We start from the raw sequence: 56,491 nt of genomic DNA, 5'->3' as shown, positions 1-56,491 counted from the left end.
AGAAAGAGCAAAGTCCATGTCGAGAAAAAAGGATGATTCTAACCAGCAACCAGAATGGTTTAGCTGGATTTGGATACTTGTATTTGTATTTGGTTCTGGAGCTGTAGCCAGCTATCTAATTCCCATAGCTATTCTGGGAGCTATTGGCTACGGAATCTATCGCCACCAAAGCCAGAAAAAAGTTCGGATTGAAGCAAAGCAAGCCAGCATTGGCCGTATTGAAGATCTGAAATCAGAAATTGGTCATGCTGACCGCCGCATTAAAGAATTGGAAGGCTACCAAGAAGATGGGGACCAAGAAAGCTATCAGAATTTAGCCTTAGAAATTCTTCCCCAGCTAACCTATATCAAAAATGCTGCTAACGATCTACGTGGAGAAATTCCCACTTCTGTCTATCAGCGAATCCAGACTAAAATTCGTACTGTCGCCGATGAAATCGATGAACAACTGAAAAAGATTGAACGAGAGAAAAAACGAAAAGAAGCGCAGCCTAAGAAAACTAGTCTAGAAGAGCTAGCCCCAGAATTGGTCGCTACGGTTCGCAATATTCAGATTGACCATGAGGCCATTCTTCAAAAAATCTCCCAATCCGAAAGCAACAATAAGGAAGAGCTGACTGCCATTCATCAGTCCCAGATGGAGCACTACGAAGATATTTTAGAAGGCTACCTCAAAATCAAAGCTTCTCCCAAAGATTTTTACAATGCAGAGGAGCGGCTAGCCAAGGCCAAAGCAGCCATCAAGCAGTTTGACTTGGACCTAGACGAAGCGCTGCGCCAGTTAAATGAAGCTGATTTGAGGGACTTTGACATTAGCCTGCGTATCTTAGATAAAGAAAAGCACACAGACACCGGCTTTTAAGCTAGATAAACCAAAGGAGAAACTATGAGCCAAGAATTTAATTTTGACATTGATAAAATTGCTAACAATGCCATCAGCAAAAGCGACAAAACAACAGAAATCATCGAAGCCAATACGACTCAAGAAAATGGCCAGCTAACTTTTCTGGAAAAACTGACTCCTGAGCAACAGAGTGCTATTACGGCTAAAGCTCCACAGCTGGTGGATAATTTCGTATCAGACCAAAATGCCTTGCTGGACTTTGGTCAATCTGCTGTAGAAGAGGTCAACGGTACTGTCAATCGTATCTTAGCCGAGCAGAAAAAATTACAAATTCCTCAGGTGGATGAGCTTTTAAAAAATACCAACAAGGAACTCAATGGCTTTGTCGCAAAATATAAGGATGCTCAAGTAGCAGAACTGGACAAAAAGCCTAATTTCTTGGAAAAACTCTTCAAACAAAGCAAAAATACCCTTCAAGAATTCTATTTTGACTCACAAAATATTGAGCAGAAAATGGACGGCATGGCTGCAACAGTCGTCAAACAAGAAGATGTTCTGGCTCGCAATATTGTTTCTGCTGAAATGCTGATCGAGGATAATACCAAATCGATTGAAAACCTAGTTGGAGTTATTTCCTTTATCGAAGCTGCTCAGCAAGAATCTGGCAATCGAGCGCTCAAACTGCAGGCTGAAGTTGCTCAGCTAGATATGACAACTGTTGACTACCAAGTAAAATCGCAAGAATTAGCCCGAATGACAGAGGTGGTCAATACCTTAGAGCAGCAACATACTGAATATGTCAGCCGTCTCTATGTGGCTTGGGCAACTACCCCTCAAATGCGTAATCTGGTCAAGGTTTCCTCTGATATGCGCCAAAAACTTGGAATGCTCCGTCGAAATACCATTCCAACTATGAAACTGTCTATCGCCCAGTTAGGCATTCTCCAGCAATCGATGAAGTCTGGTCAGGTAGCTGACGCTATCTCTAATGCGAATAACGCTGCCCTGCAAATGCTCGCCGAAACGAGCAAGGAAGTCATTCCTCAACTGGAGCGGATTTCCCAAAGCCCTACTATCGCTGTTGAATCTGTCACTAAGCTGGCAGAAAGCCTCGTCGCACAAAATCAAGGCATTATCGAAGCCATTGATAAAGGACGAGAAAAACGCGCTCTGCTAGAAGCCACTGTTATCCAATCTGCAGAGACCATCAACAACTCTGTCAAACTGCGTGATCAAAAGATTATCCAAGCCCTGTTGGACCAAGGCAAGGAAGCCCAGAAAGAATTAACTACAGAATAAGCAAAAGAGCCTAGATGGCTCTTTTACAGTTTTACTTTTTAAATGATCAATACAGTCCTGTCTTCCGATTATCCCTTTAAAACAAGCAGCTTTCCAACAATTCTTTATGCCGCAGCTGGGCTAACCAGTTATCAGGAATCCCTTCCAAACCATAGATGATACCAGCCAAGCCGCCAGCAACTGCTGCTACTGTATCAGTGTCATCGCCCAAATTAACAGCTTTCAGGACAGTTTCCGGATAAGAAGTGCTAGTCAGCAGACACCACAGTGCTGCTTCCAAGGTATCCACCACATAGCCAGTAGAGCGAATGTCATCTTCGGTCAGATCTTCTAAAGTTTGCAAACGAGCATAGGTCGTACTAGTCTCTAAGCCTGATAGTATTTCCGGTAGTTGCTGGCCTTTTAAGAGCCTACGAGCAATATCCACATAAAGCAGGCAGGCCTCCACGGAAGTCGCATGGGCATGAGTAATACTGGAAACAGCTTCAATATCAGACGGACCAGCTGCCGTAAAAGCTAGGGGCAGAATCCGCATCAAAGAACCATTCCCGTTGGAATATTCATCAGATAGACCGTGTCCTCTTGTCAAAGCTTCGCGAGTCGCATTTCCTACATCGAAGGTCAAACCATCTGGTGTGTAAGCTCCCTCAAAGAGCCAATTTTTAAACCGCTGCTGCATATCGACAGGGTCAATCTTACCTTTTCCCCTAATAGAATCACAGGTCTCCAAAACAAGGCTAGTATCATCTGACCAAGTTCCAGCAGGTTGCTGATGGCTGCCATAACCCACCATCTCAACTGCTTTAAAACTGCCACGGGTCAAGAATTCATACGGAACTCCTAATGCATCAGCTACTGCTAGACCATAGACTGCCGCTTTCAAAGATTGGTTCATACTAGCCTCCTTTGCTTTATTATACTATTTTTGCTCTTAAAACGCTTCCTAACCCCAAAAAACAAGCGCAGCCTCGCGCTTGTTTTTCTATTTTATGTTAAAATAAATGGTATGGACAAAATTATCAAAACTATCTCAGAAAATGGTTCTTTCCGTGCTTATGTGCTGGATAGCACAGAGACGGTTCGGACCGCTCAAGAAAAACATCAAACTCAAGCAAGCTCTACCGTTGCACTTGGCCGCACACTGATTGCCAGTCAAATTTTAGCTGCAAATGAAAAAGGCCAGACCAAGATTACCGTCAAGGTCCTCGGGACCAGCTCACTAGGCGCAATTATCACAGTGGCAGATACCGAGGGCAATGTCAAAGGCTATGTACAAAATCCCGGTGTAGATATCAAAAAGACTGCCACCGGTGAGGTTCTAGTTGGTCCTTTTGTTGGCCAAGGCGAATTCCTCGTCATCACGGACTACGGTACTGGCAATCCTTACAACTCCATGACTCCTCTCATCTCTGGAGAAATCGGCGAAGACCTAGCTTTCTACCTAACCGAAAGCCAGCAAACACCTTCCGCAGTTGGTCTCAATGTTCTCTTGGATGAGAATGATAAAGTCAAGGTCGCTGGCGGCTTCTTGGTACAAGTTCTGCCTGGTGCCAAAGAAGCTGAAATTGCCCGCTTTGAGAAGCGAATCCAAGAAATGCCTGCTATCTCAAGACTGCTGGAATCCGATGACCATATCGAAGCTCTGCTGGCTGCCATCTATGGTGATGACCCATACAAACGCCTGTCTGAAGAGAAAATCCGCTTCCAGTGCGACTGTAGCAAAGAGCGCTTCATGAATGCCTTGGCTACCCTGCCAAAGGCTGACTTAGAAGAGATGCGTGACCAAGACCAAGGAGCTGAAATCGTCTGCCAATTCTGCCAGACAGCCTATCACTTTGACCAAAACGACCTGGAGGAACTGATTCGTGACAAATCTTAATACCCCTTTTATGATTGGGAATGTTGAAATTCCCAACCGCACAGTTCTGGCGCCTATGGCCGGCGTAACCAACTCTGCTTTTCGGACCATTGCCAAAGAGCTGGGAGCAGGCCTGGTCGTGATGGAAATGGTCTCTGACAAAGGCATCCAGTATAACAACGAAAAAACCCTTCACATGCTCCATATTGATGAGGGAGAAAATCCCGTTTCTATCCAGCTTTTCGGTAGCGACGAGGACAGTTTGGCTCGCGCAGCAGAATTTATCCAAGAAAATACCAAGGCAGATATTGTCGATATCAATATGGGCTGCCCGGTCAATAAAATCGTTAAAAACGAAGCCGGAGCTAAATGGCTCAAGGACCCTGAGAAAATCTATAAAATCATCAACAAGGTCCAGTCAGTGCTAGATATTCCCCTGACAGTTAAGATGCGGACTGGCTGGTCTGACAGCTCACTGGCTGTAGAAAATGCTCTGGCAGCTGAAGCTGCTGGAGTCTCAGCCCTAGCTATGCACGGGCGGACCCGTGAGCAAATGTATACTGGTCATGCTGACCTTGAGACCTTGCACGACGTAGCCCATGCTCTGACTAAGATTCCTTTCATCGCTAACGGTGATATCCGCAGCGTCCAAGACGCTAAACAGCGTATCGAGGAAGTCGGTGCCGATGCCGTCATGGTAGGTCGAGCAGCTATGGGAAATCCCTACCTCTTTAACCAAATTAACCACTACTTTGAAACCGGCGAAGTTCTTCCAGACCTCAGCTTTGAGGACAAGATGAAAATCGCCCACGACCACCTCTCCCGCTTGGTAAATCTCAAAGGAGAATATGTGGCCATCCGCGAATTCCGTGGTCTAGCTCCGCATTATTTGCGTGGTACTGCCGGAGCAGCCAAGCTCCGCGGTGCTATTTCACAAGCTGAAAGTCTGGCTGAAATTGAAGAACTCTTACAAATTCAAAAATAAAACCAAAAGGAAGCCAATTGGACTTCCTTTTTTGTTCTGTTTAGGGTTGGGTCACCACAACGCTTGTTACTGAACCATCCGCTCCTGTTGTAATCTGCAGATTGGCATTGCCTTGCCCGCTTAACTGCGCATTGTATTTGCCATCATCCAGTGTATAAGAGTAGGAAGCAATGGAATAATTATCTGTCTTTCCATCTGCAGACTGGACTGTGAATTGACCATTACCTGATACGGTCACAGTATTTCCATTGGCATCTTTCCAAGTACCAGCAGCGGCTGAGAAATCCCCATCCACCATTGTCAAGACACCTTTATAGCGAGCATTGCTAGCTGCCTGTTTATTCTGAAGCTGGCGATTGCTTTCAGGCGCTTGGGATGGTTGAGTTGCTTGATTCTGAGTGTTTTGTCGACCTGAAGCTTGCTGCGGCTGCGGTTGTTGGGCTTGAGGCGCTTCTACAGTAGACTGTTGCTGACTGGCAGGAGCTTGGGCTTGTCCAGGCTGGCTAACTGCTCCTTCTGAAGAAGCGCTATTGCTAGCCTTAGGAGAAGCGCTGGCCTTGCTGGATGACGCAACTTTTGAGCTAGAAGAAGCTTGAACAGTCTTGCTAGAACTAGCACTTGTTGCACTTTCTTCTTTCTTACCACATGCCCCTAAAAGCAAACTAGAAGCCAGAACTGCAGCTGCCATCATTTTTGTATAAGTACGTGTTTTCATCTTTTGTCTCCTTGTAATATTTAGAAATCTTTTTGTAACATTATTGTAACACTGTAATTTTACTATGTCAATCATTTATGCAAAATTCTTAAAAAATTTTTTACTCAAGCGAAGTTCTATTTCTTAATCTGTTTCTTTTGTCATGAGAAACTTGCTTCTACTTATCTATTCGTAATTAAAAACGAAAAAACAGGACAAATTTGTCCTGCAGAGAAATATATGATCGGCTTTCTTTTAATCTGGTTTTTCTGCCTTCAGCCGATACACTTTTCTCGGCTTCTTCTTTGGCACGCGCTTAACACCAGCCTCCTCTAGGTATTCTCCAAATTTCACTAGAAAATTATTGCTGACAATAGGTCGTCTAGGCGTGATGAGATTGACCAACTCAGTCCCTTCATAAACAGTAAACGGTGATTCTAGCAAATGGAGAAAAGTTGGATTCCAGTCCAGTCGCCCCTGAATCCGCTTGATAGATTCCAGCAGGATTTGGTAGTGGTCAAAGGCAAAGTCCTCTGCTGCCAGGAGCCGCTCACCGTCTCTAAAACTCCTTGTCTTAAAGTCTACATCAAGAAAGGTGACTTCCTTGGCATCATCGCCAGCTTGTACTTGATCTACTGCTATGGCCGGCAGATAGACCAGATGGGCAATAGTGATGACCCAACCTCGCGGATCACGCCCAGGAGTAGATACCGTCATCAGCTGCTCCACCTTTTCCAGCGGTATCTCCAGCCCCACCTCTTCCTTGACTTCCCGAATGCAGGCCTGATAAGCATCTTCATGCTTGTCTACAAAGCCTCCGACTAAAGCATATTTATTCTGATAAGGGTGGGCCTTGCGCTTGATGACCAAGAGTTTTATCTGGCCTTCCACAAAACAGTAAGCCACCATATCTGCTGTTACGCTAGGCGTCTCATACTTGGGTAAATCCTGTGTCTTGTACCATGCCAAAAAGGCGGACTCATCCGCCATGGTTTCGTAATACTCTTTTTCCGACATTCCCGATGGGATATCCTGTTTGGTCATGAATTTTTCGTCCTTTCCTAAGCTATCTTTTTCTATCAAAAATCTCAAGCCTTGGTCTAAGCTTTCTTCACCGCCTTGGTCCACTGATACCATCCGACGATACTATTGAGGGTATAGACCCAGTACATGGCCTGGATATGGAGATTGCTACCCCACCAGAGATAGATACTGAAGAGATTGGTCGCAATCCAGAAAATCCACTGCTCGCGGTAGAGACCAGTCATGAGAAGCTGACCAATACCATTGGTCGCGTCTGTCACACTATCACGGAAAGGCCGGTGACTGTGAATGCTCTTATAGGCTAAGCCCATACCAATCCAAATCAAAGCCGTCAAGGCCAAATATTTAAGCCAGCCACGCCAGTCTAACTTCTTAGCTTCGAAATGAGATGGCCCTTCCTTATCTTGTTCATTGACCCGATTGGACAGCCAAGTATAAAGGCCGATTGGCTGCATGATAAAGAAGTAGACCGTAGTCAGCACTTCTCCATAGAAGCTAGCCTGAAAAGATAATAGGAGGTAAATTGCCGAATTAACCGCTCCAAAGAGGTAATTGCTGGCCCGCCCCTCGGCCACTAGAATAACGCAGACGATGCCTGTCCAAGAAGCAAAGAGTCCCAGCCAGTCATGCTGCTCCTGACCACTGGTGAACTCCAGAATGAAAGGCAGACTGGAAAGAGCAAGCAAGTAGAGCCATTGAGGCAAGCTGCGCCCGCCAAATAAATCCTGCCAGAACAATTTCGCGACCCCTTTTATACCCTGCTTTTTAGCTGCCGCACAGACATTGCGGAAATTCTGAACAAAGGTCTGAGATTTTTGTTTCAGTCCTGCATAGAGAGCTGCAGGAGAGAGTTTTTGATTTTTTACTACCATTCTATTTTACCACTTTCTTTTTTAATCCGCTTGATAAATCATGTCGATCGCTTCTTTGGCCGCCTGATAATTGTCCAAATAACTGCCAGCCAGATAGACCGTCGGAATATGAGCCAAGCACTGCTCTTTCAGCCTTTTTAGATGGCTTGAAAAATCACTGCGGATAGCCTCGTCTGCCATACTCATATCACGAAAGCCATCGTTAACATAGGCCCCGACCGGCTCAGCAAAGAGAATCAAATCCCATTTTTCCTTGGACAAGATGCTGGCAAAGAGATTGTCAAAGGTATCTGTCTCTTCATCCTGAACCGGACTTTCTTTCAGATAGTAATCATAGTAAGCCTTAGTTACCAGTGAATTTGTATCAGCCACGACCAGACCACGGTTGGCGCTGCTGTCAATCAAGCGAGAAGTCTGAGCATATTGTCCTAAGAGCAGATAATAGTAGTCTTTAGGGGTCAGCTCATCGTCTCGCACATTATTTTGAATCTGGTATTCTCGAGCATATTCCAGACTAACTGGAGCATCATAAAAGCGAGCCAAATCCTTGGCCAAGGTCGTTTTACCATTGCTGGCGCTACCCATAATCAGCACTTTCTTAGTAAAGTGACGGCGGAAAGGTTGGGCGATATATTTCCAATAACGACTAGGATTTTCCCGAATCATCGTAGCTGAAATCCCAAACTGTCGCTCCTGCAAGGAAGTTTTGAAGTCGCGCTTTTCTAACTCTTCCTGATAGTCAGCCTCACCAACAAAGAAAATCAGTTCCTCCCGTTCTGCATCATAGCTCACCAACTCTAATAGAGCTGACAGCCACTTGTCCCAACCCAGAGGATATCGGGGAAAGGAAGTTTCATCTAGCTTATAAACCTGTGTTAACTCATCATCTGCGAAAGTCTCCCGCGTATAGCGGAATCGCTTCTGCAGAGACAGACCCACTTCCTGCCCACGGTCTCCCTGATAGCCTGAAACCACCACGCGCACCTTATCGTAAGAACGCTTAGCCTTCTGTATCAAGTCGATATGCCCCTGATGCAAGGGAGCAAATGTTCCAAAGACGATTGCAATTTTTTCTTTCATACGTTTAACCTTTTTATTGTTTTTTATATTTTATTATTTCTATGATTTTATTATAAACTATATTTTTCTTTTGTCAATAGTTTTTTATAAAATTTTATAAAAATATTTTTCAGACACTTTAAAACTGTATTAAGCGCAAAAAAAGAACCTAATGTCTTAAGCATCAGATTCTTTTTATAAAAGATTTATTGCTGATAGACTTCTTGGTAGAATTCCAGCTTGTCTCCATCCTTGACAGTGATTTGATTGGTTGCCTTAGGAGCCATTTCTCCGTTGACTTTAAACATCCAGTAGAGGCCCTTTGTTTCATCTTGAGCATGACCGTCAATCGAAGTGATAAAACCATCTTTTTCTTCGACCTTATAGGCCTTCTTCAAAGCATCCATAGCTGTCTTTCCTTCTTCAACAGCCACCGTTTTCTCGCTCTTCTCCTGACCTTCTGGTGCAATACTGATGCTGATTCTCAGTTCCTTTTTGACAGAAGAATCAGCAGAGCTAGAGCTCTTGTCAGTATTTGTCTGGCTGCTGCCGCAACCAACAAGGAGAAGGGCAAAAGCAAGTGTGAGCAAACTAAAGATTTTTTTCATTATAGAGCCTCCTTAAAATAGGGTACAAGAGTGGGTAAAAAAACAAGGTCGACAGTCCGTGCGCTATATTGAAAGTCAAAGCGTTGATAATCGCATAAGACCACCAGTGATAGTTGTACAGCAAGGCTGTCAGTGTATCGATGGCAATGCCATAGCCAAAGGATAGGAGAGCTGCTGTTATTCCCTGTCCCACTAGATTTAACCTAGGATAGAGCAGCCGCCAAAGGCAAAGAATCAGTCCAAAGGACAGCAACTGAAAGAGGACGATTGGGCTCATCCCCAAAAGAAAAGCTGATGTAAACATCGTCACAGCCATGACCAGGAGTGAAGTCGGCAAATCCTCAAAGATAACAATCAGGAAAAAGATAGCTGAGATAGGCTGCACATTGGGCAGAAAGGAAAATGCATAGCGAAAGGCCACACATAAAGCCGATAGGATGGCAATTTTAGCCATTTTACGAGCGGACAAAGGTACCTCCTTTTCTAATTGAGTGAATCAAGAGAAGTTGGACTAGGTATGCAGCTCAACAGCATCCCAGTCTTGGGCCGTATTCAGCCCCAGTAGCCAGTCAAGGCCAGACCGTCTCTCCAGAACAACACTTTCATCAAGGCTTGCCGGTGCTGGCTGGTCATGAATCCGAGCATCAACACAGGCCCAATGATAACGATAAATCAAATCATCTTCATCCAGTAATTCTTCTAAGCTGCGCGGTTGGCATTTACCCAGAAATTCCTGAAAGTCAACCGCACTAGCGACTGCATCAATAGCAGCATCACAATCACAAATCTTATCTGGAAACGGCAAAGCATCTACTAGACCCAAGTACCAAATCAGGGACCAATAGGCCTCATATTTCCAAACCATATTAATAATAGCTGCCGAGTCGGCACAATCTTCCAAGACTGCCCTTTCTTTGGGCGTCAACTCTTCCTGCACCCCGTATTGCTGCAGTTTATCCTGCAGCCAATGGCGGCTCTCCTCATTATAATTATTATTTTCGATATCCAAGGCCGCCTGAATAATCAAGAGGCTGGTAATAGCTCGACGCGCAATTTCTTCTAGCGAGCGCGGTCGCACCTGCTCAGCACCTTCGATAACTGGCAAATGCTCGATGTAAGGAATACCTTCCTTTTTCAAACGCTGGATACTAGCCGCCTTGCGCTCTTCTGGTGTTTTCAATTTGGCTTTCTTGCCAGCAAACAAATCTTTAAAAAACGACATCTCAGCCTCCAATCCTTCAATTTCCCAGTTTCATTGAATGATGAAATAACTGTTCGGTATCTATAGGTATGATTGCTATCAGGGATTAACCGCGAGCACTCAACTTTCCATTAAAAGACTGCACTTTCTAGGCCACTTCGAACTTGAGTTGGCCAGCCTTGACCCCGACCTTAAGAGTTTGACCCGTCATCAAATCTCCTGTCAAGAGGAGTTCAGATAGTTTGTCCTCTACCTGGGTCTGCAGAGTGCGGCGCAATGGCCGTGCCCCCATTTCCACATCGTAGCCTTCCTGAGCCAGCAGCTTAAGGGCACTAGCCTGGAACTTCAGCTCAATTCCCTTCTCAGTAAGACTGGCAATGAGCGGTTTGACCATAACCTTGACCACTTCCTGCATATCTTCTGCAGATAAGCTGTGGAAAACTACCTTTTCGTCGATACGGTTGATAAACTCTGGTCGATAAGCTTTCTTAAGCTCTTCCAGCATCCGTTTTTCCATATTGGCATGGTCCAAGCGAATATCCCGCGCTCCAAAGCCCACCGTCTTATCATCCCGCAAACTAGTTGCCCCCAGATTGCTGGTCATGATAATAATCGTGTTGGAGAAGTCCACCTTGCGACCCTTGCTGTCCGTCAGCTGACCATCATCCAAGACCTGGAGGAGGACATTGAAAATATCCGGATGCGCCTTTTCCACCTCGTCAAAGAGCAGGACAGAATAAGGTCGGTTGCGTACCTTCTCCGTCAGCTCCCCTCCTTCTTCATAGCCTACATAGCCTGGAGGCGCTCCATTGAGGCGGCTAGCCGCGAATTTCTCCATGTACTCACTCATATCAAAGCGGATGAGAGCAGATTCGTCATCAAAGAGACTTTCAGCCAAGGCCTTGGCTAGCTCTGTTTTTCCGACTCCTGTCGGACCTAGGAACATAAAGGAGCCAATCGGCCGCTTGCTGCTGCGGATACCAGACTGGTTCCGTCGGATGGCTCGGCTGATAGCTGAAATCGCCTCGTCCTGCCCAATCACGCGTTTATGCAGTTCTGTTTCCAAATTGAGGTATTTCTTCGCATCTGTCTGAGTCAGCTTCTGCACTGGAATACCAGACAAGCCACTCAGAGTAGCCAAAACATCGTCTTCTTCCACTTTCAGTTTATAGAGCTTGGGTTGCTGCTCTTGCTCAAGCAGTTGTGAAACCTTTTTAAAGTCCGCTGCCATCAAGGCTTGATCCACTGGCGTCAAATCCGACTGCTCGTAATTTTGCGGTCCTCTATTCTGCACTGTTGCACTGGCTTCGTCCAAAAGATCAATGGCAGAGTCTGGCAGATGCTTGCTAGTCAGATAGCGATGGGCATATTTCACCGCCGTCTCAATCGCCTGATCACTAATCTGCACCTTGTGATGGTCCTCATAGCTCTTTCTCAGACCTTGTAAAATAACAATGCTGTCAGCCATATTTGGCTCTTCTATGCTGACCTTGGCAAAACGCCGAGAAAGAGCCGCATCTTTTTCAATATGTTTCTGATACTCTTCCTGCGTCGTAGCACCAACTGTCCGCAGAGTGCCGCGAGCCAGAGCCGGTTTCAGAATATTGGCCGCATCCAAGGTCGAGTCAATACCGCTGCCAGATCCCATGATAGTATGCAGCTCATCGATGAAGAGAATGACATGACCATCTTCTTCAATGTCATTGATGATGTTGTTCATCCGCTCCTCGAAGTCTCCGCGAAAGCGAGTGCCAGCAACTACATTCATCAAGTCCAGCTCCAAAACCCGCATCTTAGCAAGTTCAGCCGGAACCTGACCAGCCGCTACACGCTGAGCCAGTCCTAAAGCCAGAGCTGTCTTACCAACCCCAGCATCGCCAACCAGCACTGGATTGTTTTTAGTCTTGCGACTGAGAATCTGAACTATTCGTGAAATTTCTTGATCGCGGCCAATGACGGGCTCCAATCGGCCATCTCTAGCCAGCTCCGTCAAATCTCGAGTGTAGTCTTCTAGCCCCCCGCTGGTAGAAGCTGGCATACCCATCATATTGGCCATGGTCTGCTTAGCGGCCATTACTCCCTTATTCAGACTGCGAATAGCCTTGATATCTTCCTTGCCCCAGCCAGCTCGCTGCTCCAAGACCTTTCGCAAATCACTGATTTTCGGCCCCTGCTCTTTGTCCTCGTAGCTAAAGCCGGTAAATTCCAGAATACGAGAGGCCAAGGTACCCCGGTCAAATAGCATGGCCAGCAGCACATGCTCAGTACCTACATGCTTAGCCCGAACAGCTTCTGCAATCTGCCCCGCCTCCTCAAACAACTCCTCTAAGCGATAAGAAAAAGGCAGCAGCTCGAAGTGACCGTCTTTCTGATAAGCCTGACCAGTAATCTGAAAAGCCGCTTCTTCAAATCCATCAACTTCCACAGGAAACTCATTGAGAACTGAGCCAGCAACGCTGTAGGGATTATTAGCCAGAGCAATCAGCAGATGCCATGATTCCAGATAATCTGTCGTAAAATGGCCGGCCAAGAGCTGGGCTGCTTCCAAGCTTTCTATTAAGACTTTTGAGTATTTCATTTATGATTCCATTCCTTTTCTGTCTAGTTGTTGCAAAATCCTTTTTAATATCCGGGCACGAATAACCGCAGCTCCATCACCCAAAATCGAGTCCGAAGCCGTTGATAAGATTAAATTGCCCTCACGTTCAGTCATAATCTTCTCATCAAAAAGAAGCTGAATAACATCTGTGAAAACCTGCTGGCTGACACGCTCTCCCACACTGTCGTACAGGCCGCAAAGCATCTGATGCTGGTCGGAAAATTCAATCTTTCCAATTCGAATATAGCCGCCACCGCCACGCTTGCTCTCGACGGTATAGCCCCGACTTTCCGTAAAACGAGTCTTTATCACATAGTTAATCTGGCTGGGAACCACCTGAAAAACATCAGCCAGTTCACTGCGTTTCAGTTCAACCATGCCAGCCTGAGCCAGAATAGACTTGATATATGCTTCAATACTGTCCGATGTGTTTTTTGCACCCATGACTTCCCTTTCCAGTTGAGAATTTCAGAATAAATCTCTTCTTTCCTTGCTTCTCTAACATTGACTATCTTTGACTAATATTATACCGGAAAAGTCTTTATTTTGAAAGAAAAAGGGATGACTGAAAGGTCTGACAATTCAAACTAGTGAAAAAGCTTTGATAGACTTGTGTAACCGCTTGCTTTTTGCTTTTAAAGCGTTATAATATAGGTGGAAATCTACAAGGAAAAGACAGACAGAAACTCCTGCCTGCCAACTATCATCTAAACAAGGAGGATAATCCAATGAAAATGGATTGGCTCAACTATTCTCGTCATGTACTCAAATGGCTCTTTGCAGCTCTGAGTATTTTTACTATCTTTTCTGCTGACTATGTTGATATTCCTATCGGAGCTCTCATCGCCTGTCTTTATGCTCCCTTGCTCTTCGAACAGGAGCTGGTCAGCAACCGAGTCAAATGGTATAGCTTTCTGATTATGATGGTGGTTACTCTGCCCCTTTTGTTTATTACCAAAGTCTACCAGTTTAGCTTGACTTACCCCCAAACGACAGTGCTTCTCTTACTCTTGGCAGTATTGATTTTTACCAACGGCTTGATTGCTCATAAGGAAGAAAGAGAAAAAGCAGCTAAGTGATGCTGCTTAGCATTCTAAACTTGATGTTTCAAAATGCTACAAATGAAAAGGCCTGAGGCAAATTCTCAGACCTTTTTATCATTCTATTTCTAAGCTAAAAACGATTAGTTTTGACCAAGAGCAGCAGCCATTGTTGCCGCTACTTCGTTTTCAAAGTCGTTAGCAGCTTTCTCAATACCTTCACCAACTTCAAAGCGAGCGAACTCAACTACTGAAGCATTTACTGATTCAAGGTAAGCTTCAACTGTCTTGCTATCATCCATGATGTACACTTGTGCAAGAAGTGTGTATGCTTGGTCAACTTTAGTGTTGTCAAGCATGAAGCGATCCATTTTACCTGGGATGATCTTGTCCCAGATCTTTTCTGGTTTGCCTTCAGCAGCCAACTCAGCCTTGATGTCTTCTTCAGCTTGTGCAACAACTGCATCAGTCAATTGAGCTTTAGAACCGTATTTCAAGTGTGGAAGAGCTGGTTTACCAACCATTGCACGGCTTTCGTTGTCTTGATCGATGACATGGTTCAATTGAGCCAATTCATCTTTAACAAATTGCTCATCCAATTCTTTGTATGAAAGAACTGTTGGTTTCATCGCAGCGATGTGCATAGAGATTTGCTTAGCAAGAGCATCGTCTCCACCGTCAATAACTGAGATAACTCCGATACGGCCACCGTTGTGTTGGTAAGCACCAAAGTGTTGAGCATCTGTCTTTTCAATCAAAGCAAAGCGACGGAAAGAGATTTTTTCTCCGATAGTTGCAGTTGCAGATACGTATGCAGCTTCAAGAGTTTCACCTGAAGGCATTGTCAAAGCAAGTGCTTCTTCGTTGTTAGTTGGTTTGCCTTCAGCGATGACTTTCGCAGTAGCATTTACCAAGTCAACAAATTGAGCATTTTTCGCAACGAAGTCAGTTTCAGCATTTACTTCAACAACAGCGGCAACATTACCGTTTACGTAAACGCCTGTCAGACCTTCAGCGGCAACACGGTCAGCTTTCTTAGCTGCTTTTGCCATACCTTTTTCGCGAAGCAATTCAATCGCTTTTTCGATGTCACCATCAGTTTCAACAAGTGCTTTCTTAGCGTCCATGACACCAGCACCAGATTTTTCACGCAATTCTTTGACAAGCTTAGCTGTAATTTCTGCCATTTTTCTTCTCCTATTTTTTAATTTAAATAAAGGAGCTGGGCTGAGCCCCGCCCCTTTAGGTTAGTTTACTGATTATTCGTTTGAACCTTCAACAACTTCAACGATTTCTTCGATAGAATCTGCTTGAGTTTCAGTTGCAGCCAATTCTGCTTCTACTGATTCAACGCTATCTTCACCTTGACGGCCTTCGATAACAGCATCAGCCATTTTCGCAGTGATCAATTTAACCGCACGGATTGCATCATCGTTAGCTGGGATGATAACATCAATATCATCAGGATCAGTGTTAGTATCAACCATGGCAACCACTGGGATACCTAATTTCTTAGCTTCCTTAACAGCGATTTGCTCTTTATGAGGGTCAACTACGTACATCACATCTGGGATACGAGGCATATCTTCGATACCGCCCAAGAATTTTTCAAGACGAGCACGTTGTTTGTTGAGAAGAGCGACTTCTTTCTTAGGAAGAACTTCGAAAGTTCCGTCTTCTTCCATGCGTTTGATTTCTTTCAAACGAGCTACACGTTTTTGGATAGTAGACCAGTTTGTAAGAGTTCCACCCAACCAACGGTGGTTGATGAAGTATTGACCTGAACGTTCTGCTTCTTCTTTGACAGCGTCAGCAGCTTGCTTTTTAGTACCAACGAAGAGGATAACTGCATCGTTAGCAGCAGCATCACGCATAAAGTCGTAAGCTTGGTCAGCATACTTTACAGTTTGCTGCAAGTCGATTACGTGGATACCGTTACGCTCAGTGAAGATGTATTTAGCCATCTTAGGGTTCCAGCGACGAGTTTGGTGACCAAAGTGAACACCAGCCTCAAGAAGTTGTTTCATTGAAATTACTGCCATGAGTAAATTCTCCTTTTTGTTTTTTTCCTCTTTTAGATTTCAGCTCGCAGGACCACCCGAGGGCAACAGTCCCACAATTCATCTAAAATGAGTATTTTGCCATTTACACGGCACCCTCTATTATAACAAAAGGGCAGCTCTTTGACAAGGCATTTACCAGATTTTCTGCCACTAAGTACGAATTCCACTTCTCAGCTGAACATTTGTTCCTGAAGCGTTCAGAATGGTAGTGTCTAACATTTTCTGATTTGACTTTGAAAGACTCTTGACGAAAGCAAGTATTTACGATAGAATAATAAGAGTTGCGGCGGTATAGCCAAGTGGTAAGGCACGGCTCTGCAAAAGCTTGATCGTCGGTTCAAATCCGTCTACCGCCTTCGTAAATATATTTCTAGAAGCCCCTCAAAGGGCTTTTTTATTGCATTTCCTATTGTTTCTAGCAAATTTTGCTGATATAATATTATAAAAATATCATTCATCATCAGCGAAAGGAAAAAAGATTGATTATGAAAAAAATCAGCTTCTATGCCCTCAGCCTTCTCTCTCTGCTAGCTCTCTCAGCCTGCATGCCTGCCAAGCAGACACAGCAAAGAAAAAAGACGCCTAGCTCCCTCAAAGCTTCGAAAAGTTCATCCTCTAAGGAAACATCCAGCAAATCATCTAGCAGTAGCTCTAGCACCTATGAAAGTAGTGATGAGGTATTTCAGAAACGTGCTACCTTTGATCCAGATGATGCTTCTGCACTACAATACATACCAGATGCAGCTTCTATTCCTGAATTAGAGAAAATAAGAAATTTTCATATTTCCACTGGCTTTGTCATTCAGGTAAACGGAGAGGATATCAATGGTGACAAACCTAAAACGTCTTACGATGAGGTAACAGCGGCTCTAGGCCAACCTACATTCAGCACTGATGAGAATGACCCTGGCAACTCTGTTAACATCTGGCACACAGACAACGGAGACATTATGTGCTACTTTACCAATAATGTCCTGACGAATTTGAGTTTTAGTCTAAAAGACGCTCAGCCAGCCAAAAGCAGTTACTCTAGCATCACCACATCCGACACTCCCAAGACAGCTTTCGACAAGCTTGGTCGTCCGGAAATGATTATGCGTTCAGAACGCGATACAACCTTTGTCTATAAAAATTCTAATGATGAACAGTTTAGTTTCTCTACCCAGAACAATCAAATCGTTGGAGTAATGTCTACCTATCAAATGAAACAAACCAAAGATATTATTGACTCCGTCATTAAGGATAAGTAATTTCACACTCCGTTCCAAAAACACAAAAATCCAAGACGTTTTTAGTCTTGGATTTTATTTTTGACGAGGATAACGGCTTCGTCGATTAAAGCTCTGCAATCTGGCTTAGATTAACTTCGGCTACGGTGTCATTACCAAACATGGAAATAATCATCTTGACCTTGTTATTATCAATCTCCGTAATCTTACCTGTATAGTCAGTGAAGGCACCATCGATGATACGAACAGTATCCCCAACCTTAACGTCCAAGTCAAACTCCTGCACTGTTTGACCCATAGAGATGAGAATGTTGCGAATTTCTTCTTCCAAGAGTGGCGTTGGTTTAGAGCGGTTTCCGTGCGATCCGACAAATCCTGTTACATTCGGAGTATTCCGCACGACAAACCAAGCTTCATCTGTCATGACCATTTCCACCAAGACATAACCAGGGAAGCGATTTTCTTCGATTTCCTTGGTCTTGCCATTTTTCTCTACTTGCACGGTCTGAGTAGGGATTTCCACGCGCAAGATATTTTCCAGCATATTATAAGTCTGAGCGCGCTGCAAAAGATTTTCTTTTACCTTATTTTCATAGCCTGAGTAGGTCTGTAGTACAAACCAGCCTTTGTCAAAACTGTCCATGAGTTCATCCTTTCCTAAATAAAAAAGCCTGCGGGCTTCTGCTTCTTTCTAGCCCTATTATACCATAATTTCCTCAAATGCAAAGGAATTTAATAACTATTTTCCTGACAAATCAAAGTCTTGCAATTCTGCCCAAAAATTCTTGAATCAGCGTTGTCTAGTATGAGAAATTTTTATTTCAAACGATGAATTATAGATAGATTTGATTTTTTGAAGCTGACTGAAATTGTCAGCGCATAAATAAGTGCATACGTCAAAAGTCCCACCTATTGTGAGTAGGTGGGACTTTGAATAATATGCCTGTTGTAGACTTTTTTATTTCTACTTAAATCATTAAGAGAAAATATTCAGAATCTGGAAAAGACCGCTTGCCACTACTTTGTCAAAGATATAGATGATTACTACAAAGAATGCAGTGTATTCCATGACAGAAATAAAATCTGTCCATCTTTCTTTTCGGGTAGGCCAAGTTGTATCTTTCAATAGTTTAAAAACATCTTTAAAGAATTTCACAACAATCTCCTATCTAGTTTCTTTATGCAGGGTGTATTTACTGCAATGCTTACAAAATTTATTAACTTCTAAACGCGTTGGTTTTGGAGTGCTACTGAGCTTAACCGAGTAGTTCCTAGAACCACAGACTGTACACGCTAGACTCGCTTTTTTTAATGCCATAACGCCTCCATCTTTCTTATTATAGCAGGATTCTATACTTTTGACAAGCCGTTCAGCTCTTTTAAATCCTATTGAAACCAGCTGGTAACAGTATCCCAGAGGTTTTTCGCTTTCTCAGGAATACCAGTGTCATCAATGGCTTTCTTGGCTTCATCCACCAGATTTTGAGCTCGGTCCTGAACGTCCTGCAGGAAGTCTTTATTTTCGGTTGTAGTACCCGTTTCCTCGGTACCATAGGTGTCCACAGGGGCAATACCGTTGGCAGCATAGGCATTCTTCTGCCCTTCAAAGGAAGTTCCTTCTGTATATGGCAGGATGCTATTGGCAACATTCCGGAAAACTGCCGAAGCTTCATTCGCACTGGTCCCAGTCAGATAGTGGGTTTCATCAGTTTTTGGAAAGCCTAGCCACTGGCTAATAACCACATCTGGCGTATAACCAATAACCCATTGGTCACCAGATAAATCTGGGTTAAAGTCCGTTTCAGTCGTACCGGTCTTACCAGCCATTGTATAACCATACGGAGCCGCATAGATACCTGTACCGTTCGAGAAAGTCCCCAGCATCATGCTGTTCATCTTGTCAGTAGTCGAGCTATTAAGAACCCGGGTAGAGGTTTGGCGATGGGTCTTGACAACCTGACCGCTGGCATTTTCAATTTTTGTAATGAGATGGGCATCATTCATCACACCGCCATTGGCAAAGACTGAATATGCCTGCGCCATCTGCATTGGATTGGTTGTAACTCCGCTTCCTAGCGCTACTCCCAAAGTCTTATCAACCTTGTCCATATTCAGACCAAACTTTTTCCCGTACTCAAAGGCCTTGTTAATGCCTAACTCATCTACAGTTGAAACAGCTGGAATGTTCAGAGATTCTGCCAAGGCTTGATACATTGGCACTTTAGGGGAGCTTTGGATATTGCCGTAGTTGTTGATAGTATAGTCGCCAAAGGTGGTTCTGGTATTATCCAGCTCCTTGTCTGTCGGCCAACCAGCAGCGACGGCTGGGCTGTAAGCAACCAAAGGCTTGATAGTAGAACCCGGGCTGCGGGAGGACTGGGTTGCATAGTTAAAGCTTCTGAAAGTAGAGCCTTCTGCACTATTGACTCGTCCAACTAATGCCCGTACACCGCCAGTTTTTGGATCCAAGGCAACACTGCCTGACTCAGCCATAGTGCCATCTTCTGCTACAGGAAAGAGAGAGACATTGCTGTAAATAACCTGCATGCTGGCTTGGTAGTTCTGATCCAATTCAGTATAGATTCGATAGCCATTATTAACAATCTCTTCTTCAGTTAAGCCGTAGTCATTGACAGCTTCATTGATGACCGCATCGAAATAGGACGGATAGCGGTAGTCCTCGGACTTGCCGGCATAAGCATCAACCAGCTGACCACCGATTCCTACAGCGGCAGCCTGATCGGCTGTTCCCTGATCAATAAAGCCTGCAGCAACCATATTTTGCAGCACCGTATCGCGGCGATTGGTCGCATTTTCAACTGAATACAGCGGATTATAAATCTCTGGTCCCTTGAGCATACCAGCCAGAACAGCCGACTGGTCCAAACTAAGCTGACTAGCCGAAACTCCGAAATATTTCTTAGAAGCATCCTCCACACCCCAGACACCATTTCCAAAATAGGAGTTATTGAGGTACATGGTCAGGATTTCCTGCTTGCTGTATTTCTTATTGATTTCCAGAGCCAGGAAAAATTCCTTGGCCTTCCGCTCAATGGTCTGGTCCTGAGACAGATAGGCATTCTTGGCCAGCTGCTGGGTAATGGTAGAACCCCCACCCGAGCGACCGGCTGTCAGGATAGCTAGGATAAAACGACTGTAGTTAATCCCGCCATTCTCATAGAAAGTCCGGTCCTCTGTCGCGATGACAGCATTCTGCAGATCTTGACTAATCTCAGTCAGCTCAACATAGGTTCCTTTCTGACCAGACAGACTTCCTGCTTCATTACCATCCTTGTCAAAGATGAGCGTGGTAGCTTTGAGGGCATTCTGCAAATCCTTGACATTGGTCGTCTTAGCCACATAAAAGAGATAGCCGCCGACCACCAGACCAAAGGTCAAGCCGAGAATCAGGAATATCTTGGTCAGATGAAACCTGCGCCAAAAACGGCGGATAGGGTGCTGAGAGAGAGGTTTCTTCTTGGTCTTGCCCGAACGGCTGAGACCAGACTTAGCCTGCTCTTCTGTCAGCTCTACCTCCTCTGCTGCTTCTTTTTGAGGTTTCTGTATAGTAAAATAATCTACTAACTTTTCAAACAAATCTTTTAAATTCTTCATAAACCTTATTTTATCACCTTATTTAGGTGCAGACAAGAAAGTACCCTATTTCCTGTCTGATTTTTAGTTATTTTTAAGAAAAAGGGTATATTAAATAGCCTTTTAAAGCCCTCTGCAGCAAGTTTTATCCGACACTGCCTATTTCCAAAGTTATGGCTTTCTGCTACAATAAATGTATGAAATTTACACTGACCATCCCAGATGGACTGCCCGCTATGACAGTCAAAGAGCTGCTGGAAGAACAATTTCTCATTCCGCGAAAAATCCGTCATTTTCTGCGGACCAAGAAGCATGTGTCCGTCAACGGTCTAAGTATCAATTGGCAGACTGTAGTCAAACCTGGAGATGATATCCGCCTGATATTTGATGAAGAGGATTATCCTCAAAAGACAATCTTGTTTGGAAATGGCGAACTCGTAGAAGAGCTCTATCAGGACCAGCACCTCATTATCGTCAATAAACCCGAGGGGATGAAAACCCATGCTAATGAACCAACAGAGCTCGCCCTGCTTAATCATGTTTCTGCCTATGTCGGTGAGACCTGCTATGTCGTTCACCGGCTGGATAAGGAAACCAGCGGCGCTGTCCTCTTTGCCAAGAACCCCTTTGTCCTGCCCATCCTCAATCGACTGCTGGAAAAGCGAGAAATCAACCGCGCATATTGGGCTCTGGTTCAAGGCAAGTTCCCAGCTAAAAATCTTATCTATAAAGACAAGATTGGCCGCGACCGCCATGATCGCAGAAAACGGCTGGTTGACCCCCGAAAAGGACTCTATGCAGAGACCCATGTGACTAGGCTCAAGCAACTTGGGCAGGCTGCCTTGGTCAAATGCCAACTCAAGACTGGCCGCACCCATCAGATCCGTGTTCATCTAGCTCACCACGGACACCCACTTATCGGCGACCCCCTTTATCATCCGCAGCCTAAAGGGCGGCTTATGCTTCATGCCCATCGCCTGACCTTCACCCACCCTTTTACGCTAGAAAAAATAACCGTCGAAGCTCGCTCTGACAGTTTTGAAAAAGTATTGAGCAGTCTGAACCCAAGATAGACCAAGAAAAGCAACAGTATTCTCTGTTGCTTTTAGTTCGGAGTCAAAGCGAAGATAAGCTATGACAGCTTACATCACTGAGCCGGAAGTGCACTGATAAGTCTGGGCCTGATGGTTTTCTGAAAAGCTATGCTCAGCAAATAAGACAGTAAGAAAATGATAAAAAAGCCAAAACTATAAATAGTATTCCGAGGCATTATCGACCTGAAAATGAAGATAATAAAAGGATGGATGATATAAATCATGGTGGCGTACTTTTTGGCAATATTATTCAAAATCGGAATATCAATATTGGTCCCGTTTCTGACCGCATAGAGGAAAATTGCACTGGAAGACAAAAGGGTACTAGGATAGAGGTCATACCCCGTACCCATGAAACAATACTCAAGCAGAATCAAGCCTGCTATTCCCAAACCAATCGCCCATTTCCTGACAGACGACAAGTCGTAGGCTAAAATCCGATCCCGATGCTTGGCAAACTGCATCCCTAGAATGAAAAAGGGAAGACCCATAAACAGGAAGTTGCGATAGTAAAATTCGCTATCTGTATTGAACTCAATACAAAAGGCCAGGACCAACAAGAATAAGGACACACCAAAGCTAGTTAAGCGGTGAAAATGCTTATAAAAAATCAGATAAAGCGTGTAGATATAGGAAATAGCCAGCAAATACCAAGTCGGTGTAGCAGCCGAGCCAATCAAGTCCCTGGGACTGTTAAAGAGGAAAAAGTCCGCAAAATCAGACAGGTTTATAGCTGCCATCTTTTCTGTTAATTCTCTGGTCAGCACTAGGTTGACAAAATGCACAATCGTGTAAAACAGGAGACTGGCAGCTGTCAAAAGGAGCATCTGCTTGAGACGATACTTGACCTTATTCCTGGAAATATTAAAGGAAAAATAGCCCGACAGCATCATGAAAAATGGAACTGCAAAGCGGGCCACAATTTGATAAAAAACGCCAAATTGCCCCGGCAGCAGAAAGTGTAAGGAAACAATACTAAAGCAAGCTAGGGCCTTAAAAGCGTGCAAAGTTGTGTTTTCAGTCTTCATGCAGACATTATAGCATGTTTATTATTACAGCTCATCAAGACCAGATTACACGCCCATTAAAAAACATATCAATTGATGACAGGAGAGTGCATATAAAAAGCCCGGACAGGGCTTAGCGTTTAGATTGTTAAACTATTTATAATTTCTCGAGCATCAACGAGCCCGCAATTGCTGGAGCAGACCTTTCAAACTTTTGTATTTGTAAATGCTGTAGGTCAGATAGACAAATCCGTAAGCTGCAGCAGCTAGATAAACTGATAAAAACCAATTCGAAGCAATAAATACAAGCGTCATTAGCAACTCAACCCAGATATCTTTGACGACTTCGATCTGCATCCTCTTGGCTAAGATTAGCTCTGCCAGTATACTCCTAGTCGCCAGCAACAGCACGATAGACAGTACTGTGGCATTCAGATTGCGCAGAAAAACTGCAAAAATCAAGGTAGTAGCAAAGCTTAAAAGCATGGCAATAACATTTACTTTAAAAATCTGCCTCTCCATTCGTAAGGCTTTTAAGTAGGTATTGATAAGCAGAGCCATCTTGCCCTCGTAGACAGACATAGGAAAGACCAGAGCCATAAATATCAAGGACTCTCTGTAAGCCGGCAGCCAGCTGTCCAAAGCTATTTTCAGGGGATAATACAGCAAAAGCACTCCAAACATAAGAACCATAAGGATATTCCGCAACTGATTGTAAATCTTAGGCAACTTGCTTTCGTCCGTCCGTTTCAAAATCGGAAAGATGACCAAACCGATAGCGTTGATAAAGGTCATCAGCAGATTGGAAATGCTCAAGGTCAAGGATACTTTCCCAAATGTAGCAATGTTCCATACCTTTTGAATCCCCATTCTAACCGTTCCGATAATGAGCATACTGGCTACATTTGATAGCATCAGGTTAATCCCGACAGCAATATTGCGAACCGTTTCCTGTATATCAAGCTTAAACTGATAGAGAGGTCGCAGAGCCATATCTCGGCATAGATACATGGCATAAAAAAGAGAAACAACTCTACCAATCAAATCTGCATAGACCATAATCTTGAAGTCTCGAAAACCCACGAAAATAAAGACCAGTAAGAGCAGTAAATAGAGGAGCCGGTCTCCACTGACAACATAGGAACTTTCCTTTAGTCGATTAGTCATCTGCAGAACGTAAACAAAGAGAAATCGCAGATTGGTGACCAACATGGTATAAACCAAAAGTATAAAAACAAACCGACTGCTCTCATCTCTAATAAAGGCAGAAGTCCCTAAGAAAAATAAAATTCCAATCCCTGTCAGATAGATCAAAAGCATGAGAAACTGAGAGAAAAACTTTTCTTTATCCAGATCATCATACTCCAAACCACCGTAGCGAAGGTAGATTCCGTCCACCCAGCCCAGATGAACAAAACCGGCATAGGATAAATAGAAAATATAGAGTTGCCAGTAGCCATACTCCTCTACACCCATAATCTTAGGCAAAATCAAGACAACCAGAGAAGAAACTATTACTGTCAGCAAATTGGACAAGACGACATAGGAAAAATTAGCTATTATTTTTTTAAATCCACCAGACAAATTAGCCCTCCTATTTCTTCCTATCTGATGCCATGCTCTCAATCAACCGTAAAAACATGGTTTCTAAATCAGTATGAGCATGCCAGCCCAAACTCTCAAGCTTGTCCGCATTGAGACGAATCTTAACTGTCGGATTATAGCCTAGCTTTTCCACATCCTCTGCCAAATCAAAGACTAACTTTGTTTCATTGCTACCGCTTAGTTCAATAACCATTTCCGCCATCTCATGAATGGAAATAGCCGTCTCTTTATTGGCGACATTATATGCTTGACCTGCTTGGCCTTTCAGCAGAATGTAAAAAATGGCTTCAATAGCATCTTTGGTATAGCAGTAGTTCCGAACAGTTTCCCCTTTAGTTCGGAGAACAATATCTCTCTTTTCAAGGACAGCACGCGCAAACTGCGCAAAAACTCTATTGTCTTCATAGCTCACGCCTGGGCCAAAAGTTTGTGACAAACGAGCCATTTTCACTGGCACCTGATACTGATGACAATAGCCTACACACAAGGACTCTGCCACGCGCTTGCTTTCCGAATAACTGCTACGAACACTGGTTGGATCCAAATAACCGTAATCTTTCTCGCTAATGCTGGAAGCTTCCGGATTTGTCGTCCCGTAGACTTCCAGAGAAGAGAGATAGACCATACTGCGAACCTGCTTATTTTTAGCCAGCTCCAGCAGTTTTTTCGTTCCATTTACGGCTAGATCAATTGTCTCCACAGGATGCTCAACGAAAAAAGAGGAGTCCGTCGCACTGGCTCCATGGATAATATAATCCAAATCCTCCTCTATCTGCCAATCTGACAGCAAGTCAGCATACACTAGCTGCAAATTCTCACTATGTAAAAAATCCTGAAATAGATCTTCCGCTTTTTTCTGATTTCGCGCCAAGGCCACTACTCTGACATTAGCTTCGTACAAATCGTTTAAAGCCATCAAAGCGGAAATACAGTGTCTGCCTATAAGTCCGGTTGCTCCGGTTACTAAGACTGTAACATTGCTCAGTTCTCTGAGAATAGGACTGACAGCAGCTAGGTCTTCCATATCCTTTTGTAAAATCGTATTATTTCCCATATCAACCAAAAATTTGTGCATTTTCACGCGCTTCGTAAATCGCTCTAAAAATATAAAAATCAGATGGAGTCGTAATTTTAATATTTTCGCTGCCCCCCATGACTGTATGCAGAGGGAGTCCAAAATAACGAGCCAGTGTCGCAGAATCCGTCATATCAAACTGATTCTCTGCCTGAGCTTTTAAATGCAGGGAGTGAATCTTCGAAAGCGCGAAGGTTTGAGGGGCGACAGCTGTCTGACAAGTGGAACGCTCGATAACCTGATTAATAACATCCGCCTCATCAACCTGAATAACTGTTTCGATAACCGGCTTAACCGTAATAGCTGCCCCATACTTTTTGGCTGCCTCAATATTTTTAGAAATGATTCCCCCGTCAATCAAGGGGCGAACACCATCATGAATCAAAACATAGTCGTCATCGTTCTTGTACTTTTCCCGTAAGACAGATAGACCATTAAAAATAGACATTTGTCCAGTCTCTCCACCAGGAACCACTTGACTGACTTTTTTAATATTGAATCGAGCTAATAAATCTCTGCAATAATCCAGCCAGCCGTCTACACAGACAACCACAATGTCCGATACTGCCGGATGGTCTTCAAAATGCTCAATCGTATGAATAATAATAGGCTTACCGTGCAACTCTAAAAACTGCTTGGGCAAGGTCTTGGTATTCATGCGGCTGCCTGTGCCGCCTGCGAATATCAGAGCTGATGTCGTCATACCGATACTTTCCTTCCTCTCGTTGTAAATCGTACTCTACTCAGTAAATCAGCTGCCATATAAATCACAAAAGCATAGATAATCCGATTAATATGGGTTGTCAGCAATGACAGCAACGTTTCCTGAAAGAATGAAATGACCAAAGGATACGCAAATAAAGCGAAAACAATAACCTTTAGCGGGGTGAAATAGCGTTTTTTGATAGAATAGTAGAAACTTCCGTAAAAGAAGCCATATAAAAGCTGAAAGATAAGGACTGAGAAATAGCCAAAATCCTTGATAAAGTAGTAATAAATGGTGTAAACATTGGTTTTATCGTCGTTAAAATGAACAACAGGCAAGAAAGGGGTCAGCTCATGGCTAGACAGACCGAGGGATTTCAATGTTCCATAGATAGCAATAAGTGTATTTTCTCCAAAGACTTGATTATCGCTATAAAGAGTAGGATTTTTCAGATAATAGTCTAAAGCCTGAATGGGAGAACCCATATATTTAACCAAATTATCCAAAATTCCGAACTCAGCCCGACTGTCCACTCGATTGAGAACAAAGGTTCCAACCGCCATAAATAAGACAAGGAATACAAAGCCAATTATCAGCAAAGAGCGAAAAAGCTTCACACCATACCTGCTGTCTTTCCACGAATAATACTTCGAGAAAAACAACATATATACAATAGCATAGCCTGCAACCAAGCCCAGCAACTCCGTACGTCCGGTAGACAAGAGAGAAATACCTAAAGAAATCAGACTAACCAGCAGTAACTTGCCCTTGTAGAAAATGCCATCTTTTCCTGAAAAAAGAGATTCACAGAAAAAGTAGAAGAAAACAATTCCTAAGGAAAAGTTAACTCGCAGCAAATTGAGGCTAAGGCGACTAAGAGAGAAATCATAATTTGTAGTCATATGCCGAGCCAATTCAATGGTTTTAAACAATCCCCCAGGTACCTGCTTGCTCTGCGCCGCCAAGTAAAGCAAATCGGAATAAATAAACCTGACCGCATAAGCCAAAAACAAGAGAACTAAAATAATGAAAAGATTACTCACCTTTATTTGACTAGGTTTGGCGTCCAACTTTCTCTCAGCAAATAAATTCGATGACAAGAGGACTCCCATTAAAAAAATGGCATTCCCAACAAAGATAACAGTGACCGTTATCAGAGAAAGTCCCTCTCCCCATTTGGATGAATAAAATGCGGTAAAAATACTTGCTATCATCCATATTGCCAAGTATATAAAAGCCGGGTTAGCATAGTCTCTTCCTACTGTTTTGATTGTCAAAAACAAGAGGAAAAGGCCACCCAAAATTAGTAAAAAAACCATTATCTTCCTTCTATTAATTCAACCCAATTATCTCTCAGTCTGACATGACGTTCTGTCTGTTCTTTTTTTTCAGGCAGTGTCATGTAATCACCGTAGCGATTGGTCAGATACTTATCCGCATCATTAGGTCCATCGAACTCATAGCCTTCAAAGGAATACTTCTTAGCTGGATAGAAACTTTCATAGTCGATTGTTTCTCCCAAATAGCCTTTTACACCATAAGCAATTGTTATTTTTGAAGTCTTCTTATTAGACTGAATGAGCTTTTCCATCAACTTATACATATTAGCCGGCCCCATGATAAAAGAAGGGAAGCCTATCAGTCTTCTGATCCAAAGATTTTGTCTGAGTTCTTTGGATTCTTTAGCCATATAGGTCAGATGCGGTGTAAACTTCGTATAGCAACGCGAGCTGTTATGTGACAAATCCAAGGCTCTGAACAGAAGACCCTTGAGCTTGCGAAGTATGTTATTCTCTGGGACAAAGTCAATTGGCAGCATATCAAGATAAAGATGTTTCTTTTTACTGAAACCTTCTCCCAAAACATCATAGTAGGTCAGTGACTTGCTCTGCAGCTTTAGAACCTTAAAGACACTGTCTGTCGCATCCGCAGGAGAGATCAGCTCGAAGTCCTCGCTGTCCGCAAAGATTTCCTGCAGACGATTGTAGTCCTCTCGGAACATCACCAAGTCGATATCATCGTCCCAAGGGATATAGCCCCCATGTCGCAAAGAACCAATCAAGGTCCCTGCAACCATGTAGGAATGAATATGATACCGACGACACTCTGCATCAAATTTTTTATACATTTGTAAATAGGCTTTTTGTAAAACCTTTAATTTATCATCCGTAATTTTTTGATACATGGGGCTGAAGCGTTCTCCCAAAGCCAACTCCCATTCAATCTTACTGGTTCCTCTCATTTTTCTTACCTCCCAAATTTTTTCAATAATCTCCTAGCAATTCCATTCAGTGAATAGGTGTATACCAAATCACTTATGAAATCTTTTATTGTTCTATACTCCCTTATTTGAAACATTAGGCCCAAAGCCCAAAATGGATTTCTAGACTGTAATAATTTCAGCCTAAGATTGGTCAAGGCCAAAGCCCTAGCAAGCTGGCGATGGTCCCCTTCAGAAATCTGGCGCTCTTCTACGATTTTTTTCACGGACTCATAGCGACTGATGACCTTCTGTAAATAGTTAATCCTAGATAACCTTGTTTTATTAAAACTGAGCGACGACGCAGACTGGGTTACATTCGCCTGATGAATGCGATGCTGATCTAGAAGCTGGTCCAAGCAAACAACTTTTCCATACAATGGAGCCAGCATACCAAATAAAACGTCATGATAATCAAATCCAGGATAATCCGTATACTGCTGCTGCAAAATATTAGTCAGTACCGACTTTCTAAAAGCTGTCTGATAACCTGACGGCCATTTTTTCAGAAGCCAAGCTAGATCTCTTTCTCGCCTTTCTCCTGAAACTTTAGGTTCCTTAATGACCTGACCATTTTGATCAATCAAGTAAGACTGACCGTACACCATAGCAGCGTCTGTTTCTAACAGTACTTTCTGCAAGGCAGCTGTTTTATCAGGCAGCCATTTATCATCCTGATCAGCGAAAAAAACAATATCGTGCTCAGCCAAACTCGCTAATTTTATAAAAGTTCGATAATGGCCCAAATTTTCCTGATTTTCAAGCAGCTGCCAATCAGTCAGTTGGTGCTTGGTGATGTAGTCCCTGATTAGCGCCACTGTCTGATCTGTCGAACAGTCATCACAGATAATGACCTGATCAGGCTTCAGCTTTTGAGTGCGGATAGAGTCTAGTTGCTCCAAAATAAACTCCGCCCCATTATAGGTCGCCATCACGACAGAAATCATTTCTCCCTCCTTCCTAAACTTTTCATCCTATATCGCTTTCTCCCTATCTAAGCTAGACTGCTCTGTCTGTAAAGCCATTACTTTCTTCTAAGCAGATACTTATAAATGAACGCTTTTATCCAAATAGGCGTTCCCACAAAAGCACGAATCATCAACATATTTTGATAATATTGCCCTCGGTTCAACATACCATGTGACAGCAAAAAAGTATTGACTACTTTCCAGCTGGCAATCTGCTCTGTCTGGCTTCTTCTCGTATGCATGCCATTTCCGACACGAGCATAAACCAAGACCCGATTAATATTAGCGAAACGACATCCCTGAGCAGCCATTCTCGCCCAAAGATAATAGTCTTCCACTAAAGGCAGGGGCTTGTAATTGCCTGCTTTTAAAACAGATGATTTCTTGAAAAATACCGTCATGTGACAGAAAGGATTTCTCCGCTGCAACCTTTTGATAATTTCTTCATGGGAAAGCGGCATTTGTTTCTCTGCTACTATTTGATCTGGTTCCGCGTCAAATTCTATAATATTGCCACCCAGAACATCTAACTGTGGATGCTGCTCAATATAGTCAACTTGTTGTTGAAAACGATCCGGTGTCGCAATGTCATCTGTATCCATTCTAGCAATCCAGTCATAAGAACAAGCCTCAACTCCTCGATGCAAAGCTTCTCCCAATCCGACATTTTCCTTTAAGGGTAGAACTTTCATCTCTGGAAATGTTTCCTTGAAATCTTGAATCATCTGATAAAGCTCTTCTGTCAGCGGCCCATCCTCTACAAGGACAAGCTCATCTGGCTTGCGGCTTTGCTCTATAAGAACGCTATTTAGACTCTTTCTTAAGAAATCCGGATTCTCCTTCTGATAGACAGACATCAATACCGAAAACTTCACTAACAATCCCCCCAATCATCCTAAACTAGTTTCCCTTCTCCGTCTTCTCAATAGACCTCCTAAAATCTGCCACCTGATAAGACTGAGGATAGCTAGACATCTCTTTTTCATAAGTTAAATCTGAAAACAGCTTATTCAGAGTCGAAACATGGCAAGATAGTCTTTTTAAAATCCAGTTAAATGCAGGCAGCAAGACTACTCTCTGGCCATGAGTCCTTTTTATTTCTTTGACTAGCTGAGAGGTATTGACATAGTCCTGATTTTGAGGATAGAAAACACCACTGTCTTGATTCTGAACAATCAGTCTGATAAACTCACAAAGGTTATCAATATAAATCATACTACGCTCGTTCTGGACCAAAGGGAAAACTGGTAGTTTCTGAGCCAACTTTGACAGTCGCTTATAATTTCCTTTAGCTTGATGACCATAAACCATGGGCGGCCGTAAAACTGCCAATTTGAAATCTTCGCTCTCCAACTCCGCCAGAAGTTGCTCAGCAGCTAGTTTGCTTTTGCCATAAAAAGAATCAGGACGCTCTTGTGTATCCTTTGTGATAACACGGTCTCCCAAAACTTCGCCATAGACGCTCATACTGCTCATAAAGATAAACTGTTTGACACCTTCGCGTTTAGCCTTTTGAGCCAATTCATACGGTAGCTGAGTATTGACTTGATTATATACCGACTCCATCTCTTTTGATGGGTTGGAGATATGGACAATCGCCGCCAAATGCAAAATTACATCAAAAGACGAAAAATCTTTCTCCTTCCAGGCTTCTCCGCGGACGTCCAACTCATCAACCTGAACATCCTCCCGTGAAGAAACATACCTCTTAAAGCTCCGGCCAATATAGCTACCCTCTCCCGTAATTAATATTCTTTTCATCAGCCTTTAATCTTTCTTTTCCATATTTCCCGTGCCGCCTTCGACAACGCCTTCGCTCTTGGCCACACTCTTAATGGTGCCAAAGAAACAGCGGACATCCAATCCAAAAGACAAATGCTGGACGTAGTAGCCGTCCAATTCAGCTTTCTTGGCGATCGGCAACTCATCTCGCCCGTGAATCTGAGCCCATCCTGTCAGACCTGGCAAAACATCATTTGCTCCATAGAGGTCTCGCTCTTCAATCAAATCATACTGATTCCAAAGAGCCGGTCTTGGACCTATGATACTCATGTCACCGACAAAAATATTCCAAATCTGAGGCAACTCATCCAGAGACGTCTTCCTAAGAAATTTCCCCACCTTTGTAATCCATTGCTCAGGATTTTCCAGCAAATGAGTTGGGGTATCTTTAGGGGTGTCAATTCGCATCGTTCTGAATTTCAAAATATAGAAGTGTTTCTTATGCAGACCGACCCGCTTCTGTTTGAACAAAACTGGTCCTTTTGAATCCAATTTAATAGCGAGTACTAGAAGCAGAAAAAACGGTGATAAGACAAGCATTCCTAAGAATGACAAGACTATATCTAATGTTCGTTTAAAAAATTTATACATGATTATCCTAAAAACTTATTGCTGTGCAAACTTTACCAAGCTGTCCTTGAGGTCATTTGCACCAAGAGACAGAAGAGAGTCCACATAGGAATCCACCTCGGTCTTGGGCAGCGACTGAACATTTCCTACAAAAATCTTTTCATAGACTTGATCATTGACCTTTTCCTTGGCAGACAAGAGCTCTTCATAAAGCTTTTCGCCCGGTCGAATGCCTGCTTCCTGAATCTGAATCTCCTCTTCAGTATGGCCACTGAGTGTGATCATCTTTTTAGCCAAGTCCAAAATTTTCACAGGCTCGCCCATATCCAAGACAAAAACTTCTCCTCCTTGCATCAAGGCTCCAGCCTGAATCACCAAGCGACTGGCTTCTGGTATCGTCATGAAATAACGTGTCATTCGAAAGTCCGTCACGGTGATAGGACCTCCCTTGGCAATCTGCTCCTTGAACAAAGGAACAACACTACCTCGGCTGCCCAAAACATTCCCAAAGCGGACAGCTGAGAAAAGAGTCTTTCCTTCTTCATTTAAACTAGTCACGACCATTTCCGCCACTCGCTTAGTTGCTCCCATTACATTAGGCGGGTTGACCGCCTTATCTGTAGAAATCATGACAAATTTCGCGACACCAGCTGCCTTTGCTGCTTCTGCTACATTTCGCGTGCCGTAGATATTGTTTTTGACCGCTTCTGTCGGATTGTACTCCATCAAAGGAACATGCTTATGAGCTGCTGCATGATACACTCGATCAGGACGATAGGTTTCCATAATATGGAAAATCCTCTCTCTATCTTGAATATCTGCAATGATTGGAATCAACTCAATATCATCTTTATAACGGCTTGACAGCTCCTTATGAATCAAATAAATTGAATTTTCTCCATGACCTAGAAGCAGGAGCCTAGCTGGGCAGAATTGAGCAATCTGACGGCAAAGTTCCGAGCCGATAGACCCACCGGCCCCCGTAACAAGCACTGTCTTGCATTTAATATTGGACTTCAAACTTTGCTGATCCAGCTTAACTTCTTTACGCCCTAACAGATCAGCAATATCAATTTCCTGAAGTTTGCTGACAGATAGTTTCCCCGTAATCACCTGTTCATATTTAGGCATGGCATTGACCTTGACCTCCGTCTGTTGGCAATACTCTACGATTCGTTCGTAGTCATCCGGAGCCAACGAAGGAATGGCAATGACAATTTGCTCGACTTCATAATTCCCTACAATTTCAGGTATCTGCTCGGTTGTTCCTACAACTTTTACTCCATGAAGATACGTATTTTGCTTATTCTTATCGTCATCTACAATCGCGACTATCTTCAAATCTTTTGATTTTTGCTGGGCTGTCTTGATAAAAAGACTAGCACCATCCCCTGAGCCAACAACAAGGGTCTTCGTCCCATCTACTTTCTTACCCAGTAAGGCTGAAGGGTGCTGCACGAATTCATGAATCTCCCGCCAGGTCAGCCTTGAAGCAATAACCAACAAAAACGATAGCAGCATAGAAAGAACAATATATCTACTGTTTGTGGATTCATTAAAAATTTTCTCTGCAATGTATACAATTGAGTAAGCTCCCAAAATTGAGCCCCCCACTCGAAACATTGTTTTGTAATCTGTATACCTTGTAATGGTAGAAAAGACATTCGACAGTGTTGCAAATGTCAAATACAGTACAATAATCCCCATTAAAATAGAGATAAAAGACAAATCCGTTATCCCGACATATTTTGCTAAGAAGAATTTTGAAATCCCCTGACTTATACTGAGCAAAATAATATCAACAATAATTAAGATGACTCTTTTTCTCGCTCTTGTCATGTTCCTAATCTCCCAATTATCCTAAAACTCTTTAATCCCTATTATTTCCCATAATTGCCATAGCTGCCGTATCCCCCATAAGTTCCGTAGGCACCATAGCGTTCCAAGTCAATGTTATATTTATTGAGGACAACACCCAAAAAAGGAGTTCCCGTTTGTTCCAACTGCTCTTTAGCTTTCATGACTGCTTTTCGTTTGATATGGCCTGCTTGTGTCACTAAGAAGCTGGCATCGCATTTCTGAGCGATGATAGCCGCATCAATGACCAGACCAATCGGTGAAGTATCCACAATGATGTAGTCATAACGAACACGTAAATCAGTCAAAAGCGCATCAAACTGCTTGCTTTGCAAAAGCCCCGTCGGATTAGGTGATACTGGACCAGATAAGATCACATCCAGATTTTCCAGATCTGTATCGTTGATGACTTCATGCAGGGCAGCCTGTCCTGACAGATAGTCCGTCAGTCCTGATACTTTTCTCTGACTGCTAAACACACCGGACATGACTGAGTTGCGGATATCCGCATCGATCATCAAGGTCTTATGACCAGCTCTGGCAAAGGCGGCCGCGAGATTCACTGAGGTTGTAGACTTTCCTTCATTTGCCGTCACCGAGCTTATTTCGACCATCTTGATATTGGCGCCGCTCAGCTGTACATTAGTACTCAGAGCGTTGTAGTATTCCTCGGTTAGTTTGACAAGGTTCCTTTTTTTCCTAACTAATTCTAAGGTTGCCATTTTCTCTCCCTTACATTCTGTTCATATCTGGGATAACGCCCAATAGCGTCAAGCCCATGACTTCTTCAATGTCCTCCGGCTTCTTCACCCGATCATCCAGGATTTCTACCGCGATGATAAAGATCGACATCAGGACACTGCCCCCTAAAAATCCTAAGATAACATTACGCCGAATATTTGGTGAAGAAGGCTCTGCTGGGACTGTTGCTTCTTCCAAAGTTGTCACATCAGAAACTTTTGTCACTTCGATAATTTTCTCAGCAGCAATATTACGGAAGGCATTGGCAATGCGAGCCGCTTCCTCTGGATTGTCATCCTTAACTGTAATCGAAACGATACGAGTATCCGCCGGAACGGAAACGGTGATGTGACGCGTCAGCTCTCTTGGTGACGTTTGCAGTTTCAGCTCACTAATTGCCTGTGATAGAACCGCCTGTGACAGAATGATTTCCTTAAAGTCCTTAACGAGGTAAGACCCTGCCTGCAGGTCCTGATTAGTCAAAGCTGCCTGCGTTTCATTCTGACGGCTAACCACATAGATGCGTGTGGTACTCTGATACATTTTCTTAGCAATAAAGACGCTGTAGCCAAAAGCCAGCAAAGAAAAGAGCACAGCTCCCAATACGATGGTGAACTTTTTCAGCCATAAGGCTCTCAGCAAGGACAGAATATCGATTTCTACGATTTGCTTTTCTTGTTTTTCCATTTTTCCCCTAAATCAATTCATTTTTCAATAATAATGCTTGGTTGCCGCCAAAGAGGGCCTCTGCCCGGCGGGAACCGTATTTCTTAGCGACGATGTCAAAGGCCTCTTTCATAAAGGGCGGTCTCTGGCTTAGATTGTGCATGTCGCTGGCAACAAAGTGGACCAAGTCCTTCTCCAAAAAGAACTGAGCCCGTTTTTTCATAAATTTATGCGAGTCTCCAAGTAGCTTAGGCTTCAGAACACTGGAGCTGTTAATCTGAGTATAGCAGCCCATATTAATGAGTTCCTGCACCTTCTTTTCATCATTTTCTAAGCAATGATAGCGCTCAATATGAGCCACGACCGGTGTTAGACCTAAACGCAGAATCTGAGCCAAGCCTTTATGGATGTCTTTATAAGGCGTTGCCATGCTAAACTCAATCAGCACATAGCGTGTGCCAGCTAGACTGGGGAAAATCCCCTTTTCCAACTTATCCGCCACATCGCTGGTGTAGTAAACCTCTGCCCCATAGAGAACCGTCAAGTCAGGCGCTACAAGCTCTGCCAGTTCTTTCACCATTTTAAAGTTAGCGCTAATGGTATGTTCAGGCGTTTCAAACATGCCCTTTCTGCGATGAGAAGTAGAGATAATAGTCCGAACTCCCTGTCGATAGCTTTCTTCCAGCAGTTTTTTGGAATCCTCAAAATTCTTAGGGCCATCGTCCACATCAAAGATAATATGAGAATGGATGTCAATCATGGCGTTTTCCCTTCCATTACCTGCTGAATCGCTGCCTTAGCATTATCAAGGCTTTCCGGTTGGATTTCCATCATGTAGAGATTGGAATCTGGCATAGCATAGGATGGTAGATCCATACGACCGTTTCCGCTGATGGCTTGTGACTGAACTTGATAGCTTCCACCTGACTCCAGCTGGGTATTGACCAGATTCATAAGAACAGGCAGCTCCATATTGGTCTGGATAGAGTCCTGCAAGCCGGAAATAATCTCGTTGTAGTTCTTCAAAGCACTGGTTGAAGTCAGCTTTTTAATGACTGCTTCGATAACCTTTTCTTGATTTTTCCCGCGGTCATTGTCACCTCCCTGAAGAGAGTAGCGCTCGCGAACAAAGCCTAATGCCTGATCTGAGTTCATATGAACTTTCCCTACTGGGAAATGATGATTACCATGTCGGCTGGTAAATTCTTGGTCATTTTCAACATCAATCCCTCCCAACAGGTCTACTAGCTTGAGGAAAGAAGAGAAATTCAGACGAACATAGTAATCAATGCGAATGCCGTATAGATTTTCCAGCGTGTGGACAGAAGCATCCACTCCGTAAATCCCTGCATGGGTCAGCTTGTCCATCTGCCCGCCTCCTCCATCTGCAATCGCCACATAAGAATCACGAGGAGTTGTAGTCAAGAGAACTTTCTTGGTCTTGCGATTGACCGTCATGATGATATTGACATCTGAGCGTGAGACAGATGAAATCGAGCCATAAGTATCGATACCGCTGACATAGATATTGAAGACATCCGCATCAGCAGCATCGTTGCGTTTACCGGTCTCTACTTGACGGGTAATTTTATAAGTATAGATTTTCTTTATCTTTGAAGCATAGTCAGCATCGTGAGAAGCCAGCATATCTCCAAACGAGCTATTGAGGGCAATGGCCTCGGTCTCTTGATTGATGAGGGCCTTGTAAGCTGCGATATAAGACGAGCTGTTTTCCACTGTGAGTTCTGTCTTTTTAGTCTTCTTGATGTGGTCCAGAAGAGCCGTTACATTGTCCTTGTCTCCATTTTCAGTCGGAGCTGTCAGCTTCTGCAGCTGAGTCACATCTGATTTATCGCTGTCCGCCCGGACATAAACGGCCATTTCAATTTCAGAGTAATTTGAGGTGGAGTTCACACCTCTAGATAAGTCCATCAGCTCCTTGACCCCGTACATAGCTCCTGAGGATACCAGCAAAGTCACAAGCAAAAGTAAGGTTGTCAGGACCTTGAACTTATTTTTCCATACAAAGAAGGCTGCCAGTAAAATAACAGCCGCCAAAAGAGCAGACAAAATAAGGTTCAGGTGATGAAACGCCAGAACATTATTTTTAAATATAGAAAAAACAAGCAAACCTGAAACCAAGCTTACCAATGTCAGTAAAGCTGCATTAAAGAGCCTCAGCTTCTTCCCCTTTTTAGAAGCAGGCACATTTCTCCTATGTTGATTCATAATTCTCCCTTTTTCTCCCCTGAGATATAAATACATTTTATTATATCATAAATGCWTTATGATACACTAAAATATTTAAAAATATTTTAGTTTTTTCCAAAATTTGTTGACAAAAAAGGACAGTCTGTATTAATTTTCGGTAAATTCTTTCTTCCTTCTCGAAAAACCAATATTTTATACTGTTTTTGACAACAGAAAAAAGAGGCAAAACCTCTTTTATATCAGTATTTTGCTTAGTTTTTAAAGCATCTTATCCCTGTCAACTTGCTCATAGGCCTGAAGGCCATCATTTAGCTTGTCCCAGATGACTACCTGACCTGACCGAAGGGACTTCTGCACATCAATGATGCGCTGATTGGAGGAACCACGGAACTGTAGCATGAGATTCTTCTTGCTAAGGTCAAAACGGCCGTCCACCAGAATATCAATCAGACTCAGCAGCTCCAGCTTATCCTCCGTTTCCAGCATCATCTCTTCCCAGGTGTAGCCCGTCCATGACCAGATATCCTTATCTGGAAGCTCTCTCCGAATCCGCTTGACCAAGGGCAGGAGAATATCTGTATTGAGAAAAGGCTCGCCGCCTAGGAGGGTCAGCCCCTGCACATAGGGTTCCGCCAAGTCTTTCATAATCTGCTCCTCCAGTTCTTGGGTATAAGGAATGCCAGCGTTGAAGGACCAAGTTGCGGCATTATAGCAGCCCTCACAGTGAAACATACAGCCACTGACATAGAGGGAGTTGCGGACGCCTTCGCCATCTACAAAGTTAAAGGCCTTATAGTCAATGATTCGCCCCTTGCTCAGCTCCTCACTTTTCCATTCTTGAGGTTTGGGATTGTTCATCTTCATCCTCCAAATCAATCCAGTAGCGCTGACTTCTGTCGATTGTATTTTCGTAAACACCGCCAGCAGAGAGAATGGTGCGGCGGCTGGCTTCGTTGTCTTCATCACAGGTAATCAGCACTCGTTCTAATCCTTGCTTTCGAGCCTCTGCTAGTCCTAGTTCTAGTTGCAACTTAGCCAAGCCCTTTCTGCGTTGACTGGGCCGGATAGAATAGCCAATATGCCCACCCTCCACAAATAATTTGTCATTCAAGGATAGGCGCAGGGCTAAAAACCCCAAAGGCAAGCCAGTCTCATCAAAGGACAAAAATTGAATGGCAGGAACCCAACCTGCTGGCAAGTTTGCCACATCTTCCTTCTGTTCTATAATTTTCAACCAATCCTCATAATCCTTTGCTCGCTTCCAAGTGGAGCCCATGCCACCATGCATATAAGATTTTGCAGCATCGAACTCCGCAATCATCTCTAAAATTGCGTCTTTATCTTCCAAAGTTGGTCGTCTTAGCTCCATGCTCCCTCCTTAATTGACATCAATCCAGTAGCGCTGACTTCTGTCGATTGTATTTTCATAAACACCGCCAGCAGAGAGAATCGTGCGGCGGCTGGCTTCGTTGTCTTCATCGCAGGTAATCAGCACTCGTTCTAATCCTTGCTTTCTAGCCTCTGCCAGCCCTAACTCTAGCTGCAACTTAGCCAAGCCCTTTCTGCGTTGACTGGGGCGGATAGAATAACCAATATGCCCGCCCTCCACAAATAATTTGTCATTTAAGGACAAGCGCAGAGCTAAAAATCCCAGAGGCAAGCCGGTCTCATCAAAGGATAAAAATTGGATGGCAGGAACCCAACCTGCTGGCAAGTTTGCCACATCTTCCTGTCGTCTCACCATTTGTAACCAATCCTCATAATCCTTTGCTCGTTTCCAAGTGGAGCCCATGCCACCGTGCATATAGGATTTTGCTGCATCGAACTCAGCAATCATCTCTAAAATCGCATCTTTATCTTCCAAAGTTGGTCTTCTTAGCTCCATGTTCCCTCCTTAATCAAGATCAATCCAGTAACGCTCTTTCCCAGCTCGAATATCCTCTAAAGCTCCGCCATTAGCTAAAATCACTGCTCGGCTGGCTTCATTGTCACTATCGCAAGTCACTAGGACTCGTTTTATATTTTTACTTTTGGCTACTTGCAAGCCTTGTCGCAGCTGCTCTTTTGCCAATCCTTTCCCACGCGCAGAAGGACGGATACTATAACCGATATGCCCGCCTTCTTGGAGCAAATAGTCATTGAGCCGCAAGCGCAGATTGAGAAAGCCCACAGCCTGACCATCCGCTGCAAAAGAGATTAGTTGGATGTAAGGCACAAACCCTTCTGGCAAGCTTAGACCTGCCTCAGCTAGCTGAATCGTCTCCAACCAGTCCTCGTAGACAAAATCCGCTCCGCCAAAGAAGCCATCCTGTCGGCTACCAGCTGCTTCAAAGTCAGCCAGCATCTCTAAAATCTTTTCCTTGTCTTCTAGCTTCGGTCGTCTCAGTTCCATACTTCCTCCTGATACGAAGAGAGTGAGACCGCCTTGCGCCCCACTCTGACTTCTATTCTTTCTTGTTCTTTTCTAAAAATTGCTGACGCAGTTTGGCCAATCGCTCTTTCTTACCGCTGCCGCCCTGCGAATGTTTTTCATGGAAACGCTGCACCTGAGCCTTTCCTTTGTCGTCCAATTGATACTTTCCCATCTTAATTTCCTTCGTACTTAATAGTCGAGCCATTCATGTGCTTGACCCGAGCTGATATTTCCTTATGTCGGCCATTGACCATTGGACGGGCTTGCGGATTTCCTAAGTAACCGCAGGTCCGCTTGACCACATCGACCGTCTTAGGATCGCTGTTGCCACAGTTTGGACAGGTGAAGCCCCGCTCGGTCGGCGTGAAGTCCCCCTCAAAGTTACACTTGTAACAGCGGTCAATCGGTGTATTTGTACCTAAGTAACCAACTCGGTCATAGGCATAGTCCCAGACAGCTTCCAGTGCCTTGGGATTTTGCTGCAGCACAGGATATTCACAGTAATGGATAAAGCCGCCTGAGGCTCCTACTTCAGGATAAATCTTCTCAAAGTCCAGCTTTTCAAAAGGAGTTGGATTCTTGCGCACATCGTAGTGGAAGGAGTTCGTATAGTATTCCTTGTCAGTAATATCCGGAACAACCCCAAACTTCTCTGTATCCAAACGGCAGAAACGGTCGGTCAGACTTTCAGATGGCGTCGAGTAAACAGAGAAATGATAGTCATACTGATCTGACCACTCTTGCACTCGGCGCTTCATATCTTTGACAATGGCAATCGTAAAGTCCTTGGCTTCAGGATTGGTCTCCCAATTACCGCCGTAAAAGACTGCTGCCACTTCATACAGACCGATATAACCTAGGGAAACCGTCGCACGACGGTGAGTAAAGAGCTGGTCAACTTGATCATACTTGCCCAAGCGTTGGCCAAAAGCCCCATACTGATAAAGAATCGGCGCATTGGCTGGACTGGCTTCCTTGGTCCGCTCCACTCGATAGACCAAAGCGTCCTCAGCGATATTCATCCGCTCGTTAAAGAGTTCCCAGAATTTATCCAGATCCCCCTCGGACTCAAGCGCAATCCGCGGCAGATTGACAGTAACGACACCTAGATTCATACGGCCGGAGTTGACTTCCTGACCATTTTCATCCTTCCAGCCTTGCAGGAAAGAACGGCAGCCCATCGGTACCTTGAACGATCCAGTCAAGTCGATAATCTTGTCATAGGAAAGCACATCTGGATACATGCGCTTAGTGGCACACTCCAGAGCCAGTTGCTTGATGTCGTAGTTAGGCGTTCCTGGCTCGAGATTGAGCCCACGCTTAAGGGTGAAAATCAGCTTAGGGAAAATTGCTGTGCGGTGCTCGCTTCCCAGTCCCTTGATACGGATATTGAGAATGGCCTTCTGAATTTCCCGCTCAAAACGATTGGTGCCCAGACCAAAGCCCAGCGAAGTAAAAGGAGTCTGACCATTAGAGGTAAAGAGAGTATTGATCTCATACTCCAGCGACTGCATGGCATCGTAGATGTCCTTCTTGGTCTTCGCCCAGGCGTACTCTTCCTGCTTATCCGACAAAACCCATTGCTCCGCATCCTTGAGATGCTTTTGGTAATTAAGCTTGGCATAGGGCGCCAAGACTTGGTCAATTCGGTCGGCCGAACAACCTCCATACTGGCTGGAAGCTACATTGGCAATAATCTGTGAGATTTGCGCTGTCGCAGTTTGGATAGACTTGGGACTCTCTACTTCTGCATTGCCAATCTTGAAGCCATTTTTCAGCATGCCGTCAAAGTCAATCAGACAGCAGTTCGTCATCGGTGTATAAGGGCTGTAGTCCAAATCATGGTAGTGGATGTCCCCCTTCTGGTGGGCGTTGGCCACATGAGGCGGCAGCATCTTAAGCCCAATGGACTTGCCAACAATCCCAGCTGTCAAATCCCGTTGGGTATTGAAAACATCACTGTCCTTATTGGCATTCTCATTGACTACCGTACGATCTTTGTTGAGGAGCTTGTCAATGGTAAAGTTGATATCAGTCGCTTTTGAGCGCTCAAAATCCCGTTGGGTGCGGTAAGTAATGTAGTTCTCCGCAATAGCATATTCCTTGGCATTTAAAAGCTCATGCTCAACGATATTCTGAATCTCATATATTTTGACATACTTAGCGAAGCGACTGCTGATTTCTGCCACAATGCGGTCTGTGATAGCTTCTAGCTTGGCTTCCAGCATCGGATTCAGCGGACCGACTTCCTGAGCTGCCCGTACCATAGCCTTATAGATCTTTGACACATCAAAAGCCACCCTGCGGCCGTCCCGCTTCTCCACATAAATCGCTGGAGCAGTTTCAAACTTCTCTTCCCGTAAAATCATCATGAACACTTCCTTTTCCTGCCCTTAGGACAAATAAAGCCTCTTCAGACCAGATAGCTAGGGAGATATTTCTAGGAATTCTCCGATAGCTCTTCATCCAAAGAACAGTATTTTTTAAATAAGTCGATACAAGTCTCATTATAGCACGTTAAAATTAAAAATCAATATGTTGTGTAAAAAAAGTTAATTTTTAACTTTAGACACAACATATTGATTTTTTACTATTTAAGTTGATAAAGCTTGAAATGGTCGAGTTTGAGGTCAGATTCCTTATAATTTTTGGAAATTAGCTGTTTCACATCCGACAGCAGTTTGACATCATTGTTAACCAAAATATACTTGGGCTGACTGTTTTCCAGTCCATTCTGAAGACCCAAACGATTTTCAGCCGTTCCCACATACAAAGTTGGAGACAAAAGAGAAACAGCTGATAGGCGGCCGCTCTTCTGATACAGACTAGCTGAGGTATCCCAAGCATAGATAGTGTCCCCGTCCTTGGTCTTTTCCTTAATATACTGAGCCGCTTCACTTCTTTCAGCAGAGACACCGCTGGAAAGGATATACTCATTCACCAAAGGATAGCCAATCAGATAAAAGATGGCTAAGAGTGGCAGAAAGAACTGGCCTGAGAGATAGGAAGTCCACATCGTAGGACGACGGCGATCCCGGCGGTGACGCCCTGGTGCCTGCTGCTTGCCTTTACTAAACCACAAAGCAAAAAGAATCATGGCAAAAGGCAGGGCAGGAAGCAGTTGATAACTGCCCTGATCTGGCAGGATAAGAGCAGCAAAGACAGTAATGAAGAGCCCTAGCAGACCGATAAAGCGCAAGACGCGTAGGCTGGTTGCTTGCCCCTTTTCTCTTGAAAAGAGATTGATACCCAAAGCAGAAATGAAACCTAGACCGACCGTCAGCAAGCCATAATAAATCAAATTAGAAAGACTATGACTGCCAATCAAGCTGATGGAATCCCAAGCATAGGTCACCTGACTGATAGCCTGGCCAAAGGTTTGATTGGCAACAGTAAAGTAGCCGATAGGATAAAAAATCACTGAGAAGCCAAAGAGACCAGCTAAAAGCTGATAGAAGCCTCGAGCCGCACGCTTGGCTGCGATATTGTAGACCAAAAGCACCAGAGCAGTCAAAGAATAGAAGACTAGGCTGGAAACCGGATCAATCATAAAAGCAAGAGCTCCAAAAGCTCCATATAAAATGAACTTTTCATCCTTGATTGAATCCTGCAGATAGCGCACCAAGAAAGATAGATTCCAAAAAATAAAGGGCAGGACAAAAATACTAGAGTAAAGACCGCCAAATCCAAGGGCAAAGGCTAGCAGGTAAAAGAGCAGCAAGAGACTGCGCGATAAATCCTGTTTAGGCTGTAAGATCACCAAGGTCTTGTGCAGGAAAAGTCCAGCCAGCCACAGAGCCAGCGTCTGAAAGACCATCCACAAAAGCTGTCCAAAAGCCAGACTGCTGGTCCAAGCCATCAGATAATAAAGCAGACCACTAGTCCCATATATTTGCGAATAAGGCACCTGCCCCTGAGTCATGGCCCAGCCGGCATAGAGGTTCTGACTTTGTAAATTCGTTGCTAGATTGGTTAAAAATGGATTGACCACACTCAGCAAGCTGATAGCCAAACTGCACAAGAGCGTCAAAAAATAGGGCGTCGGCTCTGGCTTGGTAATTTTTTGCTCAGACCTTTCAGCCCTAGTCAGCTGCTCCTCTGAAACCTCTAAAACTTTTTCTTCCGTTGTATCATGCATATAAAATATTCTCCTTGATATCAGTCCCATCTAGTATATCAAATTCCTGTCCTCCTGTCAGCTTTCTCTTGACTCTTCTTCTGAGCATTATAGCTTCTAGCCAGCTCCTCCAGTTCCCGAAAACAGCGGTATTCTCTCGTTTCATAAGCAAGCGGCTGACTGGAAATTTTCTCCATTATCATCTTAAAAAATTCCTTTATTTTTTACATTCGTAAAAACAGAGCAAAAATCCATCCCTATATAAAAGCAAAAAGGGGAAAACACATCTCAGCACGATTAACAAAAGCACATACAAAAAAATCTGAGACTTCCGCCTCAGATTTTCTGTATATTTCTGCAGAACTTGTTCACCTCTGGCATTAGAGCATAGGGGCAAAGAGCTGCATGATTTCTTTGATAAAGCGACGATACCAGCTGCTATCAAGATTTTCAGGAAGGATTTCTTCAGAAGCCTCAAAAATGGCTTCAAAATCTTCCTTGATAGCTGGGATACTCTCCGTATGGTACATCAGGACTGCATTTTCATAGTGGTGCACCAGACTGCGGTAATCAAAGTTAATCGTCCCTACCACGGCAAATTCATCATCGGCCACCACATTCTTGCTGTGGATAAACCCTGGTGTGTACTCAAAGATCTTAACTCCCGCTTCTATCAGATCCGGATAGGCTCCGCGGGTAACAATCTGAATCAGCTTCTTATCCGGGATGAAAGGAGTCACGATGCGGACATCCACTCCCCGCATAGCAGCATTCTTGATATCCTCCGTCAGGTCGTAGTCAATGATCAGATAAGGCGTGGTAATGTAGACATAGTCCGTAGCCTGACTGATGATATTTTGATAGACTGTTTTGCCAACCTGACCCTTATAAATAGGCTTAGGCCCGCTTCCATAGGGAATGTAAAGCCCTTTGCCTTCGACAGCTTTATTTTCCAGATGGTACTTGTCAAAGTCTGTGATTTCCCCGCGGTTGATGTACCAGTTCATGAGAAAGAGCCGCGTCAGAGCCTTGACCGCCCGACCTTCCAAGCGCACACCGCCATCTTTCCAGTGACCAAAACGAACGATATGATTGATATACTCGTCAGCCAGATTGATGCCGCCAGTGTAGCCGACCTGACCGTCAATGACCAAAATCTTGCGGTGGTCACGGTTGTTATAGGATACCGTCATCCGCGGAATCACCTTGTTAAACTTATAAGCCTCGATGCCCATCTTGCGGAGCTTACGCGTATAATCACCAGGCAAAGTGGCCATGCAGCCAATATCATCATAGAGCAGTTTTACTTCAACGCCCTGCGCAGCTTTTTCAACCAAGATTTCCAGAACACTGTCCCACATCAGCCCTTCATCGATGATATAAAATTCCAGAAAAATGAATTTCTCAGCAGCCCGCAGATCAGCCAGCATGGACTCAAACATCTCCTCTCCGATAGGAAAATAACGAGAAGCTGTACCGTCATAGACATCCGCATTATTGTCCATACTCAGCAGTGATTTGATAATACCGTAGGCTGACTTGTTTTTCTTTTTCAGCTGGACACGAAGATCGTAGCTGTTGTCCTCACGAAATTTCATAGAGTCCATATTTTCCAGCTGAATCATTTCCTTTTTAGACAACCGTCGCTCACCAAACATCAGATAGAGCAGGAAGCCAAAGACCGGCACCACGGCAATCAAAAGCCAAGTCACCTTGCTCTCCGGTGGCATATTGCGGTTGACAATCGCTAAAATGGTCCCAATATACAGGAAAACAATCATCGCCACTGACAGCCAGTTGGGTGCAATCTCATTAAAATAGAAAAACGCAACAAAGACAAAGACCAGCTCCAATAGCATGATAATAATGCTGAAACCGTATTTTGACATTAATAAGCGGAATTTCCTGAAAGTCATACACTCTCCTATCTCATTGCATATATTCTAGTATAGCAGTAAAAGCGCCTTAAAACAACGTTTATATCAATGCAAACTGTATTTCTGGTGGATGAAAATCCAAGCACAGCTTTTGAAAACTGCTCTGCCTCAGACCTTCACCCCCTTTCCGCAGCTGATAAAAGGAAAAGCCCTATTAAGACAGGGCTCTTTCATCATTGTTTGGTAAAGACCAGTGTGTCATCACCATAAGGCTCTTGGGAAAGATCCTCAATTGTCAGCTGATTGCCCTCAATGCGATAGCGCTTGACATCATCCCCAATGACCATAGTCTGGTTGGTAGCATCAATTTGAACCTGTTCTATTTCCTGATCACCATCAGGCTCGACCTTGGTCAGCTGGCCAGTAGTTCCTGAAATCTGTAAGGTCAGCTGATCGCCTTCATGACTTGTCTGATAGCTGCCATCCAGCTCACCATTGGCTGCTTGCTCGGAAGAAGACGCTGAAGCAGATGAGCTGTTATTGGCCGCACTTGACGTGCTAGCTACCGACGAAGACTCTGCTGTCTTGCTGGAAGCGACTGACTGAAACTGAGGGGAAGGTGCCGTCTGGTTCTGATTAGAGCCGCAAGCTGTCAAAGTCAAAACAGCCACAGCAGTTAGACCTGAAAACATTAACTTTTTAGAAATTGCCATACTATTCTCCTTTTTCTTCTATCTTTATTGTAACAAAGCAGGACTCCGGCGGTCAATTTATAAACTTGTCAAATAAGCTCTGACTTCTGCAATAAAATAGAGAGAGCCCGTAATGAAAAGCAGTTGATTAGCGTTTTGTCTCTCTTGAAAATTCTGAATAAGCTGCTGATAATCCTCTATGTATAAGAAGCCTTCCGCTTCAGCTTGACCAAGGGAATCTCCATCAGAAAAGGAAGTAACCGTCAACTGAACATCTGGCAGAGTCTCTCGCAGATAAGCCAGCATAGCGCTATAGTCCTTACGCTTGAGAGCACCGAAAAGAAGCAGGCACTCTTTGTCATTCTGGCTTTGGATAAACTCTACTAACCTCTCCAGCGCAGGAAGATTATGGGCCCCATCAAGATAGATACCTGGACTGGCTTCTTCCAAGCGCCCAGCCCAACGAGTCTCCTGCAAGGCTGTCCGAATCCTAGCAGAATCTATTTCCCAGCCTTGCTGCTGCATGAAGAGCAGGAAAGCCTGCAGAGCCAGCCCTGCATTTTCCTCCTGATACCCTCCCTTGAGGCCCAGTTCAAGATTGGATAGGGTCATAGTCGAATTGGAAAAAGTCTGATTTGCCAGAGAAAAATCGCGACTATACTGATAGAGTTCTATTCCCAGCTCCTGAGCTCGCTGTTCACAAAGCAATCGCGCTTCCTCTGGCAGGGGTCCGATGACCGCTGGTCGCCCCGGCTTGAAAATCCCTGCCTTTTGCTCTGCTATCGCCGTCAAGCTCCTTCCCAGAGTCTCCTGATGGTCCAAGCCCACAGAACTGATGACCGCAATATCTCCCGTAATGACATTAGTCGTGTCTAAGAGTCCGCCGATCCCCACCTCAATTAGGGCTATGTCCACTTCCTGCTCCTTGAAATAGAGAAAGGCAATCAAGGTCAGAATTTCAAAATAGGACAGCTGGTCATGACTTTTGAGCAGTTCTTGCTCCATCTTTTGCACCTCTTGACCCAGACGGATAAAATCAGCTGGAGCAATCGGTTGACCGTTAATACAAATTCGATCGTGAATACTAATCATATGAGGCGAGGTAAAACTCCCTGTCTTGCGACCATGCCCCGCAAACAGCTGACGCATGAAAGCAATAGTAGAGCCCTTGCCATTTGTACCAGTTACATGAATCGTTGGATAGCTCTGCTCAGGATTCCCCAAAAGAGCTACAGCCCGCTGCATCCGCCCTAGACCCGAACGAAAGTTTAGACCAATTCGGCTATTCAGCCATTCTTCAATTTCATTCATTTTCTTACCCAAAAAAGAGCAGCGAAGCAGAATTCAAATCTGAATTGCAACTCGCTCCTCTTTCTAATGTTTATGATATGAGATGGAAAATAACCGAGCCTTGGCTACTTCCTTCATCTGTCAAGTTCAGCTAGCTTTTCGCCCGCACTTGTCCATTTCTGGAAACGAGACTAGGCCAGTCTTACTCTTCCATAAAGCTGTTGAAGACTTCTTCAATCATATCCCATTCAGCATCTGAGTCTTCTGGGATTGGCTGCAGGTCGCCTTCTGTACCATCTTCATTTTCGGTAAAGGAATAAGCTTGAATCTCTACTTCACCATTCTCATCTTCTTCCGCATTGGCCGGAATCAAAAGAACATAATTCTTGCCAAACTCTTCCTTGCCGTCAATGGTCAAAAGAATTTCAAATAAAGTTTCGTTCCCTTGCTCGTCAACCAAGGTGATTAATTCACGCTCTTCATGCTCGTGGTCATGGTTATGATCATGTGTCATACTAGTGTCTCCTTCATTTCTTTTCTAAAAATTCCGATCCAGATAATTCTGCAAAATCAGCTGCGCCGCCAGCTTATCAATAACTTTCTTACGCTTGCTGCGGCTAATGTCCGCCTGCTCCACCAGCATGCGTTCAGCAGCCACAGTCGTCAAGCGCTCATCCTGATAGTCAACCGGTAGACCAAAAAGCTCAGTAATACGCTGACCATAAGCCTGGCTAGCCTCCACTCGAGGCCCGCTGGTATTGTTCATGTTCTTAGGTAGGCCAATAACGAACTTATCAACCTTATACTCTTTCACCAGCTCGCCCAAGCGCTCTAGGCCGAATTCGCCCTTTTCTTCATGAATCGGAATAATCTCCAGTCCTTGAGCCGTAAAACCAAGAGGATCACTAATGGCAACCCCAACCGTTTTCGAGCCCACATCTAATCCCATAATTCTCATTAGAGATCGACGCCTTGTCCTTTCAAATAATAACGAACCAACTCCTCAACAATCTCATCGCGCTCGTATTTGCGGATTTGATTGCGGGCATTGTTATAGCGAGGTACGTACGCAGGATCACCACTGAGTACGTATCCCACGATTTGATTGATTGGATTGTATCCTTTTTCATTGAGCGACTTGTAGACATCGGTCAAAGTCTCGCTAATTTCCTTTTTATTTGAATCATCGAGATTAAAACGTACTGTTTCATCTGTAAATCCCACAATTACACCCTCTTTCTTTAGAATATCCCTATTATAGCATAATTATAGGCTTTTCACAAATTTAATTCACCCGAATTTCCTTAATTTTTCAATAAACTTTAGCTAATATTTATCCGAAGACTGACTCTGAAATCCAGCAAAAATCCAGCTCTCTTCAGAGAACTGGATGGAAACTTGCTAATTTGAAGCCGGCACTTCCACGCCGTCGCTTCCCTTAAACTTGTTGAGCAATTCTTCTGGAGTCAGGGTCTCGATTTGCTCAAACAGCTGCGCGTAGTTTGGAAGCTTTTTGGCTGCTTCGTAGTCTAGATTCTCCGGATCGATAGTCATCTCCAGAGAAATCTCTTCCGCTGTCATATCTGTTTTCAAGTCAAGACCGGTGATATTGACCGCCTCTTTCAGACCCAGTGCTTCCTCAATCAAAGACAGCATTTCCTTCTTTACAGTGGAAACATCCTGTTTTGAAAGAGCTTCCTTGATGTTGTCGGGAATTGCCTTGCTGACATGCAGAATAACCTTATCATACTTCTGTCCGCTGTAGCTGACGGTTAAGATCCTGGTTTCTTTACCATGTTCTAATTGCTTCTCAGTTTTATAGGACTTAGTGACAATATCTCCTTTTCCAGCCCCTCCCTGCGAGGATGAACTGTTATTTGACTGCTGACTGCAGGCTGTTAAGATTGCCAAAGCTGCCAGCAAAAAGACAATTAATTTTCTCATGTCTTATCTCCTTCAATATTGAGCTGATTTTATCATATCATTATAAAAATGGCGCTGTCAAACTGATTGTCACTCTGTCATTAAAATGTAATAAAAAAGAGCAGCTTATTTCTGCTCTTCTGCTCCATTCATCAGGAGATTGTTGATATATTCTTCTGGCGTCAGCTTAATCATTTCTTTGAGCTTGAGATTTTGAAAATAAGGCATAGACGCTGCTTTTTCGATATCTAGGCTCTCAAAATCATAGCTAGAAGTCATTTTCAGCTCGTTCTCATTCAAAATTGTCACTGAGCCGCTAAAGCCTTGAAGTCCACGAGCCTGCACATAGTCTGCATCCTGCTCCAGTGACTCATTGAGCGACTTCTGCGCTTCCTCCAGTCCCATCTGCTTGATAGCTTCTTTCATCTCATTATCAGTCGCGGTCAGCCTTTCAATAACCAAGCGTTTAAAATGCTCTCCCTGATAAGTCACTGTCTGGCTCTGCTGGTTTCCTCGTTCATCCTTTGGAAAAACAAGCGTCCGAGTAATCACTTCCTGCTGCTTGGCATTATCAATGATAGGCAGATTATTGCTGATTTCTTTCTTGTCAGCCGCATTCGAATTCGTCTCTGTCTTTTTATGTCCACAGCCTGCTAACAACGCAACACTCAATCCCAGTCCTAATAAAATTTTCTTCATCTTCCATCCTCCTCAGAGATATTGTATCACAGTTCTGCTCCTTGTCAATCCATCCAGTCGCCAAAGCCTCTGTCAACCCGAACAAAAAGAAGAGCCGAGATTCTCTTCCCGACTCTTTCAGTTATATTCAAAGATTAGAGAGCTGCCCGCAGACGAGCTTCTGCATTTTCAACATTGCGAACAGAACGTGGCAGAAAAGCACGGATATCATCTTCTTTGTAACCAACTTGGAGACGTTTATCATCCACTAAAATGGGACTTTTCAAAATACGCGGGGTCTCCATGATGATGTCAAGAACTTCGTTGACACTCAACTCTTCAATGTCAACACCCAAACCTTTAGCATAGCGGTTTTTTGATGAAACAATGCTCGCGATACCATTTTCTGTTTTGGTTAAAATATCCAAAAGTTCCTCTTTGGTGATGCCTTCTTTGCCTAAATTTTGTTCTTTATAAGTTAATTGATGAGCGTTTAGCCAGGTTTTTGCTTTTTTACAACTAGTACAACTTGAGACAGTATAGATTGTGATCATGTAAGTACTCCTTTCGCTACACGATACTAATATCGTAGTCTATTATATCACAAAAACCATCGGTCTTGCGACCTATTTTACAAAATTACTCTTCAATTTCGATGGCATCGTCCAAATCCAGAGTCACTTCTTCCATCGTTTCCACAGGGCTTTCAGCCTTGCTGCCAACTGCTTCTGCCAAGTCATCGCCTTCGATCAAACCATAGCGTACACGAACCTGACGGTCAATTTCGTCAAAGACTTCTGGATGATCAGCCAAGTACTTCTTAGCATTTTCAGAACCTTGCCCGATTTTTTCATCATTGTAGGAGTACCAAGCACCCGCTTTTTTGATGATATCTAAATCAGTCGCAATCTTAATCAACTCACCTGTCTTAGAAATACCTTCTCCATACATGATTTCCACGAAAGCTTCTTTAAATGGCGGAGCTACCTTATTTTTAACAACCTTAATCTTGGTTTCTTTACCAACATTGGTATCCTTCTCATCACCAGTTCCCTTGATTTGAGTATTGCCACGGACATCCAGACGGACAGAAGCATAGAACTTCAGTGCACGGCCGCCTGGTGTTGTTTCAGGATTCCCAAACATAACACCAACTTTTTCGCGCAGTTGATTAATAAAAATCGCAATTGTCTTCGTTTTGTTGATAGAAGCAGACAGTTTGCGCATAGCCTGGCTCATCATCCGAGCCTGCAAGCCGACATGGCTGTCGCCGATATCGCCATCGATTTCTGCACGCGGTACAAGGGCTGCAACGGAGTCCACAACCACCAAGTCCACCGCACCTGAATCAATCAACTTACCGGCAATTTCCAGTCCTTGCTCTCCAGAATCCGGTTGAGACAGCAGTAACTCATCAATATTAACACCTAGAGCAGCTGCGTACGATGGATCCAAAGCATGCTCAGCATCGATAAAGGCTGCGATACCACCTTCTTTTTGTGCTTGAGCAACTGCGTGAAGAGCAACGGTTGTCTTACCAGAAGACTCCGGACCATAGATTTCAATAATCCGTCCCTTAGGATAACCACCAGCACCAAGAGCAATATCCAAGGCTAAAGAGCCAGAACTCATGACTTGAACCTTTTGCTCTGCCCGCTCGCCAAGACGCATAATGGCTCCCTTACCGAAGTCCTTTTCAATATTTTTAAGAGCATTATCCAAGGCTTTTTGGCGCTCATCGCCGAATTTCTTTGAGATTTCGTCTAATTTTTTTTGTTTCTTTGCCATTTATTTCTCCTATTTTTTCTAAAATATCTTTTGGCCATCTGTTAATTATACCAAAATTCAGCTATTTAATAAAGTTTTTCGTACTAGGTTGAAGGCGTGCAGAACAGCAATTTTCCGCACATCACGACGACTGCGTCCAGCAATATTGACCTTAATAGTTTCCGTTCCTGAAGCACTAGCTAAACCGATAAAAACGGTCCCTGCAGGATGATCTTCCAGTGAATCTGGGCCTGCCACACCTGTCAAACTGACAGCTAAGTCGCTTTCGGTCAGCTTTCTAGCCTGCTCTGCCATTTTCCCTGCCGTAAAAGCTGAAACAACTCCATGCTCCTCCAAGTCTCCCAACGGAATATCCAGCATCCGGCTCTTTTCCTCCATGCTGTAGGTGACAAAGCCACCTGAAAAAATGGAAGAGGCCCCAGCAAAATCAGCCAAAGTCGCCTGAAAGAGACCAGCTGTCAGACTCTCCGCCGCCGAAATCGTCTTCCCTTGACTCTTCAACAACTCAAAAGCCACCTGTGCCAAAGAATTGTCATCCCCGTAACCATAGAAAATCTCTGACAAGGGCTGTCCCTCAAAAGTCTTATGTTCCAAAATTTCCTTTTCCACAGCCTCGAACTTAGCATCCGCTTCTGCCTGACTCAAGGCCTTGGTGGACAATCGCAAAGTAACTTCCCCTGTCTTTGCATAAGGAGCAATGGTGGGGTCACTCTGCTGCTCAATCATCTCTGACAAAATAGTCACTAGCTGACTCTCGCCGATACCAAAGAAACGCAGCACCCGTGAGTATAATTTCTGACCTGTGGATAAGAGGGGAACCAGCTCATTATTGACCATAGGTTTAAGCTCGCTAGGCGGGCCAGGCAAGACTACATAGGTCACTCCGTCTGCTTCTAACAAGCCTCCGACAGCTAAGCCGGTCGCATTTGGTAACGGAGTTGAGCCTTCGACCAGCTGAGCCTGACGCTCATTATTGGGTGTTCGAGCGTAATCTGGTCGGCTAGCAAAAAAGCGATCTAGCTTTTCCACAGCCTGTGAGTCAAAATTGAGCTCACGTCCTAAGAACTTAGCCAAGGTCTGCTTGGTCAAATCATCCTCTGTTGGCCCCAAGCCACCTGTCAGGATAATCAGATTACTACGTCCTTGAGCAATTTCCAAAACAGAGAGGAGACGGTTTTCATTGTCCCCCACAGCTGTCTGAAAATAGACATCAATCCCCAGACTCGCCAGTTTTTCAGATAAAAATTGGGCATTGGTATTGACAATCTGACCTGTCAGAATCTCGGTGCCCACAGCAATAATTTCTGCTTTCATAGAACCTCCTACCTTACTATTCGGAATTGGCTTTATTTTATCACAAAAAATCTAAAAAAAGTTGATTTTCATTTCAGGAAATAAATAGAGTTGTCAAGCTACTTGACAAACTTGTCAACATGCTGTGGAAAACTTTTAAGAAGGACTGGTGTTATGCAGAATAACTGGATTGTTAGGGAAATGCTATTGGCAAATGGTTTCATTATTTTTATAATAAAGATGAAAAAAGGAAATTATCTAAATAATTTTATTTGAAGAAAGGAGATCATCATGAAAATTTCACAAGTTCTCAAAGACATTCGTCAACAAAATCAACTCACTCAGGAGGCCTTAGCAGAAAGGCTCAAGGTTTCCCGCTCTGCCATTGCCCGCTGGGAAAGCGAAAAAGGTATCCCTGATATTGGAAATCTCATCTCTATCAGTCGGGAGTTTGATATCAGTCTGGACACACTCATCAAAGAGGATGAGCGCTTGGAGAAAAAGGTTATCGAAGATAGCAAGGCCAAAAAATGGCATTATTTAGTCATCCTCTACCTTTTTTCCATCTTGGTTTATATTGGTGCCTTCGCTTACTTGCACCATATCTTTATGGCTGGCTTCCTCATCTCCACCCTCTTTATGCTTTTCTATGAATTACGCATCTTTATCAAGGAAAAGATTTGGATGCAGAAAGGATAACTAAATAAAATTCCTTGGATGTTAGAAAACCAAGGAATTTTTTCTATGAAACAAGAAATATAGTCGCACTATTATGAAAATTATGAAAGAGAACTGACAAGTAAAGATTGCGTTCGCTTTTTATATATAAGACAGCAAGGAAAAAAGAGGAAAGTAAAACTGCAGCTACCTTTGACAAATGAGCTCAATCAAGATCAGATTTGTGTAACATCAATAACAATATCAACTTGTTTAAACACATTGGGATCATGAGTGGCAAAAATTACAACCGTATCTGGTGCAACCAGACTTAACAACAATTCTATAATAGCTTGACCGGTTTGCCGATCAAGCGCTCCTGTCGGCTCATCAGCCAAAATAATCTTGGCTTTTTTGAGCAAGAGTCGGGCAACCGAAACACGCTGAGCCTGACCACCTGAAAGTTCATAAATTTTAGAGTTAAGGAATGACTCATCCAGTCCTACTTTCATTAAAGTAGTAGCCACTTCTGCTTTACCTGCTAACATTTTTAAATTATCCCAGACTGTCTCCTCTTCCACCAAAGCATAGTTTTGAAAAACATAACCCAGATAGTTTTTAAAATAGTCTCTTTCTTTCATAGCCCAAATATCTTTATTATTCAGTAAGACCTTGCCGTTATTAGGCTTTTCTAGACGGGCGATTGCATTTAATAACGTTGTTTTTCCTGAACCTGACGGCCCAATCAGAGCATAAGATTTATTTGTATTTCAAAAATTTATTGGAACTTTTGTCTTTATGCGTTTGTCGTGTCATCATAAATTATTTTTTAAACGCTTCGTATAGTTTTTTATAGAACTCTTTCTTTTCTTTTTTTTGATTATTAAACTCTTTTTTGCCGTAATCAAAATTCGCTACTGAAAATCCCTTGCCATCATCAGAAAAAGTGAAGAATTCTATCCCAATCAATTTATTATTTTTAGCATCTACTACAGTAGTTCCTAAATTATTGTTAAATTGTTTAACTTCTTCTTCGCTAACCCCAAACCCCATAGCAGTGCCATCTGCAATAATATTTGAAAACACTTCTTCTGAAGATGCTACTTCTTTGACAGATATTAGATAGACAGCATCTTCTGTTTCTACTTGCCTTATCTTATCCCATCTTTCGGTATCATTCGAAGAGATTGTATAGACTGTTAAATCCACCGAAGGTTTATTGGGATTTTCTTTTTTAATCACTTGTTTGCCAATTAAGACGATTGCGAGTATTCCAATGACTAGTAGCAAACTAATATAAATTTTCTTTTTCATGCCTGACTTCCTATATCTTTTATGTCAACGATAACATCAACTTTACTATATACAGCTGGATCATGCGTTGCTATAATAACATAATTATTCTTGGCTGCTTCACTCAATAATAAGTTGATGATTTCATTCCCAATCTCACTATCCAAGGCTCCTGTAGGTTCATCCGCTAAAATAATTTTACGCGGTTTCATTAACATTCTTGCAATAGCTACACGCTGAGCCTGTCCCCCAGACAATTCATATATTTTATGTTTTAAATAGTCCGTAGAAAGGCCTACTTTTTCAAGTATCTCAGATATAATCTTTTTGTCTTTATTGAGGAGTTTTAAATTATCATATACTGTTTTGTTTTCTATCAAAGAATAATTTTGGAATACATACCCAATAGTATTTTTAAAATAGGTTCTTTCTTTTGTTTTCCAAATATCCTGTTTATCAACTAACACTTTTCCACTGTCAATTTTTTCTAGCCTTCCTATAATGTTTAGCAAGGTACTTTTACCTGAACCCGAACCGCCAATCAAGGCGTAGCTTTTCCCAGCTTCAAAGGTTAAATTTAAATCTGTAAATATTTCTTTTGAGCCATATTTTTTTGTAACATTCACAATTTCAATTGTCATTAGTCATCTCCTTTTAGAATTTGAGTGTATCTATCAGATAATTTTCTGAAACTTATTATTATTGACATCATTAAAACCGTTAAAGAAGCAAGACCAATATACAATAACTCTATTTGTCCAGTCATGATAAATGTCAATAAGATAACCATTATAATCGTTATCATAAAATATTTTAGACTTGAAATGGCTATACCTGTTTTCGATAGGCCTAAAATGATTTTTTTGACATAGTCATTCTGTTTTAAGGCAACAAACATTTGAGCATATTGATAAATGAGTAGAAATACAATTCCACAAA

At 43.5% G+C, this 56,491-nt stretch carries 60 protein-coding genes, 1 tRNA gene and 2 pseudogenes; 9 read left to right on the top strand and 54 right to left on the bottom strand.

Translation table 11 applies throughout. From position 1 onward, the window contains the following. Positions 1 to 16: 16 nt before the first annotated feature. Complete coding sequence (locus tag K4H96_RS06795; protein WP_223337749.1) at positions 17 to 862, top strand: hypothetical protein; 846 nt, start codon at positions 17 to 19, stop codon at positions 860 to 862. Between the two features lie 24 nt (positions 863 to 886). After that, positions 887 to 2,143 (top strand): toxic anion resistance protein, encoded by a 1,257-nt coding sequence (locus tag K4H96_RS06790; protein WP_002907849.1) that lies wholly within the window; start codon positions 887 to 889, stop codon positions 2,141 to 2,143. A 76-nt stretch (positions 2,144 to 2,219) separates the two neighbouring features. Here K4H96_RS06790 and K4H96_RS06785 read toward each other — a convergent pair whose 3' ends face one another. Next, complete coding sequence (locus K4H96_RS06785) at positions 2,220 to 3,038, bottom strand: ADP-ribosylglycohydrolase family protein (RefSeq protein ID WP_223337750.1); 819 nt, start codon at positions 3,036 to 3,038, stop codon at positions 2,220 to 2,222. A 111-nt stretch (positions 3,039 to 3,149) separates the two neighbouring features. Here K4H96_RS06785 and hslO point away from each other — a divergent pair, with 111 nt between their 5' ends. Next, positions 3,150 to 4,022: an Hsp33 family molecular chaperone HslO gene (gene hslO / locus K4H96_RS06780; RefSeq protein ID WP_317628009.1), complete on the top strand. Its 873-nt coding sequence runs from the start codon at positions 3,150 to 3,152 to the stop codon at positions 4,020 to 4,022. Next, positions 4,009 to 4,986 (top strand): tRNA dihydrouridine synthase DusB, encoded by a 978-nt coding sequence (gene dusB, locus K4H96_RS06775; RefSeq protein ID WP_223337753.1) that lies wholly within the window; start codon positions 4,009 to 4,011, stop codon positions 4,984 to 4,986. Before hslO ends, dusB begins: the two co-directional genes overlap by 14 nt. 40 nt (positions 4,987 to 5,026) lie before the next feature. Here the strand turns inward: dusB and K4H96_RS06770 are convergent, their stop codons facing one another. From K4H96_RS06770 to K4H96_RS06730, 9 genes are all read right to left on the bottom strand, one after another. Next, positions 5,027 to 5,776 carry a DUF6287 domain-containing protein gene (locus K4H96_RS06770; RefSeq protein ID WP_223337754.1) on the bottom strand — a complete coding sequence of 250 codons (750 nt, stop codon included), beginning with the start codon at positions 5,774 to 5,776 and terminating at the stop codon, positions 5,027 to 5,029. A gap of 159 nt (positions 5,777 to 5,935) precedes the next feature. Beyond that, entirely contained in the window at positions 5,936 to 6,724 is a 789-nt protein-coding gene (locus tag K4H96_RS06765) for an NUDIX domain-containing protein (protein ID WP_061592444.1), read from the bottom strand. Positions 6,725 to 6,780: 56 nt separating this feature from the next. Beyond that, positions 6,781 to 7,596, bottom strand: a complete 816-nt coding sequence (gene pnuC, locus K4H96_RS06760; RefSeq protein WP_223337756.1) for a nicotinamide riboside transporter PnuC — start codon at positions 7,594 to 7,596, stop codon at positions 6,781 to 6,783. A 21-nt stretch (positions 7,597 to 7,617) separates the two neighbouring features. Next, on the bottom strand, positions 7,618 to 8,676 hold the full coding sequence (locus tag K4H96_RS06755) for an AAA family ATPase (RefSeq protein ID WP_223337758.1): 1,059 nt from the start codon (positions 8,674 to 8,676) through the stop codon (positions 7,618 to 7,620). A 185-nt stretch (positions 8,677 to 8,861) separates the two neighbouring features. Further along, positions 8,862 to 9,263: a DUF4430 domain-containing protein gene (locus K4H96_RS06750; protein ID WP_223337759.1), complete on the bottom strand. Its 402-nt coding sequence runs from the start codon at positions 9,261 to 9,263 to the stop codon at positions 8,862 to 8,864. Then, the gene (locus K4H96_RS06745; RefSeq protein ID WP_002908549.1) at positions 9,247 to 9,732 is read right to left on the bottom strand and encodes a hypothetical protein; all 486 of its coding nucleotides are present in this window, start codon (positions 9,730 to 9,732) and stop codon (positions 9,247 to 9,249) included. The genes K4H96_RS06750 and K4H96_RS06745 overlap by 17 nt, the downstream gene beginning before the upstream one ends. Positions 9,733 to 9,774: 42 nt before the next feature. Next, entirely contained in the window at positions 9,775 to 10,485 is a 711-nt protein-coding gene (locus K4H96_RS06740; RefSeq protein WP_002908547.1) for a DUF4272 domain-containing protein, read from the bottom strand. 127 nt (positions 10,486 to 10,612) lie between these two features. After that, complete coding sequence (locus K4H96_RS06735) at positions 10,613 to 13,042, bottom strand: ATP-dependent Clp protease ATP-binding subunit (protein ID WP_223337762.1); 2,430 nt, start codon at positions 13,040 to 13,042, stop codon at positions 10,613 to 10,615. Further along, positions 13,043 to 13,507 (bottom strand): CtsR family transcriptional regulator, encoded by a 465-nt coding sequence (locus K4H96_RS06730; protein ID WP_223337763.1) that lies wholly within the window; start codon positions 13,505 to 13,507, stop codon positions 13,043 to 13,045. It abuts the gene before it with no gap. Positions 13,508 to 13,692: 185 nt separating this feature from the next. Here K4H96_RS06730 and K4H96_RS06725 point away from each other — a divergent pair, with 185 nt between their 5' ends. Further along, on the top strand, positions 13,693 to 14,142 hold the full coding sequence (locus K4H96_RS06725; protein WP_317628010.1) for a hypothetical protein: 450 nt from the start codon (positions 13,693 to 13,695) through the stop codon (positions 14,140 to 14,142). Positions 14,143 to 14,246: 104 nt separating this feature from the next. Here K4H96_RS06725 and tsf read toward each other — a convergent pair whose 3' ends face one another. Then, on the bottom strand, positions 14,247 to 15,290 hold the full coding sequence (tsf, locus tag K4H96_RS06720; protein WP_223337765.1) for a translation elongation factor Ts: 1,044 nt from the start codon (positions 15,288 to 15,290) through the stop codon (positions 14,247 to 14,249). Between the two features lie 72 nt (positions 15,291 to 15,362). Then, positions 15,363 to 16,145, bottom strand: coding sequence for a 30S ribosomal protein S2 (gene rpsB / locus K4H96_RS06715; RefSeq protein ID WP_002894015.1), 783 nt, complete (start codon positions 16,143 to 16,145; stop codon positions 15,363 to 15,365). Positions 16,146 to 16,451: 306 nt separating this feature from the next. On the opposite strand from rpsB, the gene K4H96_RS06710 reads away from it, so the two are divergent. After that, positions 16,452 to 16,522, top strand: a tRNA-Cys gene (locus tag K4H96_RS06710). A 129-nt stretch (positions 16,523 to 16,651) separates the two neighbouring features. Next, on the top strand, positions 16,652 to 17,416 hold the full coding sequence (locus tag K4H96_RS06705; RefSeq protein WP_223337766.1) for a hypothetical protein: 765 nt from the start codon (positions 16,652 to 16,654) through the stop codon (positions 17,414 to 17,416). Between the two features lie 85 nt (positions 17,417 to 17,501). Here K4H96_RS06705 and nusG read toward each other — a convergent pair whose 3' ends face one another. From nusG to pbp2a, 4 genes are all read right to left on the bottom strand, one after another. Then, the gene (gene nusG, locus K4H96_RS06700) at positions 17,502 to 18,038 is read right to left on the bottom strand and encodes a transcription termination/antitermination protein NusG (RefSeq protein ID WP_002894018.1); all 537 of its coding nucleotides are present in this window, start codon (positions 18,036 to 18,038) and stop codon (positions 17,502 to 17,504) included. 333 nt (positions 18,039 to 18,371) lie between these two features. Continuing rightward, positions 18,372 to 18,551: a preprotein translocase subunit SecE gene (gene secE / locus K4H96_RS06695; protein ID WP_002894022.1), complete on the bottom strand. Its 180-nt coding sequence runs from the start codon at positions 18,549 to 18,551 to the stop codon at positions 18,372 to 18,374. Positions 18,552 to 18,560: 9 nt separating this feature from the next. Continuing rightward, positions 18,561 to 18,713, bottom strand: coding sequence for a 50S ribosomal protein L33 (gene rpmG / locus K4H96_RS06690; protein WP_002894024.1), 153 nt, complete (start codon positions 18,711 to 18,713; stop codon positions 18,561 to 18,563). A gap of 68 nt (positions 18,714 to 18,781) precedes the next feature. Further along, positions 18,782 to 21,010 (bottom strand): penicillin-binding protein PBP2A, encoded by a 2,229-nt coding sequence (gene pbp2a / locus K4H96_RS06685; RefSeq protein ID WP_125382648.1) that lies wholly within the window; start codon positions 21,008 to 21,010, stop codon positions 18,782 to 18,784. A 176-nt stretch (positions 21,011 to 21,186) separates the two neighbouring features. Between pbp2a and K4H96_RS06680 the strand changes: the two genes are divergently transcribed. Further along, the gene (locus tag K4H96_RS06680; RefSeq protein ID WP_185757508.1) at positions 21,187 to 22,062 is read left to right on the top strand and encodes an RluA family pseudouridine synthase; all 876 of its coding nucleotides are present in this window, start codon (positions 21,187 to 21,189) and stop codon (positions 22,060 to 22,062) included. Positions 22,063 to 22,136: 74 nt separating this feature from the next. Here the strand turns inward: K4H96_RS06680 and K4H96_RS06675 are convergent, their stop codons facing one another. From K4H96_RS06675 to K4H96_RS06510, 34 genes are all read right to left on the bottom strand, one after another. Beyond that, positions 22,137 to 23,111 carry an acyltransferase family protein gene (locus K4H96_RS06675; RefSeq protein ID WP_223337768.1) on the bottom strand — a complete coding sequence of 325 codons (975 nt, stop codon included), beginning with the start codon at positions 23,109 to 23,111 and terminating at the stop codon, positions 22,137 to 22,139. Positions 23,112 to 23,264: 153 nt separating this feature from the next. Continuing rightward, positions 23,265 to 24,674 carry a lipopolysaccharide biosynthesis protein gene (locus tag K4H96_RS06670; protein ID WP_223337769.1) on the bottom strand — a complete coding sequence of 470 codons (1,410 nt, stop codon included), beginning with the start codon at positions 24,672 to 24,674 and terminating at the stop codon, positions 23,265 to 23,267. 10 nt (positions 24,675 to 24,684) lie between these two features. Further along, positions 24,685 to 25,770, bottom strand: a complete 1,086-nt coding sequence (locus tag K4H96_RS06665; protein WP_223337774.1) for an NAD-dependent epimerase/dehydratase family protein — start codon at positions 25,768 to 25,770, stop codon at positions 24,685 to 24,687. Then, the gene (gene ispD / locus K4H96_RS06660; protein ID WP_002894037.1) at positions 25,751 to 26,473 is read right to left on the bottom strand and encodes a 2-C-methyl-D-erythritol 4-phosphate cytidylyltransferase; all 723 of its coding nucleotides are present in this window, start codon (positions 26,471 to 26,473) and stop codon (positions 25,751 to 25,753) included. Before ispD ends, K4H96_RS06665 begins: the two co-directional genes overlap by 20 nt. Continuing rightward, positions 26,470 to 27,795 (bottom strand): O-antigen polymerase, encoded by a 1,326-nt coding sequence (locus tag K4H96_RS06655; protein WP_223337775.1) that lies wholly within the window; start codon positions 27,793 to 27,795, stop codon positions 26,470 to 26,472. The genes ispD and K4H96_RS06655 overlap by 4 nt, the downstream gene beginning before the upstream one ends. Further along, positions 27,795 to 28,718 carry a LicD family protein gene (locus K4H96_RS06650; RefSeq protein WP_223337776.1) on the bottom strand — a complete coding sequence of 308 codons (924 nt, stop codon included), beginning with the start codon at positions 28,716 to 28,718 and terminating at the stop codon, positions 27,795 to 27,797. Before K4H96_RS06650 ends, K4H96_RS06655 begins: the two co-directional genes overlap by 1 nt. A 5-nt stretch (positions 28,719 to 28,723) precedes the next feature. Continuing rightward, the gene (locus tag K4H96_RS06645) at positions 28,724 to 29,683 is read right to left on the bottom strand and encodes a glycosyltransferase family 2 protein (RefSeq protein ID WP_223337777.1); all 960 of its coding nucleotides are present in this window, start codon (positions 29,681 to 29,683) and stop codon (positions 28,724 to 28,726) included. Positions 29,684 to 29,760: 77 nt separating this feature from the next. Continuing rightward, entirely contained in the window at positions 29,761 to 30,594 is an 834-nt protein-coding gene (locus K4H96_RS06640) for a glycosyltransferase (RefSeq protein ID WP_185767968.1), read from the bottom strand. Between the two features lie 10 nt (positions 30,595 to 30,604). Continuing rightward, positions 30,605 to 31,465 (bottom strand): NAD-dependent epimerase/dehydratase family protein, encoded by an 861-nt coding sequence (locus K4H96_RS06635; RefSeq protein ID WP_125338013.1) that lies wholly within the window; start codon positions 31,463 to 31,465, stop codon positions 30,605 to 30,607. Between the two features lie 6 nt (positions 31,466 to 31,471). Further along, on the bottom strand, positions 31,472 to 32,077 hold the full coding sequence (locus tag K4H96_RS06630) for a sugar transferase (protein WP_223337778.1): 606 nt from the start codon (positions 32,075 to 32,077) through the stop codon (positions 31,472 to 31,474). Between the two features lie 15 nt (positions 32,078 to 32,092). Then, complete coding sequence (locus K4H96_RS06625; protein WP_223337779.1) at positions 32,093 to 33,895, bottom strand: polysaccharide biosynthesis protein; 1,803 nt, start codon at positions 33,893 to 33,895, stop codon at positions 32,093 to 32,095. Between the two features lie 41 nt (positions 33,896 to 33,936). Beyond that, on the bottom strand, positions 33,937 to 34,635 hold the full coding sequence (locus K4H96_RS06620) for a polysaccharide biosynthesis tyrosine autokinase (protein ID WP_002894050.1): 699 nt from the start codon (positions 34,633 to 34,635) through the stop codon (positions 33,937 to 33,939). A gap of 10 nt (positions 34,636 to 34,645) precedes the next feature. Further along, the gene (locus K4H96_RS06615) at positions 34,646 to 35,341 is read right to left on the bottom strand and encodes a Wzz/FepE/Etk N-terminal domain-containing protein (RefSeq protein WP_002894051.1); all 696 of its coding nucleotides are present in this window, start codon (positions 35,339 to 35,341) and stop codon (positions 34,646 to 34,648) included. Positions 35,342 to 35,348: 7 nt separating this feature from the next. Then, positions 35,349 to 36,080, bottom strand: a complete 732-nt coding sequence (gene cps4B / locus K4H96_RS06610; protein WP_223337781.1) for a capsular polysaccharide biosynthesis protein Cps4B — start codon at positions 36,078 to 36,080, stop codon at positions 35,349 to 35,351. After that, entirely contained in the window at positions 36,077 to 37,549 is a 1,473-nt protein-coding gene (cpsA, locus tag K4H96_RS06605) for an LCP family glycopolymer transferase CpsA (protein WP_457810469.1), read from the bottom strand. Before cpsA ends, cps4B begins: the two co-directional genes overlap by 4 nt. A 240-nt stretch (positions 37,550 to 37,789) precedes the next feature. Next, positions 37,790 to 38,389: an anaerobic ribonucleoside-triphosphate reductase activating protein gene (gene nrdG / locus K4H96_RS06600; RefSeq protein ID WP_223337783.1), complete on the bottom strand. Its 600-nt coding sequence runs from the start codon at positions 38,387 to 38,389 to the stop codon at positions 37,790 to 37,792. Continuing rightward, on the bottom strand, positions 38,355 to 38,900 hold the full coding sequence (locus K4H96_RS06595; protein ID WP_002916698.1) for a GNAT family N-acetyltransferase: 546 nt from the start codon (positions 38,898 to 38,900) through the stop codon (positions 38,355 to 38,357). The genes nrdG and K4H96_RS06595 overlap by 35 nt, the downstream gene beginning before the upstream one ends. A 9-nt stretch (positions 38,901 to 38,909) precedes the next feature. Then, the gene (locus K4H96_RS06590; protein ID WP_002911460.1) at positions 38,910 to 39,416 is read right to left on the bottom strand and encodes a GNAT family N-acetyltransferase; all 507 of its coding nucleotides are present in this window, start codon (positions 39,414 to 39,416) and stop codon (positions 38,910 to 38,912) included. A 9-nt stretch (positions 39,417 to 39,425) separates the two neighbouring features. Further along, a complete protein-coding gene (locus K4H96_RS06585) occupies positions 39,426 to 39,923 on the bottom strand; it encodes a GNAT family N-acetyltransferase (protein ID WP_223337785.1) in 498 nt (165 codons plus the stop codon). A 52-nt stretch (positions 39,924 to 39,975) separates the two neighbouring features. After that, positions 39,976 to 40,116 (bottom strand): hypothetical protein, encoded by a 141-nt coding sequence (locus K4H96_RS06580; protein ID WP_002911455.1) that lies wholly within the window; start codon positions 40,114 to 40,116, stop codon positions 39,976 to 39,978. 1 nt (position 40,117) lies between these two features. Beyond that, the gene (gene nrdD / locus K4H96_RS06575) at positions 40,118 to 42,313 is read right to left on the bottom strand and encodes an anaerobic ribonucleoside-triphosphate reductase (RefSeq protein ID WP_223337872.1); all 2,196 of its coding nucleotides are present in this window, start codon (positions 42,311 to 42,313) and stop codon (positions 40,118 to 40,120) included. A gap of 221 nt (positions 42,314 to 42,534) precedes the next feature. Then, positions 42,535 to 44,082, bottom strand: a complete 1,548-nt coding sequence (locus K4H96_RS06570) for a heme transporter CcmD (RefSeq protein WP_223337786.1) — start codon at positions 44,080 to 44,082, stop codon at positions 42,535 to 42,537. Between the two features lie 38 nt (positions 44,083 to 44,120). Beyond that, a complete protein-coding gene (locus K4H96_RS06565) occupies positions 44,121 to 44,264 on the bottom strand; it encodes a hypothetical protein (RefSeq protein WP_223337787.1) in 144 nt (47 codons plus the stop codon). A gap of 177 nt (positions 44,265 to 44,441) precedes the next feature. Next, positions 44,442 to 45,977: a cardiolipin synthase gene (gene cls / locus K4H96_RS06560; RefSeq protein ID WP_223337789.1), complete on the bottom strand. Its 1,536-nt coding sequence runs from the start codon at positions 45,975 to 45,977 to the stop codon at positions 44,442 to 44,444. A 194-nt stretch (positions 45,978 to 46,171) separates the two neighbouring features. Further along, on the bottom strand, positions 46,172 to 46,651 hold the full coding sequence (locus tag K4H96_RS06555) for an SP_0198 family lipoprotein (protein WP_223337790.1): 480 nt from the start codon (positions 46,649 to 46,651) through the stop codon (positions 46,172 to 46,174). Positions 46,652 to 46,708: 57 nt separating this feature from the next. Next, positions 46,709 to 47,941 (bottom strand): bifunctional folylpolyglutamate synthase/dihydrofolate synthase, encoded by a 1,233-nt coding sequence (locus K4H96_RS06550; protein ID WP_223337791.1) that lies wholly within the window; start codon positions 47,939 to 47,941, stop codon positions 46,709 to 46,711. A 181-nt stretch (positions 47,942 to 48,122) separates the two neighbouring features. Further along, positions 48,123 to 48,434: a DUF1292 domain-containing protein gene (locus K4H96_RS06545; protein WP_002894073.1), complete on the bottom strand. Its 312-nt coding sequence runs from the start codon at positions 48,432 to 48,434 to the stop codon at positions 48,123 to 48,125. A 24-nt stretch (positions 48,435 to 48,458) separates the two neighbouring features. After that, positions 48,459 to 48,878: a Holliday junction resolvase RuvX gene (ruvX, locus tag K4H96_RS06540; protein ID WP_125406494.1), complete on the bottom strand. Its 420-nt coding sequence runs from the start codon at positions 48,876 to 48,878 to the stop codon at positions 48,459 to 48,461. Next, complete coding sequence (locus K4H96_RS06535; RefSeq protein WP_002894075.1) at positions 48,878 to 49,144, bottom strand: IreB family regulatory phosphoprotein; 267 nt, start codon at positions 49,142 to 49,144, stop codon at positions 48,878 to 48,880. The genes ruvX and K4H96_RS06535 overlap by 1 nt, the downstream gene beginning before the upstream one ends. Before the next feature lie 177 nt (positions 49,145 to 49,321). Beyond that, entirely contained in the window at positions 49,322 to 49,864 is a 543-nt protein-coding gene (locus K4H96_RS06530; protein ID WP_002907743.1) for a hypothetical protein, read from the bottom strand. A gap of 105 nt (positions 49,865 to 49,969) precedes the next feature. After that, a complete protein-coding gene (locus tag K4H96_RS06525; protein WP_223320475.1) occupies positions 49,970 to 50,542 on the bottom strand; it encodes an SP0191 family lipoprotein in 573 nt (190 codons plus the stop codon). A gap of 134 nt (positions 50,543 to 50,676) precedes the next feature. Continuing rightward, a complete protein-coding gene (gene spx, locus K4H96_RS06520) occupies positions 50,677 to 51,075 on the bottom strand; it encodes a transcriptional regulator Spx (protein ID WP_002894078.1) in 399 nt (132 codons plus the stop codon). Between the two features lie 85 nt (positions 51,076 to 51,160). Further along, positions 51,161 to 52,309, bottom strand: a complete 1,149-nt coding sequence (gene recA / locus K4H96_RS06515; RefSeq protein WP_223337792.1) for a recombinase RecA — start codon at positions 52,307 to 52,309, stop codon at positions 51,161 to 51,163. 57 nt (positions 52,310 to 52,366) lie between these two features. Continuing rightward, a complete protein-coding gene (locus tag K4H96_RS06510; RefSeq protein WP_223337794.1) occupies positions 52,367 to 53,623 on the bottom strand; it encodes a competence/damage-inducible protein A in 1,257 nt (418 codons plus the stop codon). A gap of 270 nt (positions 53,624 to 53,893) precedes the next feature. Between K4H96_RS06510 and K4H96_RS06505 the strand changes: the two genes are divergently transcribed. Beyond that, complete coding sequence (locus K4H96_RS06505) at positions 53,894 to 54,301, top strand: helix-turn-helix domain-containing protein (protein ID WP_223337796.1); 408 nt, start codon at positions 53,894 to 53,896, stop codon at positions 54,299 to 54,301. Positions 54,302 to 54,495: 194 nt separating this feature from the next. On the opposite strand, the pseudogene K4H96_RS06500 reads toward K4H96_RS06505, so the two are convergent. The 4 genes and pseudogenes from K4H96_RS06500 to K4H96_RS06485 all read right to left on the bottom strand — a co-directional run. Then, a pseudogene (locus K4H96_RS06500) lies at positions 54,496 to 55,023 on the bottom strand (ATP-binding cassette domain-containing protein); the annotation flags it as partial. 58 nt (positions 55,024 to 55,081) lie between these two features. Beyond that, positions 55,082 to 55,573, bottom strand: a complete 492-nt coding sequence (locus tag K4H96_RS06495; RefSeq protein ID WP_011837641.1) for a hypothetical protein — start codon at positions 55,571 to 55,573, stop codon at positions 55,082 to 55,084. After that, positions 55,570 to 56,193 (bottom strand): ATP-binding cassette domain-containing protein, encoded by a 624-nt coding sequence (locus tag K4H96_RS06490; RefSeq protein ID WP_002922687.1) that lies wholly within the window; start codon positions 56,191 to 56,193, stop codon positions 55,570 to 55,572. Before K4H96_RS06490 ends, K4H96_RS06495 begins: the two co-directional genes overlap by 4 nt. After that, positions 56,193 to 56,491 (bottom strand): annotated as a pseudogene (locus tag K4H96_RS06485) (ABC transporter permease); the annotation flags it as partial. The gene K4H96_RS06490 and the pseudogene K4H96_RS06485, both read right to left, overlap by 1 nt.

Origin of the sequence: Streptococcus sanguinis (assembly GCF_020729765.1) — a bacterium.
GTDB classification, from domain to species: domain Bacteria; phylum Bacillota; class Bacilli; order Lactobacillales; family Streptococcaceae; genus Streptococcus; species Streptococcus sanguinis_Q.
This window is presented reverse-complemented; position numbering and strand designations above follow the sequence as displayed.

What these genes read in the sequence shown, in the direction of transcription:
- K4H96_RS06795 (WP_223337749.1), top strand. Translation starts at nt 17, where the DNA reads ATGTCGAGAAAAAAGGATGATTCTAACCAGCAACCAGAATGGTTTAGC.
- K4H96_RS06790 (WP_002907849.1), top strand. Translation starts at nt 887, where the DNA reads ATGAGCCAAGAATTTAATTTTGACATTGATAAAATTGCTAACAATGCC.
- K4H96_RS06785 (WP_223337750.1), bottom strand. Translation starts at nt 3,038, where the DNA reads ATGAACCAATCTTTGAAAGCGGCAGTCTATGGTCTAGCAGTAGCTGAT.
- hslO (WP_317628009.1), top strand. Translation starts at nt 3,150, where the DNA reads ATGGACAAAATTATCAAAACTATCTCAGAAAATGGTTCTTTCCGTGCT.
- K4H96_RS06770 (WP_223337754.1), bottom strand. Translation starts at nt 5,776, where the DNA reads ATGATTGACATAGTAAAATTACAGTGTTACAATAATGTTACAAAAAGA.
- K4H96_RS06765 (WP_061592444.1), bottom strand. Translation starts at nt 6,724, where the DNA reads ATGACCAAACAGGATATCCCATCGGGAATGTCGGAAAAAGAGTATTAC.
- pnuC (WP_223337756.1), bottom strand. Translation starts at nt 7,596, where the DNA reads ATGGTAGTAAAAAATCAAAAACTCTCTCCTGCAGCTCTCTATGCAGGA.
- K4H96_RS06755 (WP_223337758.1), bottom strand. Translation starts at nt 8,676, where the DNA reads ATGAAAGAAAAAATTGCAATCGTCTTTGGAACATTTGCTCCCTTGCAT.
- K4H96_RS06750 (WP_223337759.1), bottom strand. Translation starts at nt 9,263, where the DNA reads ATGAAAAAAATCTTTAGTTTGCTCACACTTGCTTTTGCCCTTCTCCTT.
- K4H96_RS06740 (WP_002908547.1), bottom strand. Translation starts at nt 10,485, where the DNA reads ATGTCGTTTTTTAAAGATTTGTTTGCTGGCAAGAAAGCCAAATTGAAA.
- K4H96_RS06735 (WP_223337762.1), bottom strand. Translation starts at nt 13,042, where the DNA reads ATGAAATACTCAAAAGTCTTAATAGAAAGCTTGGAAGCAGCCCAGCTC.
- K4H96_RS06730 (WP_223337763.1), bottom strand. Translation starts at nt 13,507, where the DNA reads ATGGGTGCAAAAAACACATCGGACAGTATTGAAGCATATATCAAGTCT.
- tsf (WP_223337765.1), bottom strand. Translation starts at nt 15,290, where the DNA reads ATGGCAGAAATTACAGCTAAGCTTGTCAAAGAATTGCGTGAAAAATCT.
- rpsB (WP_002894015.1), bottom strand. Translation starts at nt 16,145, where the DNA reads ATGGCAGTAATTTCAATGAAACAACTTCTTGAGGCTGGTGTTCACTTT.
- K4H96_RS06705 (WP_223337766.1), top strand. Translation starts at nt 16,652, where the DNA reads ATGAAAAAAATCAGCTTCTATGCCCTCAGCCTTCTCTCTCTGCTAGCT.
- nusG (WP_002894018.1), bottom strand. Translation starts at nt 18,038, where the DNA reads ATGGACAGTTTTGACAAAGGCTGGTTTGTACTACAGACCTACTCAGGC.
- rpmG (WP_002894024.1), bottom strand. Translation starts at nt 18,713, where the DNA reads ATGGCATTAAAAAAAGCGAGTCTAGCGTGTACAGTCTGTGGTTCTAGG.
- pbp2a (WP_125382648.1), bottom strand. Translation starts at nt 21,010, where the DNA reads ATGAAGAATTTAAAAGATTTGTTTGAAAAGTTAGTAGATTATTTTACT.
- K4H96_RS06680 (WP_185757508.1), top strand. Translation starts at nt 21,187, where the DNA reads ATGAAATTTACACTGACCATCCCAGATGGACTGCCCGCTATGACAGTC.
- K4H96_RS06675 (WP_223337768.1), bottom strand. Translation starts at nt 23,111, where the DNA reads ATGAAGACTGAAAACACAACTTTGCACGCTTTTAAGGCCCTAGCTTGC.
- K4H96_RS06665 (WP_223337774.1), bottom strand. Translation starts at nt 25,770, where the DNA reads ATGCACAAATTTTTGGTTGATATGGGAAATAATACGATTTTACAAAAG.
- ispD (WP_002894037.1), bottom strand. Translation starts at nt 26,473, where the DNA reads ATGACGACATCAGCTCTGATATTCGCAGGCGGCACAGGCAGCCGCATG.
- K4H96_RS06655 (WP_223337775.1), bottom strand. Translation starts at nt 27,795, where the DNA reads ATGGTTTTTTTACTAATTTTGGGTGGCCTTTTCCTCTTGTTTTTGACA.
- K4H96_RS06650 (WP_223337776.1), bottom strand. Translation starts at nt 28,718, where the DNA reads ATGAGAGGAACCAGTAAGATTGAATGGGAGTTGGCTTTGGGAGAACGC.
- K4H96_RS06645 (WP_223337777.1), bottom strand. Translation starts at nt 29,683, where the DNA reads ATGATTTCTGTCGTGATGGCGACCTATAATGGGGCGGAGTTTATTTTG.
- K4H96_RS06635 (WP_125338013.1), bottom strand. Translation starts at nt 31,465, where the DNA reads ATGAAAAGAATATTAATTACGGGAGAGGGTAGCTATATTGGCCGGAGC.
- K4H96_RS06630 (WP_223337778.1), bottom strand. Translation starts at nt 32,077, where the DNA reads ATGTATAAATTTTTTAAACGAACATTAGATATAGTCTTGTCATTCTTA.
- K4H96_RS06625 (WP_223337779.1), bottom strand. Translation starts at nt 33,895, where the DNA reads ATGACAAGAGCGAGAAAAAGAGTCATCTTAATTATTGTTGATATTATT.
- K4H96_RS06620 (WP_002894050.1), bottom strand. Translation starts at nt 34,635, where the DNA reads ATGGCAACCTTAGAATTAGTTAGGAAAAAAAGGAACCTTGTCAAACTA.
- K4H96_RS06615 (WP_002894051.1), bottom strand. Translation starts at nt 35,341, where the DNA reads ATGGAAAAACAAGAAAAGCAAATCGTAGAAATCGATATTCTGTCCTTG.
- cps4B (WP_223337781.1), bottom strand. Translation starts at nt 36,080, where the DNA reads ATGATTGACATCCATTCTCATATTATCTTTGATGTGGACGATGGCCCT.
- cpsA (WP_457810469.1), bottom strand. Translation starts at nt 37,549, where the DNA reads ATGAATCAACATAGGAGAAATGTGCCTGCTTCTAAAAAGGGGAAGAAG.
- nrdG (WP_223337783.1), bottom strand. Translation starts at nt 38,389, where the DNA reads ATGAACAATCCCAAACCTCAAGAATGGAAAAGTGAGGAGCTGAGCAAG.
- K4H96_RS06595 (WP_002916698.1), bottom strand. Translation starts at nt 38,900, where the DNA reads ATGGAGCTAAGACGACCAACTTTGGAAGATAAAGACGCAATTTTAGAG.
- K4H96_RS06590 (WP_002911460.1), bottom strand. Translation starts at nt 39,416, where the DNA reads ATGGAGCTAAGAAGACCAACTTTGGAAGATAAAGATGCGATTTTAGAG.
- K4H96_RS06585 (WP_223337785.1), bottom strand. Translation starts at nt 39,923, where the DNA reads ATGGAACTGAGACGACCGAAGCTAGAAGACAAGGAAAAGATTTTAGAG.
- K4H96_RS06580 (WP_002911455.1), bottom strand. Translation starts at nt 40,116, where the DNA reads ATGGGAAAGTATCAATTGGACGACAAAGGAAAGGCTCAGGTGCAGCGT.
- nrdD (WP_223337872.1), bottom strand. Translation starts at nt 42,313, where the DNA reads ATGATTTTACGGGAAGAGAAGTTTGAAACTGCTCCAGCGATTTATGTG.
- K4H96_RS06570 (WP_223337786.1), bottom strand. Translation starts at nt 44,082, where the DNA reads ATGCATGATACAACGGAAGAAAAAGTTTTAGAGGTTTCAGAGGAGCAG.
- K4H96_RS06565 (WP_223337787.1), bottom strand. Translation starts at nt 44,264, where the DNA reads ATGATAATGGAGAAAATTTCCAGTCAGCCGCTTGCTTATGAAACGAGA.
- cls (WP_223337789.1), bottom strand. Translation starts at nt 45,977, where the DNA reads ATGACTTTCAGGAAATTCCGCTTATTAATGTCAAAATACGGTTTCAGC.
- K4H96_RS06555 (WP_223337790.1), bottom strand. Translation starts at nt 46,651, where the DNA reads ATGGCAATTTCTAAAAAGTTAATGTTTTCAGGTCTAACTGCTGTGGCT.
- K4H96_RS06550 (WP_223337791.1), bottom strand. Translation starts at nt 47,941, where the DNA reads ATGAATGAAATTGAAGAATGGCTGAATAGCCGAATTGGTCTAAACTTT.
- K4H96_RS06545 (WP_002894073.1), bottom strand. Translation starts at nt 48,434, where the DNA reads ATGACACATGATCATAACCATGACCACGAGCATGAAGAGCGTGAATTA.
- ruvX (WP_125406494.1), bottom strand. Translation starts at nt 48,878, where the DNA reads ATGAGAATTATGGGATTAGATGTGGGCTCGAAAACGGTTGGGGTTGCC.
- K4H96_RS06530 (WP_002907743.1), bottom strand. Translation starts at nt 49,864, where the DNA reads ATGAGAAAATTAATTGTCTTTTTGCTGGCAGCTTTGGCAATCTTAACA.
- K4H96_RS06525 (WP_223320475.1), bottom strand. Translation starts at nt 50,542, where the DNA reads ATGAAGAAAATTTTATTAGGACTGGGATTGAGTGTTGCGTTGTTAGCA.
- spx (WP_002894078.1), bottom strand. Translation starts at nt 51,075, where the DNA reads ATGATCACAATCTATACTGTCTCAAGTTGTACTAGTTGTAAAAAAGCA.
- recA (WP_223337792.1), bottom strand. Translation starts at nt 52,309, where the DNA reads ATGGCAAAGAAACAAAAAAAATTAGACGAAATCTCAAAGAAATTCGGC.
- K4H96_RS06510 (WP_223337794.1), bottom strand. Translation starts at nt 53,623, where the DNA reads ATGAAAGCAGAAATTATTGCTGTGGGCACCGAGATTCTGACAGGTCAG.
- K4H96_RS06505 (WP_223337796.1), top strand. Translation starts at nt 53,894, where the DNA reads ATGAAAATTTCACAAGTTCTCAAAGACATTCGTCAACAAAATCAACTC.
- K4H96_RS06495 (WP_011837641.1), bottom strand. Translation starts at nt 55,573, where the DNA reads ATGAAAAAGAAAATTTATATTAGTTTGCTACTAGTCATTGGAATACTC.
- K4H96_RS06490 (WP_002922687.1), bottom strand. Translation starts at nt 56,193, where the DNA reads ATGACAATTGAAATTGTGAATGTTACAAAAAAATATGGCTCAAAAGAA.